At 72.2% G+C, this 54,835-nt stretch carries 60 protein-coding genes and 2 tRNA genes (1 of these 62 cut by a window edge); 26 read left to right on the forward strand and 36 right to left on the reverse strand.

The window, feature by feature from the left end; genetic code table 11:
- A protein-coding gene (locus ACIBFB_RS11560; RefSeq protein ID WP_397228930.1) for a cytochrome P450 crosses the window boundary here: on the forward strand, positions 1-99 show its end. The gene continues 1,113 nt to the left of window position 1, outside the view; only the last 99 of its 1,212 coding nucleotides appear in the window; its start codon lies off the left edge, out of view; it ends in the stop codon at positions 97-99.
- A gap of 137 nt (positions 100-236) precedes the next feature.
- Positions 237-830 carry a Dps family protein gene (locus ACIBFB_RS11565; protein WP_397228932.1) on the forward strand — a complete coding sequence of 198 codons (594 nt, stop codon included), beginning with the start codon at positions 237-239 and terminating at the stop codon, positions 828-830.
- A gap of 68 nt (positions 831-898) precedes the next feature.
- Here ACIBFB_RS11565 and ACIBFB_RS11570 read toward each other — a convergent pair whose 3' ends face one another.
- Complete coding sequence (locus ACIBFB_RS11570; protein WP_397228934.1) at positions 899-1,843, reverse strand: NADP-dependent oxidoreductase; 945 nt, start codon at positions 1,841-1,843, stop codon at positions 899-901.
- A 66-nt stretch (positions 1,844-1,909) separates the two neighbouring features.
- Between ACIBFB_RS11570 and ACIBFB_RS11575 the strand changes: the two genes are divergently transcribed.
- Together ACIBFB_RS11575 and ACIBFB_RS11580 are read left to right on the forward strand one after the other, a co-directional pair.
- Positions 1,910-2,326 (forward strand): winged helix-turn-helix transcriptional regulator, encoded by a 417-nt coding sequence (locus ACIBFB_RS11575; protein ID WP_397228936.1) that lies wholly within the window; start codon positions 1,910-1,912, stop codon positions 2,324-2,326.
- A 281-nt stretch (positions 2,327-2,607) separates the two neighbouring features.
- On the forward strand, positions 2,608-3,051 hold the full coding sequence (locus ACIBFB_RS11580; protein ID WP_397228938.1) for a heme-binding protein: 444 nt from the start codon (positions 2,608-2,610) through the stop codon (positions 3,049-3,051).
- A 130-nt stretch (positions 3,052-3,181) separates the two neighbouring features.
- On the opposite strand, the gene ACIBFB_RS11585 is transcribed toward ACIBFB_RS11580, so the two are convergent.
- From ACIBFB_RS11585 to ACIBFB_RS11600, 4 genes are all read right to left on the reverse strand, one after another.
- Positions 3,182-4,051: an ABC transporter permease gene (locus ACIBFB_RS11585; RefSeq protein WP_397228940.1), complete on the reverse strand. Its 870-nt coding sequence runs from the start codon at positions 4,049-4,051 to the stop codon at positions 3,182-3,184.
- Positions 4,044-4,814, reverse strand: coding sequence for an ABC transporter ATP-binding protein (locus ACIBFB_RS11590; protein ID WP_397228942.1), 771 nt, complete (start codon positions 4,812-4,814; stop codon positions 4,044-4,046). The genes ACIBFB_RS11585 and ACIBFB_RS11590 overlap by 8 nt, the downstream gene beginning before the upstream one ends.
- A gap of 8 nt (positions 4,815-4,822) precedes the next feature.
- Positions 4,823-5,872 (reverse strand): ABC transporter substrate-binding protein, encoded by a 1,050-nt coding sequence (locus tag ACIBFB_RS11595; RefSeq protein WP_397228944.1) that lies wholly within the window; start codon positions 5,870-5,872, stop codon positions 4,823-4,825.
- A 361-nt stretch (positions 5,873-6,233) separates the two neighbouring features.
- Positions 6,234-7,112, reverse strand: a complete 879-nt coding sequence (locus tag ACIBFB_RS11600) for a MetQ/NlpA family ABC transporter substrate-binding protein (RefSeq protein WP_397228946.1) — start codon at positions 7,110-7,112, stop codon at positions 6,234-6,236.
- Between the two features lie 300 nt (positions 7,113-7,412).
- On the opposite strand from ACIBFB_RS11600, the gene ACIBFB_RS11605 reads away from it, so the two are divergent.
- Together ACIBFB_RS11605 and ACIBFB_RS11610 are read left to right on the forward strand one after the other, a co-directional pair.
- The gene (locus tag ACIBFB_RS11605; RefSeq protein WP_397228948.1) at positions 7,413-8,363 is read left to right on the forward strand and encodes an aldo/keto reductase; all 951 of its coding nucleotides are present in this window, start codon (positions 7,413-7,415) and stop codon (positions 8,361-8,363) included.
- A 444-nt stretch (positions 8,364-8,807) separates the two neighbouring features.
- Positions 8,808-9,071: a hypothetical protein gene (locus tag ACIBFB_RS11610; protein ID WP_397228950.1), complete on the forward strand. Its 264-nt coding sequence runs from the start codon at positions 8,808-8,810 to the stop codon at positions 9,069-9,071.
- A 10-nt stretch (positions 9,072-9,081) separates the two neighbouring features.
- On the opposite strand, the gene ACIBFB_RS11615 is transcribed toward ACIBFB_RS11610, so the two are convergent.
- Positions 9,082-9,636 carry a CGNR zinc finger domain-containing protein gene (locus ACIBFB_RS11615; RefSeq protein ID WP_397228952.1) on the reverse strand — a complete coding sequence of 185 codons (555 nt, stop codon included), beginning with the start codon at positions 9,634-9,636 and terminating at the stop codon, positions 9,082-9,084.
- Between the two features lie 173 nt (positions 9,637-9,809).
- Between ACIBFB_RS11615 and ACIBFB_RS11620 the strand changes: the two genes are divergently transcribed.
- From ACIBFB_RS11620 to ACIBFB_RS11635, 4 genes are all read left to right on the forward strand, one after another.
- A complete protein-coding gene (locus ACIBFB_RS11620; RefSeq protein WP_397228954.1) occupies positions 9,810-10,262 on the forward strand; it encodes a VOC family protein in 453 nt (150 codons plus the stop codon).
- 76 nt (positions 10,263-10,338) lie between these two features.
- Positions 10,339-11,247, forward strand: coding sequence for a pyridoxamine 5'-phosphate oxidase family protein (locus ACIBFB_RS11625; RefSeq protein ID WP_397228956.1), 909 nt, complete (start codon positions 10,339-10,341; stop codon positions 11,245-11,247).
- A gap of 121 nt (positions 11,248-11,368) precedes the next feature.
- Positions 11,369-11,983 (forward strand): hypothetical protein, encoded by a 615-nt coding sequence (locus ACIBFB_RS11630; RefSeq protein ID WP_397228958.1) that lies wholly within the window; start codon positions 11,369-11,371, stop codon positions 11,981-11,983.
- Positions 11,980-13,107, forward strand: a complete 1,128-nt coding sequence (locus ACIBFB_RS11635) for a PrsW family intramembrane metalloprotease (protein WP_397228960.1) — start codon at positions 11,980-11,982, stop codon at positions 13,105-13,107. Before ACIBFB_RS11630 ends, ACIBFB_RS11635 begins: the two co-directional genes overlap by 4 nt.
- A gap of 9 nt (positions 13,108-13,116) precedes the next feature.
- Here the strand turns inward: ACIBFB_RS11635 and ACIBFB_RS11640 are convergent, their stop codons facing one another.
- The 5 genes from ACIBFB_RS11640 to ACIBFB_RS11660 all read right to left on the reverse strand — a co-directional run bounded on the left by ACIBFB_RS11640 (position 13,117) and on the right by ACIBFB_RS11660 (position 17,557).
- A complete protein-coding gene (locus ACIBFB_RS11640; protein WP_397228962.1) occupies positions 13,117-13,887 on the reverse strand; it encodes a pyrimidine reductase family protein in 771 nt (256 codons plus the stop codon).
- Positions 13,872-14,594, reverse strand: a complete 723-nt coding sequence (locus ACIBFB_RS11645; protein ID WP_397228964.1) for a hypothetical protein — start codon at positions 14,592-14,594, stop codon at positions 13,872-13,874. Before ACIBFB_RS11645 ends, ACIBFB_RS11640 begins: the two co-directional genes overlap by 16 nt.
- Before the next feature lie 10 nt (positions 14,595-14,604).
- The gene (folP, locus tag ACIBFB_RS11650; RefSeq protein WP_397228966.1) at positions 14,605-15,465 is read right to left on the reverse strand and encodes a dihydropteroate synthase; all 861 of its coding nucleotides are present in this window, start codon (positions 15,463-15,465) and stop codon (positions 14,605-14,607) included.
- Positions 15,466-15,547: 82 nt separating this feature from the next.
- Entirely contained in the window at positions 15,548-16,474 is a 927-nt protein-coding gene (locus tag ACIBFB_RS11655; RefSeq protein ID WP_397228968.1) for a carbohydrate kinase family protein, read from the reverse strand.
- 21 nt (positions 16,475-16,495) lie between these two features.
- The gene (locus tag ACIBFB_RS11660) at positions 16,496-17,557 is read right to left on the reverse strand and encodes an EamA family transporter (protein ID WP_397228970.1); all 1,062 of its coding nucleotides are present in this window, start codon (positions 17,555-17,557) and stop codon (positions 16,496-16,498) included.
- A gap of 106 nt (positions 17,558-17,663) precedes the next feature.
- On the opposite strand from ACIBFB_RS11660, the gene ACIBFB_RS11665 reads away from it, so the two are divergent.
- A complete protein-coding gene (locus tag ACIBFB_RS11665; RefSeq protein WP_397228972.1) occupies positions 17,664-18,563 on the forward strand; it encodes a LysR family transcriptional regulator in 900 nt (299 codons plus the stop codon).
- Positions 18,564-18,621: 58 nt separating this feature from the next.
- Here the strand turns inward: ACIBFB_RS11665 and bla are convergent, their stop codons facing one another.
- Complete coding sequence (gene bla / locus ACIBFB_RS11670; protein WP_397228974.1) at positions 18,622-19,542, reverse strand: class A beta-lactamase; 921 nt, start codon at positions 19,540-19,542, stop codon at positions 18,622-18,624.
- 202 nt (positions 19,543-19,744) lie between these two features.
- On the opposite strand from bla, the gene ACIBFB_RS11675 reads away from it, so the two are divergent.
- The 3 genes from ACIBFB_RS11675 to ACIBFB_RS11685 all read left to right on the forward strand — a co-directional run bounded on the left by ACIBFB_RS11675 (position 19,745) and on the right by ACIBFB_RS11685 (position 22,125).
- The gene (locus ACIBFB_RS11675) at positions 19,745-20,635 is read left to right on the forward strand and encodes a LysR family transcriptional regulator (RefSeq protein ID WP_397228976.1); all 891 of its coding nucleotides are present in this window, start codon (positions 19,745-19,747) and stop codon (positions 20,633-20,635) included.
- Positions 20,632-21,570: a serine hydrolase gene (locus ACIBFB_RS11680; protein ID WP_397228978.1), complete on the forward strand. Its 939-nt coding sequence runs from the start codon at positions 20,632-20,634 to the stop codon at positions 21,568-21,570. The genes ACIBFB_RS11675 and ACIBFB_RS11680 overlap by 4 nt, the downstream gene beginning before the upstream one ends.
- Before the next feature lie 174 nt (positions 21,571-21,744).
- Complete coding sequence (locus ACIBFB_RS11685) at positions 21,745-22,125, forward strand: hypothetical protein (RefSeq protein ID WP_397228980.1); 381 nt, start codon at positions 21,745-21,747, stop codon at positions 22,123-22,125.
- A 44-nt stretch (positions 22,126-22,169) separates the two neighbouring features.
- Here ACIBFB_RS11685 and ACIBFB_RS11690 read toward each other — a convergent pair whose 3' ends face one another.
- The gene (locus ACIBFB_RS11690) at positions 22,170-22,535 is read right to left on the reverse strand and encodes a hypothetical protein (protein WP_397228982.1); all 366 of its coding nucleotides are present in this window, start codon (positions 22,533-22,535) and stop codon (positions 22,170-22,172) included.
- Between the two features lie 786 nt (positions 22,536-23,321).
- Here ACIBFB_RS11690 and ACIBFB_RS11695 point away from each other — a divergent pair.
- The 6 genes from ACIBFB_RS11695 to ACIBFB_RS11720 all read left to right on the forward strand — a co-directional run bounded on the left by ACIBFB_RS11695 (position 23,322) and on the right by ACIBFB_RS11720 (position 28,923).
- Positions 23,322-24,998 carry an AIPR family protein gene (locus ACIBFB_RS11695; protein ID WP_397228984.1) on the forward strand — a complete coding sequence of 559 codons (1,677 nt, stop codon included), beginning with the start codon at positions 23,322-23,324 and terminating at the stop codon, positions 24,996-24,998.
- A gap of 318 nt (positions 24,999-25,316) precedes the next feature.
- Positions 25,317-26,558: a helix-turn-helix domain-containing protein gene (locus ACIBFB_RS11700; protein ID WP_397228986.1), complete on the forward strand. Its 1,242-nt coding sequence runs from the start codon at positions 25,317-25,319 to the stop codon at positions 26,556-26,558.
- 368 nt (positions 26,559-26,926) lie between these two features.
- Complete coding sequence (locus ACIBFB_RS11705) at positions 26,927-27,349, forward strand: hypothetical protein (protein WP_397228988.1); 423 nt, start codon at positions 26,927-26,929, stop codon at positions 27,347-27,349.
- Positions 27,350-27,518: 169 nt separating this feature from the next.
- Positions 27,519-27,707: a helix-turn-helix domain-containing protein gene (locus ACIBFB_RS11710; protein WP_397228990.1), complete on the forward strand. Its 189-nt coding sequence runs from the start codon at positions 27,519-27,521 to the stop codon at positions 27,705-27,707.
- Between the two features lie 36 nt (positions 27,708-27,743).
- Entirely contained in the window at positions 27,744-28,484 is a 741-nt protein-coding gene (locus ACIBFB_RS11715) for a phage integrase central domain-containing protein (RefSeq protein ID WP_397228992.1), read from the forward strand.
- A gap of 97 nt (positions 28,485-28,581) precedes the next feature.
- Positions 28,582-28,923: a tyrosine-type recombinase/integrase gene (locus ACIBFB_RS11720; protein WP_397228994.1), complete on the forward strand. Its 342-nt coding sequence runs from the start codon at positions 28,582-28,584 to the stop codon at positions 28,921-28,923.
- Positions 28,924-29,001: 78 nt separating this feature from the next.
- On the opposite strand, the gene ACIBFB_RS11725 is transcribed toward ACIBFB_RS11720, so the two are convergent.
- The 3 genes from ACIBFB_RS11725 to ACIBFB_RS11735 all read right to left on the reverse strand — a co-directional run bounded on the left by ACIBFB_RS11725 (position 29,002) and on the right by ACIBFB_RS11735 (position 30,956).
- Positions 29,002-29,075, reverse strand: a tRNA-Pro gene (locus tag ACIBFB_RS11725).
- A gap of 108 nt (positions 29,076-29,183) precedes the next feature.
- Complete coding sequence (locus tag ACIBFB_RS11730; RefSeq protein ID WP_397228996.1) at positions 29,184-29,858, reverse strand: dienelactone hydrolase family protein; 675 nt, start codon at positions 29,856-29,858, stop codon at positions 29,184-29,186.
- A gap of 126 nt (positions 29,859-29,984) precedes the next feature.
- Positions 29,985-30,956 carry a coiled-coil domain-containing protein gene (locus tag ACIBFB_RS11735; protein WP_397228998.1) on the reverse strand — a complete coding sequence of 324 codons (972 nt, stop codon included), beginning with the start codon at positions 30,954-30,956 and terminating at the stop codon, positions 29,985-29,987.
- Between the two features lie 223 nt (positions 30,957-31,179).
- Here ACIBFB_RS11735 and ACIBFB_RS11740 point away from each other — a divergent pair, with 223 nt between their 5' ends.
- Entirely contained in the window at positions 31,180-31,461 is a 282-nt protein-coding gene (locus ACIBFB_RS11740) for a hypothetical protein (protein ID WP_397229000.1), read from the forward strand.
- Here ACIBFB_RS11740 and ACIBFB_RS11745 read toward each other — a convergent pair.
- Positions 31,458-32,096 (reverse strand): TetR/AcrR family transcriptional regulator, encoded by a 639-nt coding sequence (locus tag ACIBFB_RS11745; protein ID WP_397229002.1) that lies wholly within the window; start codon positions 32,094-32,096, stop codon positions 31,458-31,460. The genes ACIBFB_RS11740 and ACIBFB_RS11745 overlap by 4 nt on opposite strands.
- A gap of 73 nt (positions 32,097-32,169) precedes the next feature.
- Here ACIBFB_RS11745 and ACIBFB_RS11750 point away from each other — a divergent pair, with 73 nt between their 5' ends.
- Complete coding sequence (locus tag ACIBFB_RS11750) at positions 32,170-33,702, forward strand: MFS transporter (RefSeq protein ID WP_397229004.1); 1,533 nt, start codon at positions 32,170-32,172, stop codon at positions 33,700-33,702.
- 42 nt (positions 33,703-33,744) lie between these two features.
- Here ACIBFB_RS11750 and ACIBFB_RS11755 read toward each other — a convergent pair whose 3' ends face one another.
- On the reverse strand, positions 33,745-34,530 hold the full coding sequence (locus ACIBFB_RS11755) for a class I SAM-dependent methyltransferase (protein ID WP_397229006.1): 786 nt from the start codon (positions 34,528-34,530) through the stop codon (positions 33,745-33,747).
- A 342-nt stretch (positions 34,531-34,872) separates the two neighbouring features.
- Between ACIBFB_RS11755 and ACIBFB_RS11760 the strand changes: the two genes are divergently transcribed.
- From ACIBFB_RS11760 to ACIBFB_RS11770, 3 genes are all read left to right on the forward strand, one after another.
- Positions 34,873-35,346, forward strand: coding sequence for a MarR family winged helix-turn-helix transcriptional regulator (locus tag ACIBFB_RS11760; protein WP_397229008.1), 474 nt, complete (start codon positions 34,873-34,875; stop codon positions 35,344-35,346).
- Positions 35,347-35,476: 130 nt separating this feature from the next.
- Positions 35,477-35,797 carry a DMT family transporter gene (locus ACIBFB_RS11765; RefSeq protein ID WP_397229010.1) on the forward strand — a complete coding sequence of 107 codons (321 nt, stop codon included), beginning with the start codon at positions 35,477-35,479 and terminating at the stop codon, positions 35,795-35,797.
- 47 nt (positions 35,798-35,844) lie between these two features.
- Positions 35,845-36,288, forward strand: coding sequence for a DMT family transporter (locus tag ACIBFB_RS11770; protein WP_397229012.1), 444 nt, complete (start codon positions 35,845-35,847; stop codon positions 36,286-36,288).
- 44 nt (positions 36,289-36,332) lie between these two features.
- On the opposite strand, the gene ACIBFB_RS11775 is transcribed toward ACIBFB_RS11770, so the two are convergent.
- Positions 36,333-36,406, reverse strand: a tRNA-Pro gene (locus ACIBFB_RS11775).
- Between the two features lie 183 nt (positions 36,407-36,589).
- Positions 36,590-37,087: a DUF523 domain-containing protein gene (locus ACIBFB_RS11780; protein WP_397229014.1), complete on the reverse strand. Its 498-nt coding sequence runs from the start codon at positions 37,085-37,087 to the stop codon at positions 36,590-36,592.
- Between the two features lie 138 nt (positions 37,088-37,225).
- Between ACIBFB_RS11780 and ACIBFB_RS11785 the strand changes: the two genes are divergently transcribed.
- A complete protein-coding gene (locus tag ACIBFB_RS11785; RefSeq protein WP_397229016.1) occupies positions 37,226-38,668 on the forward strand; it encodes an MFS transporter in 1,443 nt (480 codons plus the stop codon).
- Positions 38,669-38,733: 65 nt separating this feature from the next.
- On the opposite strand, the gene der is transcribed toward ACIBFB_RS11785, so the two are convergent.
- From der to ACIBFB_RS11865, 16 genes are all read right to left on the reverse strand, one after another.
- Complete coding sequence (gene der / locus ACIBFB_RS11790) at positions 38,734-40,173, reverse strand: ribosome biogenesis GTPase Der (protein ID WP_397229018.1); 1,440 nt, start codon at positions 40,171-40,173, stop codon at positions 38,734-38,736.
- Between the two features lie 143 nt (positions 40,174-40,316).
- Positions 40,317-41,012: a (d)CMP kinase gene (gene cmk, locus ACIBFB_RS11795; protein WP_397229020.1), complete on the reverse strand. Its 696-nt coding sequence runs from the start codon at positions 41,010-41,012 to the stop codon at positions 40,317-40,319.
- Between the two features lie 96 nt (positions 41,013-41,108).
- Positions 41,109-42,257, reverse strand: coding sequence for a prephenate dehydrogenase (locus tag ACIBFB_RS11800; protein ID WP_397229021.1), 1,149 nt, complete (start codon positions 42,255-42,257; stop codon positions 41,109-41,111).
- Between the two features lie 70 nt (positions 42,258-42,327).
- Positions 42,328-42,690 carry a chorismate mutase gene (gene aroH / locus ACIBFB_RS11805; RefSeq protein ID WP_397229022.1) on the reverse strand — a complete coding sequence of 121 codons (363 nt, stop codon included), beginning with the start codon at positions 42,688-42,690 and terminating at the stop codon, positions 42,328-42,330.
- A 103-nt stretch (positions 42,691-42,793) separates the two neighbouring features.
- Positions 42,794-44,815 carry a pseudouridine synthase gene (locus tag ACIBFB_RS11810; RefSeq protein WP_397229024.1) on the reverse strand — a complete coding sequence of 674 codons (2,022 nt, stop codon included), beginning with the start codon at positions 44,813-44,815 and terminating at the stop codon, positions 42,794-42,796.
- Positions 44,799-45,392, reverse strand: coding sequence for an SMC-Scp complex subunit ScpB (gene scpB / locus ACIBFB_RS11815; RefSeq protein WP_397229026.1), 594 nt, complete (start codon positions 45,390-45,392; stop codon positions 44,799-44,801). The genes ACIBFB_RS11810 and scpB overlap by 17 nt, the downstream gene beginning before the upstream one ends.
- Positions 45,389-46,237 (reverse strand): segregation and condensation protein A, encoded by an 849-nt coding sequence (locus ACIBFB_RS11820; RefSeq protein WP_397229028.1) that lies wholly within the window; start codon positions 46,235-46,237, stop codon positions 45,389-45,391. Before ACIBFB_RS11820 ends, scpB begins: the two co-directional genes overlap by 4 nt.
- 119 nt (positions 46,238-46,356) lie before the next feature.
- Positions 46,357-46,785 (reverse strand): hypothetical protein, encoded by a 429-nt coding sequence (locus tag ACIBFB_RS11825; RefSeq protein ID WP_397229030.1) that lies wholly within the window; start codon positions 46,783-46,785, stop codon positions 46,357-46,359.
- The gene (locus ACIBFB_RS11830) at positions 46,758-47,714 is read right to left on the reverse strand and encodes a ParA family protein (RefSeq protein ID WP_397229032.1); all 957 of its coding nucleotides are present in this window, start codon (positions 47,712-47,714) and stop codon (positions 46,758-46,760) included. The genes ACIBFB_RS11825 and ACIBFB_RS11830 overlap by 28 nt, the downstream gene beginning before the upstream one ends.
- Positions 47,715-47,912: 198 nt before the next feature.
- Entirely contained in the window at positions 47,913-49,073 is a 1,161-nt protein-coding gene (locus ACIBFB_RS11835) for a tyrosine recombinase (RefSeq protein ID WP_397229034.1), read from the reverse strand.
- A 2-nt stretch (positions 49,074-49,075) separates the two neighbouring features.
- Positions 49,076-49,735, reverse strand: coding sequence for an NUDIX domain-containing protein (locus ACIBFB_RS11840; RefSeq protein WP_397229036.1), 660 nt, complete (start codon positions 49,733-49,735; stop codon positions 49,076-49,078).
- A 39-nt stretch (positions 49,736-49,774) separates the two neighbouring features.
- Positions 49,775-51,415: a CTP synthase gene (locus ACIBFB_RS11845; protein ID WP_397229038.1), complete on the reverse strand. Its 1,641-nt coding sequence runs from the start codon at positions 51,413-51,415 to the stop codon at positions 49,775-49,777.
- Between the two features lie 259 nt (positions 51,416-51,674).
- The gene (locus tag ACIBFB_RS11850) at positions 51,675-52,415 is read right to left on the reverse strand and encodes a cation diffusion facilitator family transporter (protein WP_397229040.1); all 741 of its coding nucleotides are present in this window, start codon (positions 52,413-52,415) and stop codon (positions 51,675-51,677) included.
- Positions 52,412-52,750, reverse strand: a complete 339-nt coding sequence (locus ACIBFB_RS11855) for an ArsR/SmtB family transcription factor (protein WP_397229042.1) — start codon at positions 52,748-52,750, stop codon at positions 52,412-52,414. The genes ACIBFB_RS11850 and ACIBFB_RS11855 overlap by 4 nt, the downstream gene beginning before the upstream one ends.
- Before the next feature lie 62 nt (positions 52,751-52,812).
- Positions 52,813-53,736, reverse strand: coding sequence for a hydroxymethylglutaryl-CoA lyase (locus ACIBFB_RS11860; RefSeq protein ID WP_397229044.1), 924 nt, complete (start codon positions 53,734-53,736; stop codon positions 52,813-52,815).
- A 91-nt stretch (positions 53,737-53,827) separates the two neighbouring features.
- Complete coding sequence (locus ACIBFB_RS11865) at positions 53,828-54,823, reverse strand: GNAT family N-acetyltransferase (protein ID WP_397229046.1); 996 nt, start codon at positions 54,821-54,823, stop codon at positions 53,828-53,830.
- Between the last annotated feature and the right edge of the window lie 12 nt (positions 54,824-54,835).

A 54,835-nucleotide genomic window follows, 5' to 3' on the forward strand; every position in this document is an offset into this window, starting at 1 on the left:
GGGCTGCGGCTCGCCGTGCCGGGTGAGGAGCTGCGCTGGTGGCCGAGCGTGATCATGCACGGCCTGTTCGCGCTGCCGGTCCGGTTCGACACCCCCTGACCGGCCGCGGCGACGCGAAAGCCTTGCCTCGGGATGGTGTGTGCTTTCTCCTCCGGCGACGGTCCGTGTCCGAGACTGGCAGGCGGAGCACGTCCGTACGCGCTCCGAGCGACCCGACCCGGAGGGGGAATCCAGCCGTGACCACCCGAGAGCGCGCGAGCACGACGCCCAAACCCCGGAGCAGCCAGCCGTGGCTGCACCAGAAGGGGAACGAGATCCAGGAGTACGGCACCGTCCGCCAGCTCCCGGTGGGCATGTCCTACAACACGCGCATGTACTCGTGCCAGCGGCTCAACCAGGTCCTCGCGGACACGCAGATCCTGCACGCGCTCTACAAGAAGCACCACTGGCTGATGCGCGGTCACACCTTCTACCAGCTGCACCAGTTGATGGACAAACACGCCGGCGAGCAGACCGCGCTCGTGGACACCATGGCCGAGCGCGTCCAGACCCTCGGCGGCGTGGCCATCGGGGACCCGCGGCACGTCGCCGAGATCACCAACATCCCGCGCCCGCCCAACGGCGTGGAGGAGGTCCCGGCGATGCTGTCCCGCCTGTTGGAGGCGCACGAGACCATCCTGGAGGACTGCCACGACGCGGCCGCCCGGTGCCAGGAGAACGGGGACGACGGCACCAACGACGTGCTGGTCTCCGACGTCATCCGCACCAACGAGCTCCAGGCCTGGTTCCTCGCCGAACACCTGGTGGACACGCCGCTCGTGCACTCCTGAGCGCGGACAGGCGCCGACGCCCCGCGCGGCCCGCCGACGGCGCGCGGGGCGTCCGTGCCCGCGCGGCGTCAGACGAGGGTGAGGACCACCTTGCCCGTGGTGCGTCCGGTCTCGCCGTGCTCGTGCGCCTTGGCGACGTCCTCCAGCGGGAAGGTCTGGCTCACGACCGGACGGAGCCTCCCCGCGTCCGCCAGCGCGGCGATCTCCTCCAGCGCGGCGTGGTCGGGCTCGACGTTGACCGTGGTGCCGCGCACGCCGACGGCGGCGGCCGCCTCCGCGATCCGGTCCAGTTCGAGGGGGTTCGGCAGTCCGACGTAGACCCCGCCCGGACGCAGCGTGCGCAGCGAGCGCTCCAGGTAGTCGCCTCCGACGGCGTCGACGACCGCGTCGACGCCGCGGACGGTCTCGGCGAAGTCGACGGAGGTGTAGTCCACGAGTTCGTCGGCGCCCAGCCCGCGCAGCATGTCGTGCTTGGCCGCGCTGGCCGTGCCGATGACGTGGGCGCCCCTCGCCTTGGCGATCTGGACCGCCAGGTGGCCGACCCCGCCCGCGGCGGCGTGCACGAGGACGCGCTGTCCCTGTGCGACCCCGGCGGTGTCGACGAGGGCCTGCCACGCGGTGAGCGCGGCCAGCGGCAGGGCCGCGGCCTCGACGTGGTCGAGACTGGCGGGCTTGCGCGCGAAGTGGCGGGAGGGGGCGGTCACGTAGTCGGCGTGGGTGCCGGGCGTGTCCGGGAAGTTCGGCATCCCGTAGACCTCGTCGCCGACCGCGAACCGGTTCACGCCCGGGGAGACGGCGGTGACCACACCCGAGACGTCCCACCCGTGGGCGAACGGGGGCGTGAGCCAGTACCCGTGCTGGCGGACCTTCCAGTCGGCGGGGTTGAGGCCGGCGGCGTGCACGCGCACCTGGATCCGGGTGCCGCCGGGTTCGGGGACGGGCACGCGGGCGATCTCCAGGACCTCGGGGCCGCCGAGCTCGCGCTGCCGGACGATTCGCATCTGCTCTGTCATGGGCCCCAGACTTCCGGATAAGGTACCCGCTGTATAGAAGGCACGTGAAAGTCTGGTAGGTACCCCATGCATACCACCCTTGACCTGCGAGAACACGGCGGCGCGGATGCCTACCTCCGCGACTGCGCGTCACGCAACGTCCTCGACCTGCTGTCCAGCAAGTGGGTGTGCCTCGTCGCGGGCGCGCTCTCGGGCGGACCCATGCGGTTCGGGGAGCTGCGCCGCCGTCTGGACGGCATCACCCAGAAGATGCTCACCCGGACGCTGCGCGACCTGGAGCGCGCCGGACTCGTGGACCGGCGGGTGTTCCCCACCACCCCGCCCCAGGTGGAGTACTCCCTGACGCCGCTCGGCCGGAACCTGGGTGTGCTCATGGGCGCCATCCGCGAGTGGGCCGAGGAGCACATGGACGAGATCACCGAGGCGCGCGAACGCTACGACACCCGCGCGGCCGAGCCCGTCCGCGCGCTCGGCACGCCCTGAGCGCGGAACCGGTCCGACCGCCGGTGCTGGTGCGAAGCTCCGGACCACGGGCCCTGGAGCTTCCCACGAAGGCGACCCGCCTCCCGAGGGGCGAATCAGGCGCTTTCCCATATTCACTACCGGTTGAGCGAACATTAGCCTCGTGTGGTGGCCATCACACCCCTCGGGCGCCGGGCCGAGCACCCGGTACCCGGGGAGCGCGCGGGGATCCTCGGACCCTCCGTGGGTGGCACGACGCCGACGTCTCCCGCCGGGAGACCCGAACGAAGGGAACGCGCCTGGTGGCCATCACTTTGGAGCAGGCTCAGGGACTGATCGACGGCGCCGTGGAGTACGCGGCCGAGAACGACCTCCAGCCGCTGACCGTCGCCGTCCTCGACCCGGGCGGCGTCCTCGTCGCCCTGGCCCGGCAGGACGGCTCGGGTCTGCTCCGTCCGGACCTCGCCGTGGCCAAGGCCTGGGGCGTGCTCGGGCTCGGGATGAACAACCGGGCGATCGCCGCCCGCGCGGAGTCCTCCCCCGAGTTCTTCACCTCGGTCGCGGCCCTGGCCCAGGGGCGGCTGCTCAGCGTCCCCGGCGGCGTGTTCATCCGTGACGCCCGGGGCTCTCTGCTGGGCGCCGCCGGGGCCACCGGAGACACCTCGCTCAACGACGAGAGCGCCCTGCTGGCGGGTGCCGCGTCCATCGGTCTGCGTGCCGAGACCGGCGCCGAGGACGCCGCCTGACGGGGACCCGAGGGCCCCGGTGGCCGGGGTCTCCCGGCCGGGCACGGGACACCGACGACGGCCGCCGCCGCGCTGGACTCGCGCGGCGGCGGCCGTGTGTCGTGGAGGGGCCGGGGTACCGGCCGCCCGCTCAGGCCGCTGCCAGCCCCCAGCGGCGCCGCAGCGAGCGGTCCGCCCAGGTGAAGAACACGTCGATGAGGATGCCGACGACCAGCACGATGACGACGTAGCTCAGCAGACGCTCGGCGTCGTTGAGCTGGCGGGCCTGGCTCAGCGCCCAGCCGATGGAGTTCTGCTGGTTGATGATGACGAGCAGCTCTCCGGCCATGAGCGAGCGCCAGGCGAACGCCCACCCCTGCTTGAGTCCGCCGACGAACATCGGCAGAGCCGCGGGCACGATGAGCAGCCGGTACCGCTGGATCCCGCGCAGCCCCATGACCTGTCCGGCCCGCAGCAGCGACGGCGACACGTAGTCGATCCCCGAGACCAGTCCGCCCGCGATGGACGGCGCGGCGCCGAGGACGATCACGAACATGATCGCCGACTCGCTGATGCCGTACAGCAGCATCGCGAACGGGAACCACACGATGGACGGCATCGTCTGGAGGCCGGTGATCAGCGAGCCGATCGCCACCCGCAGCGCGCGCACCTGGGCCACCGCCAGACCGACGATGACACCGACCACCAGCGCCAGGGCGAATCCCGTCAGCGCGCGCCGCATGGTGACGCCCACGGCCTCCCAGAACTCCGCGGTGGCGACCTCCGCGAACAGGACGGGCAGCACCCGGTCCGGGCCGGGGAAGACCCACTCCGACCGCCATCCGGACCAGACGACCGCCTGCCAGGCGACGAGCACCACCGCCACGGCGGCGAGCTTCGGCCAGGCGGACGACCAGATCCGGCGCGCCACCTCGCCCGCGCCGCGCGCGTCGCGCTCCGGCTGGAGTTCGAGCGCGTCGAGGCCCTGGACCTGACGGTCCCGGGTGTCGCTGTCAGGCATGGCGCGAGACCTCCTGGCGGAGTCGGTCGGTGATGACCGCGGCCTGCCCGGCGATCAGCGCCGAGTCGATCCGGCGGGGCCGCTCGCCCTCCACCGGGAACTCGTCGATCACCCGGCCGGGGCGGCTGGAGAGCAGGACCACCCGGTCGCCCAGGCGCACCGCCTCCCGGACGTTGTGCGTGACGAACAGGACGGTGAGCCGCCGCTCCTGCCAGATCCGCTCCAGTTCGTCGTGGAGGATGTCCCGGGTCATGGCGTCCAGGGCGCCGAAGGGTTCGTCCATGAGCAGGACGTCGGCGTCCTGGGCCAGGGCGCGGGCCATGGCCACGCGCTGGCGCATACCGCCCGAGAGCTCGTGGGGGCGCTTGCGCGCGAAGCCGGTGAGCCGGACCAGCTCCAGGAGTTCGGCGACGCGTTCGCGGCGCACGGCGCGGGGCACTCCGTTGACCTTCATGGGGACCTCGATGTTGGCGCCCACGGTGAGCCACGGGAACAGCGCGGCCTCCTGGAACATCATCGCCACCTTGTGGCCCGCCGTGTCCACGCTCCCGGTGGTCGGGCGGTCCAGCCCGGCCACCAGGGAGAGCAGGGTGCTCTTCCCGCATCCCGAGGCGCCCACGATCGACAGGAACTCGTGCTGGCCGACGGAGACGGACATGCCGTCGATGGCGGTCACGGCGCCCGTGCCCGTCCCGAAGACCTTGGAGATCGTGTCGACCTCCACGGCGCTGACGCGCGTCGGGGTGTCGGTGATGGTGGTCATGGGCCTCATCAGCCTTCCAGCCCGGAGACCGGGTCGCGGCCGTCCTCGGCGAGGACGGCGTCGAGCGGGTCCAGGGCGTAGATTCCGGTCAGGTCGACGGGTTCGAGCAGGCCGGCGGCCTCGGCGCGCTCGGCTCCGGTGAACAGCGACGGGGCGACGGGGTCGACGGTGAAGGTGATCCGGTCGAACGCCGCGGAGGTGATCTCGTCCGGCAGCCGGGAGCCGGTGATCGCCTCCAGATGGTCGTTGACCGTCCGCTGGGCCTCGTCGGGGTGGGCGTTGATCCAGTCCACGGTCGCCACGTGGCCGCGCAGGAGGTCCTCGACCAGGTCGGGTTCGCGGTCGAGGAAATCGGCGCTGACCACCAGGTGCGCGGTGACGAAGGCGCCGTCGGTCTCGGTCCAGGTGTCGGCCTCGTCGACGAGCAGGTGGGCGTCGTCGCGGGTGAGCAGGCGGCTCAGGTGCGGCTCGGGCAGCCAGGCGCCGTCGATCTCGCCGAGGTCGAAGGCGTCCACGATCTCCGCGGGCGCCTGCGGGAGGATGGACAGGTCGCCGCCTCCGGCGGTGTCCACGTCCCAGCCCTGGTCGGCCGCGAACGAGCGCAGGGCCACGTCCTGGGTGTTGCCGAGCTGCGGGCTGGCGACGGTGGCGCCGCGCAGGTCCTCGACGGTCTCGATGTCCTCGCGGGTGACCAGGCCCGCACCGCCGGAGGCCGCTCCGGCGATGACGTGCAGCGCCTGTCCCTCGGACTGGGCCCAGCCGTTCACGGCGGGGTTGGGACCGACGAAGGCGGCGTCGACCTCCCCGGAGAACACGGCGTTGATCGCGTCCGGGCCCGCGTTGAAGACCCGGGTGTCGAAGGCGACGCCGTCGCCGAGGGCGTCGTCGAGGGTTCCCCGCTCCACGCCGACCAGGGCCGGGGCGTGGGTGATGTTGGGGAAGTAGCCGAGTGTCAGGGAGGGCCCGTCGTCCTCCGCGAGCGCACCGCAGCCGGTGACGGCCATGGCCAGGGCCACGCAGGCCGCGAGCGCTCCCGTCGGGCGCGAGGGCGGTCGCATGTGGGGCCCCTTTCCGGCCGTTGTCGAGGTCTGACGAAACTCTACTTAATAAGTAGGTTTTGTGGAACCAGGCCGAGAGGAGGGCCACGGCGGCGGCGACCAGCCCGAACGACCCGCGGCGGCCAGCCCGAGCGACCTCACCCTCGAAGAAAACCGCAGGTCAGGCAGGTTGGCGAGGACGACACCCCGAGAGCGGGCCACGCATCGCACGAGCCCGCCCGCACGCCGTGCGCGCCGACCACGCCACAGTGATCTGTGTCACACGCGCTGGCATTCCCGGAACACGGGACGAGGGTGGCGGAGCCGGGGAACTCCGCCACCCTCGCGGGGGGCACGGTGGGGCGCGACGCGCCCGTGGCCGTTACTCGGCGGCGGGGGCCGCGGACCCGACGACCGCGCCGTCGGCGTCGACCGGGAGGACGACACCCTGCCAGGTGCTCTCGATGTACTCCAGGACGCGCTCGTCGTGCAGGAGCTCCACCAGCTGGAGGATCCGCTCGTCCCCGGCGTTCTCCGCCAGGGTCACCAGGCCGTTGGCGTAGGTCTCGACGTAGTCCTCGCCCTCGGGCTCCCAGGCCAGGACGTTGGCGTCCTCGGTCAGCCCGGCCTCGATGGCGTAGTTGCCGTTGACGATCGCGGCGTCCACGTCGGCGATCGAGCGCGGGAGCTGGGCGGCCTCCAGCGGGGTGACGACGAGGTCCCGCGGGTTGTCGGCGATGTCGTTCTCGGTGGCGGTCTCCCCGGCCTCCGGGTCGACGGTCACGAGCCCCTCGGCCTCGAGGATGCGCAGTGCGCGGTTGAGGTTGGCCGGGTCGTTGGGGACCGCGATCTCCGCGCCCTCGGGCAGGTCGTCGACGGACTCGACGCTCTCCGAGTACAGCCCGAGCCGCTCGATGTGCACGTCGGTGACGTAGGCGAACTCGGCGTCGGGGCCGTTCTCCTGCCACTCGGCGAGGAAGGCGCGGTGCTGGAAGTAGTTGGCGTCCAGCTCACCCTCGGCCAGGGCGGCGTTGGGGGTGTTGTAGTCCGAGATCTCCTCGATCTCCAGGTCCAGACCGGCCTCCTCGGCGAGGTTCTCGTCGATGAAGGCGAGGATGTCCCCGTGCGGCACCGGGCTCACCCCGATCCGGAGCGCCCCGGCCTCCGCGGCCTCGCTGGCGGCCTGCTCGCTGGGAGCACCGCAGGCGGAGAGCGCCAGGGTGACGGCGGCGGCGCCGATGACGGTCGGGGTCATGCGCATGGTGCGCTCCTTCGTGATCGCGGGCTGGCGGACCGAGGAGGGGTCCGGGGCCGGTGGGGCTCCGGCCTCCCGTATGCCGGGACACCTTTAGGTGTGGTCATCCCATGACGAGGCTATCCCACTCTTTTGGTAGGAAATTACGTTCCGCGCGGGCCAGCAGGTGGGATGTCCCACACGGGAACGCTCCGGTGACGGGTCCGCGCCGCCTACCGCCGCCGCTCCCCCGGACATACCTGGCCGTCGGGCCCCGCGTGCCCTAGCCTGACCGCGACCACCGCCCCCCAAGCGAGAACGGTGAATATGAACGACACCAGACTCCGGCCGCTCGGCCGGTCCGACCTCCGCGTCTCCCGGCTCTGCCTGGGCGGCAACGTCTTCGGGTGGACCGCCGACGAGGCCGCCGCGTTCCGGATCCTGGACGCCTACACGGCGGTCGGGGGGAACATCGTCGACACCGCGGACTCCTACTCCGCCTGGGCCGAGGGCCACAGCGGCGGCGAGTCGGAGACCGTCATCGGCGCCTGGCTGCACGCGCGCGGGCGCCGCGACGACCTGGTCATCGCGACCAAGGTCAGCCAGCACCCCGAGTTCCGCGGCCTGTCCGGCGCCAACGTCCGCGCGGCGGCGCACGCCTCGCTCAAGCGACTGGGCACGGACACGATCGACCTGTACTACGCGCACTTCGACGACCCCGACACCCCGGTGGCCGAGAGCGCGGAGGCCTTCTCGTCCCTGGTCGACGAGGGAGCCATCCGGCACATCGGACTGTCCAACCACAGCCCCGACCGGATCCGGGAATGGCTGGACGCGTGCGCGGCCCGCGGCCTGCACGCCCCGGTGTGCGTGCAGCCGCACTACAACCTGGTGGAGCGCGGCATCGAGGCCGACCTGGTCCCCCTCGCGCGGGAACGGGGCCTGGCCCTGCTGCCGTACTTCGGCCTGGCCAAGGGCTTCCTCACCGGCAAGTACCGGCCGGACGGCCCCGACGTGGACAGCCCCCGCGCGGCCCGTGCCCGCGCCTACCTGGACGGGCCGCGCGGCGAACGCGTGCTGGCGGCCCTGGACGCGGTCGCGGCCGAGCGCGGCACGGCCCCGGCGGCCGTCGCCCTGGCGTGGCTGGCCGACCGTCCGGGCGTGACGTCGGCGATCGCGAGCGCCCGCGACCTGGCCCAGCTGGAGGACCTGCTTCCGGTCGTCGGTCTGGAGTTGACCGGGGACGAGTCGGCGCGGCTGACGGAGGCCTCGGCCTGAGCGGCCCGTGCGCAGACCCCGTGGTCGACGTCGGCTCCGCGGATCGGCGCACTGCGGTCCGAGCCGGAGGCGGGGCGGACGAGGAGGAGGGCGACTGACATCTCCGGGGCGTGCGGTTCCCGGCACGCCCCGGGAACTCAGGCCGGTTCCGGCTCGGGCTCGGGCCCCGGCGGTTCGGGGACGGGGCCGGGCGGCCTCGGCGGCTCCGGGGCGGGCGGGGGCGTGGGCACGGGTGACGGAGGGAACGGATCCGGCGGCATCGGGTCGGGATAGCGCGGGGCCGCGTCCCGGGAGCGTGTGTTCATGGTCCGGTCTCCTCCCTGGACGTCGTGCCGGGGATGTAGGTCTGGCTACCCGCCGCGCACGGCGCGGAAACACGGCCGGAGTTTGTCCCGGGGAAGACCGGGTACCCAAGGCGCGTCTCCCGAACGGGGGGAGGGAGCTATGGAGTGGCCGACACTCGGATGGCTGATCGGCGTGCTGGCGGCACTGGCCGTCCCGGTCGTGCTGATCCTTCTGGCCATCGCGCTCCTCAGCCTGGAGGAGGCACGCGCGCGGCGGAACGTGCGCTCTCCGGACTACTGGAACGAGAGGCCGGACGGACGGCGGTATCCGACCGGATGGGAGGAGCCCGGAGAACGGGACCGCTGGAGCGGTCGCGAGGACGACGAGCCCCCTCCCGACGACCGGGGCCCGCCCGGAGCGTGACCGCGGCCGGTCAGGTGTTCTCCGCTCCCCTGGCGCGGGCGTGGTGCCGCGCGGCCTTGGCCCGGTTCCCGCACCCGGCCATGGAGCACCAGCGGCGCGTCCCGTTCCTGGACGTGTCGAAGAAGTGCAGGACGCAGGCGGGGTTGGCGCATCCGCGGACGCGGTCCGCTGAGACGAGCAGGTCGAGGTAGCCGGCGGCCGCGGTCCAGGCGGGGCCCCAGGACGGATCGTCGAACTCGACGCTGACCGTCGGCACGCCGTCGCGCAGCACCCTGCGCTCGGCGCCGTGGGCGAGGACCTCGTTGAGCCGCCCCGCGGCCCCGGCGTCGGCGGGCGCGTCCACCAGGACGGCCAGGGCGTCGCGGACGAGCAGCACCCGCTCCAGCGTGGCGGGGTCGGCGTCGAACCGCGCGTCCAGGCCCGCCTCGCCGAGCCACTGGCGCAGCCCCTCCACGCCGTCGAGCAGGTCGCGGACGGTCGCGCCCTCCACCCAGCGTGTGTTGAGCAGGTCCATGGCGACCGGTTCGCCGACGAGCGGCCGCCGCCTACCGACCGTTGAGGCCATCGTCCCCCGCTCCGTGCGTCGTCGGTCCGGGTGCGCCGGACCGCCCGGATCGTACCAGGAAGCCACCTAACCAGTGAACACGATTTCAGGGGTTGCACACCCTCCGACTAACCCCTAAAGTCACTTTCGCCGGTTACACCGACCGGGCGGATCCACGAGCGGAGAGGTGTGCCATGGCACGCACCGGCATGAAGACCGGACACGTCGGTCTGAACGTCACCGACATCGCGCGTTCCCTGGACTTCTACGGACGCGTCCTCGGATTCGAGGTGCTTGGCCGTGGCGAGGAGCGGGGCCGCGAGTTCGCCTTCCTCGGTCAGGACGGGCAGCTCGTGCTGACGCTGTGGCGGCAGAGCACGGACCGGTTCCGCACGGACACCGCGGGCCTGCACCACCTGGCCTTCCAGGTGGAGACGGTCGACGAGGTCCGTGCCGTCGAGGCGCGGCTCCTGGACGCGGCCGTCGAGTTCGCCTACGACGGCGTGGTCCCGCACGGCGAGGGCGCCTCCTCCGGCGGGGTGTTCTTCCACGACCCCGACGGCATCCGCCTGGAGATCTACACCCCCACCGGCGCCGAGGACGCCGAGGCTCCCGTAGCCGCCGCCCCGACCTGCGGTTTCTTCTAGACGCTCGACAGCCCACACACGCGCGGCGCCCCGCCCTCGGGGCGCCGCGCCCTCCACGGAAGGAAGCGACGTCTCCATGTCCACCTACCACCGGGGGGAGCGGGCGGTCCAGCGCCGCAGCGGGCTGCCCGAGGCGGCCGACCACGCGGGCCGGTCGATCCGCGACTCCGTCCCCGCCGTCGCCGCGCGGTTCCTCGCCGCGCAGCGCCTTCTCGTCGTGGGCGCGGCCGACGCGCGCGGGCGCGTGTGGGCGTCGCCGCTCACCGGCGCGCCCGGGTTCCTGCGGGCCGAGGACGACCGCACCGTCGGCGTCGACGCCGTCCCCCGCGCGGGCGACCCGCTGTCCGGGGTGTTCGACGGCCGACCCGTCCAGGTCGGCGCGATCGCGCTCGACCCGGCCGCCCGGCGCCGCATGCGGGTCAACGGCACGGCGCGCCGCGTCGGTTCCACGGGGCTGCGGCTGGCCGCCGACCAGGTCTACGCCAACTGCCCCAAGTACATCCAGCGGCGGACGCTGGAGCCCGCCGTCCCGGCGGACGACGTCACCCCGCGCCACGGCGACCGGCTGAGCGCCGACCAGCAAGGGCTCCTGCGCCGGGCCGACACCTTCTTCGTGGCGACCGCCAGCGACACAGGCGCGGCCGACGCCAGCCACCGGGGCGGCAACCCCGGGTTCGTGTCGGTCCACTCGCCGCGCCTGATCAGTTGGCCGGACTACGTCGGCAACGCCATGTTCATGACCCTGGGCAACCTCTGGGTCGACGGCCGCGCCGGACTGCTCGTCCCCGACTGGGAGACCGGTGACCTGCTCCAGATCACGGGCACGGCCCGGGTCCGCTGGGCGGACGACTCGCCCGGAGCCCGGCGGTCGGTCGAGTTCTCGGTGGCGGAGGTCGTCGCCACTCCGCGCGCGGGACTCCTCTCCCCCGGGGAGCCCGAGTACTCCCGCGCCAACCCGCCGGTCGCGGTCGCCGCTCCGGGCTGACCCGTCCCCGGACAGGTGAAATCCGAGCAAACGTGCGCCAAGTCCCCCTCTCCTCCGCTCCCCGCGCACACCCGGGTGTTTCGCTGGAGTGGCACGGAGCGGCGGACGCGGAGGGGGCGCCATGGCGGACACGGACGAGCGGGATCCCGGCGCGGCGCCGCCGCTGCCCGCGCGGAGCGCCTGGATCCCGTTGGGCGCGGCCACGGCGGTGGTCGCCCTGCTGGTCACCGTCTGGCCGCTGCTGAACGCGATCCTTCCGGACACCGAGGCCGTCCGAGCCGGTCAGGCGATCCGGATCGGCGCCGAGGGCGGATACGAGGCGGCGCTCACCCTGGACCAGGGCGGATGGACGCTGCACCCCGACTCCAGCGCGGCCGACCGGACGCACCTGTTCACCCGGGGCCCGGTCGAGCTGGCCGTCCGGTCCGTCGTCCCCGCGCAGGAGACGCCGCCCAGCGCCACCGACCTCTGGCACGGGCTGGGCCGGATCGTGCGCGTCGACGACCCCGCCGCGCGCCTGGGCGGCCCCGAGCCCGTGGCCGCCGACGACGGCACTCCGGGGCTGACGGGCCCCCTGCTCGGCGGCGAGGAGGGGGTGGCCGCCGTCTACCCCTCGCCCGACGGTGCGTTCGCCGTGGAGATGGTCCTGGCCGGGGCGGACGCCACCCCGGCGGACCTGGCCGCGGTCGGAGACGCCGTGCGCTCGGTGGTGTTCACGGAGGAGGAGTCCGCATGAACCACGCGCCGCGCGAACCCCGCGACGCGACCGCCGGTCGCGGTCGGCGGAACCCGGCCGAACACGCGGCCCGCACCCACGCGTTCGCCGGCCAGCACCCGCCCGGCACCCGGCTGCCCGCCCTCGTGGGCGCCGCCGTGTTCGCGCTGGCCTGTCTGGCGGGTCTCGCTGTCCTGGTCGCCCAGCTCTCCGTGCGCGTCCTCGTCTTCCCGTGGGCCTCGGCGCTCGCCCTGGCCCTGGCGGTGGCGACGTTCGCGTTCGGGTTCTGGATCCTGCGCCAGATCCGCCCGGTGCGCCCGCCCGACCCGACCGCCAGCGTGGCCGCCGCCGTGTGGGGGCTGACCGCCGCCACGGGGGCCGGGATCGTCGCCAACGGCGGTCTCAGCGGGATCTGGAACAACGTCCTGGGACTGGAGGCGACGGGTGTCTGGGGCGCGGCGCTGACCGCGCCGGTCAACGAGGAGCTGCTCAAGCTCGCGGGGATCGTCCTGGTCGCGGTCGTCCTCCCGAACGCGCTGCGCGGCCCCGTCGACGGATTCGTGCTCGGAGCCCTCGTCGGACTCGGGTTCGAGGTCACGGAGAACGTCATCTACGGGTTCCAGGCCATCACCCAGTCCGGCGCCACCGCTCCGGCGCTGTCGGTCATGACGACGACCGTCGTGCGCGTCGGCCTCACCGGTCTGGGATCGCACTGGGCGATGTCGGCCGTGGCCGGGACCGCCGTCGGGCTGCTGGCCGCCGACGGTTGGCGGCCCGACCGGCGGCGCGCGGCGGGGGCGGCGCTGCTCGTGCTGCTCGCCGTCGCCCAGCACTGGCTGCTCGACTCACCGCTGTTCGGCCAGGGGTTGGCCGCCGTGCTGGTGAAGGTCGCGCTCATCTTCGGCAGCACCATGGCCGTGTACGTCCTGGTGCGGCACGCCCACCGCCGCCGGGTGCGGCGCGCGCTCGCCGACGAGGGTGCGGCCGTGGGCATGCGGCGCTCGGCGGCCGTCGCCCTGGCCACGCGCCAGGGTCGGCGCCGGGCCGCCCAGGCCGTCGCGCTCACCGAACGGCCCGCCGTGGTGGACCGCCAGGAACGGATGCTGGCGGTCGCCGAGGAGCGGGCGGCGCGCCCCGAGTCGTGAGCGCCCGCTCTAGGGGCGCGTCCACCGGTGCAGCAGGGTGCCGTCCTGTTCGACCACCAGCCTGGGCACCAGCCTCCGGTCCACACCGGCGCCCGCGGTCACGCGCTGCTGCACGCCCGCCGCCAGGAGCGGGACCACGGTCAGGCACAGTTCGTCGAGCGCGTCGGCCGCGGCCACGTCCCTGAGCAGGCGGGGTCCGCCCTCGCACAGGATCCGCGACAGGCCGCGGGCGTGCAGCGCGGCGACGGCGGCGGGCAGGTCCACGGTGTCCCCGCCGACCACGATCACGCGGTCGGGTCCCAGGACGCGGCGCGCCCGGTCGAGCGCCTCCGTGCCCGCGCCCGCGCAGGTGACCAGGAGGGCGTCGCCGTGGCCCGGTTCGTCGGCGGCGAGCAGCGGCGGCACCTGGGCCGCCCCGCTGACCACGGCGGTGACCGGGCAGGTCGGCCGCCCCTCGGCGGCGGCGCGCTCCCGGTAGCGGGCCGAGCGGGCGGGGATGCGCCGGTAGCCCTCGGTACGGGCCGTCCCCGCTCCGACCAGGACCACGTCGGCCAGGTCGCGCAGGAGGGTGTAGACGACGAGGTCGGCGTCGGTGTTGATGGACCCGGTCCGGCCGTCGTTGCCCGCCGCGGCGCCGTCCAGGGTCGCCACCATGTTCGCCCGCACCCACGGGCGCCCGGTCGCATCGGGGTAGGCGTAGAGCCGGTCCAGGTCGTCGGGGCCCAGGGTGTCGCCGGGCTCGGCCACGCCGGGCGCGACGTCGTTCAGGAGGAGGCGCACGACCACACCGCCACGAAGTAGGTGACGCCGAAGGGGGCGTCGGCGTACAGGAGCTCCGACCCCACGCTGGCCCCGCCGAGTGCCACGGCCGAGGCCATCACCTGGAGCGCGGCGCGCCCGGACACCCGCTGCGCCGCGGCCTGGTCCGCGTCGAGGACCGTGAGAGCGCCGGTGTCGCCGTCCGCCAGGGCCCGGCGCACGACCTCGTCGACGTCGACCGGGGCCGTGTCCAGGTGCCCGGGGGCGTACACCCCCCAGCGGGCTCCGCCGTCGCCCATGACCAGCAGGCCGACCCGGTCGGCCCGCCCGGCGACCGCACGGGCGACGCGGTCGACCTCCTCCGGCGGGGCGTCCCAGGCGACGGTGGCCGTCTCCACGGGGACGTCGGCGCCGACCGCGGCGAGCAGGCGCCGCGCGACGCCCAGGCTCAGCGGCAGGGGCGCGGGATCCTCGGCGGACTCGGCGTCCCCGTCGGCGAGCACCGGGGCGTCACCGCCGTAGACGCGCACGGGAACCCGCCCCGTCACCCGGTCGCGGGAGGTGTCGGCGCCGCCCACGACGACGACCACGTCCAGCCGGGGGGTCGCCAGCAGGGCGGCCACCCCCGACTCGCAGACCCCGCGCAGGTCGGCCGCGGGGTCCTGGGCGCCGGTGAGCTCCCGCAGCAGCAGGGGCGGGTGCGGGCACACCGCGGTCGCGACGATCACGCGTTCCTCCTCACGCCAGCCCCCGCACCGTCCGGGCCGGAGGCGTCACGCCCCGGATGGCGGAGACCATGTCGAGCACCTGCCGGGTCGGGGTCACCTCGTGGACCCGGTAGACCTGGGCTCCGTGCCAGGCGCACACGGCGGTGGCGGCGAGGGTTCCGGTCAGCCGCTCCCCCACCGGCAGGTCGAGGGTCTCGCCGACGAAGTCCTTGTTGGAGAGCGCGACCAGCACCGGCCACCCGGTGGCGGTCATCTCGTCGAGCCTGCGCGTGAGCTCCAGCGAGTGCCAGGTGTTCTTGTTGAAGTCGTGCGCCGGGTCGATGAGCACCGAGCGCGGATCCACGCCCAGCGCCACGGCGCGCTCGGCGAGCGCCACGGTCTCGTCGACCGCGGCGCGCACGACGTCGTCGTAGGAGGGACGCAGGGGGCCGGTCCGGGGGGTGAGTCCGCCGGTGTGGGTGCACACCAGGCCCACGCCGAACTCGGCGGCGACCCCGGCCAGCTCCGGGTCGTGGCCGCCCCAGGCGTCGTTGAGCAGGTCGGCCCCGGCCTCGCAGACGGCGCGGCCCACCGACGCGCGCCAGGTGTCGACGCTGATGACCAGGTCGGGGAACTCGGCGCGGACGGCCGCCACGAAGTCCACCGTGCGGCGTCTCTCCTCCTCGGCGTCGACTTCGTCGCCGGGCCCGGCCTTGACCCCGCCGATGTCGACGATGTCGGCGCCCTCGGCCACGACCGCGCGCACGCGCTCGAACGCGGGCGCGTCGTCCCAGGTGGCGCCGTTGTCGTAGAAGGAGTCCCGGGTCCGGTTCACGATCGCCATGACCAGCGTCGCGTCCGGACCGTACTCCCGGCCCCGCAGTCTCAGCACCCGCCGACCGCCTCTCCCAGGACGCGCGTCCCCCCGCGGTGTTCGAGTCTCATGTCGTTCCCTGCCCTCCCAGCGGCCCACCCTAGGGCACGGCCGGACCGGCGGCCGCCCGGGACAGGCGTTCGAGGGTGGCCGCGTCGACGAACTCGGTGTGCGTGCCGGCGCTGGTGCAGGCGAACGCTCCGGCGACCGACCCGGCCCGCACGCACTCCTCCACGGAACCCCCGCCGAGACGGGTGTGGAGGAAGGCCGCGACGAAGGAGTCGCCGGCTCCGTTGGTGTCGACGACCGGACGCTCGGGCCGCACGGCGGGGAAGTGCCGGGGCTCGGCCTCCCCGCGTGCCAGGACGCGGCAGCCGTCCGCCCCGTCCATGGCGACGACCAGGCGGGCGCGGCCGTCCCCGGCGATCCGGCGCATCACGGACGCCTCCCGGCCGTGGACGGCGGCGGCGCTGAGGAAGACCAGGTCGGAGCGCAGGGCGTAGTCGAGGTGGTGGGGCTCCTCGCCGTCCCAGTCGTGCAGGTCGGTGGACGTGCCCACGCCCAGGCGCTCCAGGTCCGCGTACATGTCGCGGTTGTGGTTCGTGATCGACATGTGCACGTGCCGGGCGCGCTCGACGAACGGAAGGTAGAAGTCGCGGGGCAGCCGCAGGTCCGGCGCGTGGCGGCTGTCGTAGAAGGAGAACCTCCGTCCCCGGGCGTCCACGAGGTTGACACCGCGCGGGGTGCCGTGCGGCGAGACGACGTGGCTGAAGTCGAGCCCGCGCTCGGTGTAGTTCTCCAGGACCATCCGCCCCTGGAGGTCGTCTCCCAGGAAGTCGATGAACTTCGTGGTCAGTCCCAGTGCGTGGCAGCCGAGCGCCACCCCGTTGCCCGTGTGCCCCACGTAGTCGTGGACCGGGGGCACGGGCAACGAGTCGGCCTCGGGCAGCGCCAGGGAGCCGACCCGGACGATCGTGTCCACCCCCGCCCCGCCGACCACCAGTACGTCGTATGCGGCTTCGGCCATGTCTTCTCCTCCGAAGGCAGGTTACGTTGGCGGTGGGGGCATCCGGACCGCGTCGGCGCCCGTCCGGGTCCCCGGGGGGTGATCGGTCGGTGGGCGGTCGGAGGACGCGGACGGGGCGGCGCGCCGGAAGCCGCCAGGCGGAGGGGCGGAGCCGGTGGCGCCGTCGGGACCGGGTCTGGGGCCGTGCTCGGGCCCGCAGGCGGAGGCGGCGGCTGGTGCGGACCTCGGCGCGCGGCCGGTGAGCGAGGTCAGGGCGACCCCGCCCACCAGGAGGACGGCGGCGATCCAGCTCAGCGGGGTGAACTCCTCCCCCAGCAGCAGCGCCGACGAGGCCATGCCGAACGCCGGAACCAGCAGCGAGAACGGCGCCACCGCCGACGCGTCGTAGCGGCCCAGCAGGAACCCCCAGGCGCCGAATCCGAACACCGTGGCGATCCAGGCCACGAAGACGATCGTGCCCGCGCCCGCCGCGTCCAGCCCCCGCAGCGCCGCCAGACCGGCCTCGGGGCCCTCGACGAGCAGGGAGAGCGCGAACAGCGGGAGCGGCGGAACCAGGCTGACCCAGACCATCCAGCTCAGGGCGTCCGGAGGAGCGGCGCGGCGGGTGACGACGTTGGCCAGGCCCCAGAACGCGGCGGCTCCCACCACCATGAGGAACGCGGTCATCGGCCCCGAGGCGCCCTGGTCGTAGGCGGCCACCCCGATCCCGCCCAACGCCACCGCCATGCCCGCGTAGCGCCACGGCCCCAACCGCTCCCGCAGGAACACCACGGCCAGGAGCGCGGTGAACACGGCCTGGACCTGGAGGACGAGCGAGGTCAGTCCGGCGGGCATGCCCAGGTGCATCCCGGTGAAGACGAGGCCGAACTTCGCCACCCCCAGGAGCAGCCCCACCAGGACGATCCACCTGAGCGCGACGCCCGGGCGGCGCACGAGGAACACCGCCGGGACCGCCGCCACGAGGAAGCGCAGGGCGGAGAACAGCAGCGGCGGGAAGTGGTCGAGGCCGACCTCGATGACGACGAAGTTGACCCCCCACACCGCCGCGACGAGCACGGCGAGGGCGATGTGAACGGGACGCATGGATCCGATGATGCCGACACCGTGGATTCAGCACCAGCGAAGATTCCTGCACGGTTGGATTCAGCGTTGCTACATTGTCCGCGTACTCCCACGCGAAGGCGGTCCCGTGCTCGACCTGTCCAGGCTCCGCGCCCTGCACGCCGTGCGCGTCCACGGCTCCGTCGGCGCCGCCGCCGAGGCGCTCGGCTACACCCCCTCGGCCATCTCCCAACAGGTGGCCAAACTCGAACGCGAGACCGGCGCCACCCTCCTGGAGCGGCGGGGGCGCGGGGTCGTGCTCACCGACGCCGCGGACCTGCTCGTGGACACGGCGGCCCGGATGCTGTCCCTGGTGGAGGAGGCCGAGGTCGCGTTGGAGGAGCGGCGCGGAAAGCCCAGCGGGAGGCTGACCGTGGCCGCGTTCGCCACCGCCGCGCGCGGGCTGCTGCCCGGTGTGCTGGCGGACCTGGCGGCGGCCCATCCCGCGCTCGATCCGCGGCTGATCGAGGAGGACCCGCACGCCACCCCGCGCATGGTCGCCCAGGGGGTCGTGGACCTGGCCGTGGTGCACGACTGGGACAACGCGCCGATGTCCGTCCCGGAGGGGGTGACCCGGCTGGGCCTCGGACAGGACGTGTGCGACGTCCTGCTGCCCCCCGCCCACCCGCTCGCGGGGCTCCCGGTCCTGAGCCGCGAGGACGTCGCCACCGCCCGCTGGATCTGCCAGCCGCCGGGGACGGTGTGCCACGGCTGGCTGATGCGCACCCTGCGCGCGGCGGGGGTGGAGCCCGACGTCGCGCACCTGGTGGGCGAGTTCCAGACCCAGGTCGCGTTGGTCGAGGCCGGGCTGGGCATCGCCCTGGTCCCGCGTCTGGGCCGGGGTCCCGTTCCCGACTCCGTGGTGGTGCGTCCGCTGGACCCCGCCCCCGTCCGCGGCGTGTCCGTGCTCTGGCGGGAGGGCACGTCACGCCGACCCGCCGTCGCCGAGGCGGTCCGACTCCTCAGGGAGCGCGCCCGGGCGCTGTGACCGCACCCGGGCGCGGGACCGCCGCGGACGCCGTCAGCGCGCGTCCGCCTGACACGCCCTACCCCATCGCCTCGACCACGATCGCGGCGGCGTCGGCGATCAGCGCGTCGTCGCGCTCGGCGCCCTCGGTGTCACGGCTGCTCATCACCGCCAGGACGATCGGGTCGCCCTCCGGCGGCCAGAGCACCGCGATGTCGTTGCGACCGCCGTATCCGGCCGTGCCGGTCTTGTCGCCCACCGTCCAGTCGTCGGGGACGCCGGCCCGGATCACGGTGTCGCCCGTGAGGTTGCGCTGGAGCATGTCGACGAGGATCGCCCGCCGGTCCTCCGGCAGGACGTCGCCGAGGGTGTACGCGCGCAGCGTGGCGGCCATGGCGCGCGGCGTGCTGGTGTCGCGGATGTCGCCCGGCGCACCCTCGCTGAGGTCGGGTTCCACGCGGTCGACGTGCGTCACGTCGTCACCGACCTCCCGGAGTTCCTCCTGCAGGCCGCTCGGTCCGCCCAGCTCGTCGAAGAGCAGGTTCGCGGCGGTGTTGTCGCTGTAGCGGACGGCGGCGTCGCAGACCTCCAGCAGCGTCAGCCCGGTCTCGAGGTTCTCCTCCGCGACCGGGGCGTGCTCCTGCAGGTCCTCCTCCGAGTAGGTGACGACCCGCTCCAGGTCCTCGTCCGAACTCCGCCGCAGCACCGCCGCGGCCGAGAACGCCTTGTGCGTGGAGGCGTAGGCGAACCGGTCGTCGGCGTTGTGGGCGAGCGTCTCCTCCGTCCCGGTGTCGACCGCGAAGACGCCGAGCCGGGCGTCGTAGCGCTCCTCCAGGGCGGCGAACCGCTCCGTGTACTCCTCCGAGGCCGACGGCGCGGACGACGGCGACGCGGCGCCGTGGGGAGCGGCCTCGCCGGTCGTCGCGCAGCCGACCAGCGGGACGAGCGCCAGCGCGGCGACAGCCGCGGTGCCGACGAAACGAGAGAGGTGATGCGACATGGCGTGTACGCCTTCCTTCCCCTGGGGTGGGGTCTGCCGATGGACCGGGCCCCGCCGCCGTCCGGCGGCGTCCGGGGCGTGCGTGCCGCGCGCACACGCACATCCCCGCGGGGGCCCGTACGCGGAAGTCTCACCCAGTCAGAACCATACTGTCCAAGACGCGAACGACGCCTTCCATGCGTTTCCGGCATACTGTGCGGCCATGGACCTCGTCGGCGCCTGCCGGGCGTTCGTCAGCGTGAGCGACCGCGGCAGCTTCACCCTCGGCGCGGCCGCGGCACGCGTCCCGCAGCCCGTCGCAAGCCGCCGGATCGCCGCCCTGGAACGGCACCTGGGCGCGCGACTTTTCGACCGGTCGACCCGCGGGGCCGCCCTGACCCAGTTCGGCCGGGACATGCTGCCGTCGGCCCGGCGCCTGGTCGAACTGGCCGAGGCGATGGAGCACGACGCGGAGCGCGCCAGGCTGGCCCCCGTGCGGCTGGCCGTCCCCGACATGTGCGCCACCCGGGACCTGGCCCGGCTGGACGCGGCGGCGCGCCGCGGCGGGCTGCACCTGGACTTCCACCCGGCGGCCCCGGAGCGGAGGGCGGAGTTGCTGCGCACGCAGCAGGTGCGCGCGGCGGTCACCGAGGTGCCCGAGGACGAGGCGCGGTGGACGGTGCCTCTCGGCCTGGCGGGCGCCGACGAGCCGCGCGCCAGGACGGTCCACCTGGAGTCGCTGCGGGTCGGCCGGACGGACCGGACGCCGCCCCGGCGGGTCTGGATCCAACCCGAGGACGACGTGCCGCACCTGCGGGACCGGATCCTGCGCGTGCGCGACACGGTCGGGCTGCGCCCGGCGCAGGTCGCGGTCGCTTCGGCCCTGACCGCGGCCGCGGCGGAGGTGTTCGGGTCGCACGACCTCCTCCTGTGCTCACGCGCCCAGGCGGCCGAGCTGGGACTGCACTGGCGACCGCTCGGAGGGCCGCGGCTCGTGCGCGGCTACGATCTGCGGGCCGTCACGGGGGACGAGGCGGAGCGGATCCGCGAGACCCTGGGCGAGGACATCGCGCGCTGTCTGGGCGCCCGGGCGACGGAGGAGTACGGCGGATGAGCGACACGACCCTGGTACGGGAGTTGCGCGGGGAGCTCGACGAGGGCGGCCTGCGCGGATCGTTCCTGGTCCGGGACCTGGCCGACGGACGGGAGATCGGGATCGAACCCGACCTGGAGTACCCCACGTCCTCCGTGGTCAAGGTGCCCCTCGCCATCGCCGTGCTGGAACTGGTGCGGCGGGGCGAGCTCGACGGCGCGGAACCGGTGGAGGTCCGTCCCGAGGACGTGGGGGTCGCGGGACCGTTCGGGCTCAGCCGGTTCCGCCACCCGGTCCGGATCGCCGTCGAGGACCTCGTCTACCTCAGCCTCTGCCTGAGCGACAACAAGGCGACCAACCTGCTGTTCGAGAGGGTGCCGCCCGCGGACGTGGCCCGCGTGCTGCGGGAGTTCGGGATCGGCGGCGTCACCGTGCGGCACGCGATCCGCGAGCTCCGGGAGACGCCCGAGGACCACCTGGACCCGGCGGACGCCCACCTCGCGCACGCGCTGGCGATCAGGGCGGGCACCGCCGGGCGCGGGCACCCGGTCCCCCAGCTCGACGTCACCCGGACCAACGCCGCGTCCGCGCGGTCGTGCGTCGACCTGCTGGCGGCGCTGTGGACGCCGTCGGGGATCCCGGTCGAGGTGGCCGCGCGCGTGAGGGAGCTGATGGGCGCCAACATGCTGCGGCACCGGTTGGCGCCCGACTTCTCCTCCGACTCCACGCGGTGGTCCTCCAAGACGGGGACCCTGCTCCACCTGCGCCATGAGATCGGCGTCGTGGAGCACGAGGACGGGCAGGCGTTCGCCGTGGCCGCCCTCACCGAGTCCGAGGTGTCGGCGGTCGTGCAGCCCGAGGCCGACGCGCTCATGGCGCGGGTGGCGTGCGCGCTGCGCGACCACCTGCGCGGCGGATGGTCGGCGTCCCGGACCAACGGCACGGTCGACCGGTAGGTCCAGAACGCGTGGCCGGCCGCGCCGACGACCGCCGGCGCCAGCACCGTCGGCACGACCGCGTGGTTGCGTGCCAGGACCGCGGGCCCGGCGTCGGTGCGCTCCGCTCCGGGCGGCGACGGGGAAGCCGTCCCGGTCCTGGGGCCGCCACGCCGTCGTCCGTATCATCGCCCCATGGCGAACCCCGAAGCCCGCTCACGTCTCATCCGTACCCTGCTGGACGCGGACCCCGCGGCGGACGCGGAAGAGCTCACCCGCGACGTCGCGCGCGCTCTCCTGTCCCAGGGTTCCCACAGCCCGGACGATCTCGGCTGCGTCGCCAACATCGAGTACGGTTCGCGCTTCACGCCGCCGGGCGCCGGCCGCCGGCCCCTGTCGGGGCTGCGGATCCGGGGCACCGACATCCCGCTGGGCGACGTCGCGTGGGAGATCGAGTCCACACCGCTGCCACGGGAGAGGTTCCCCGACCTGACGGCGGAACAGTGGGAGGCCGCCACCCGCATGATCACCATGCTGGTGCTCGCGTTGGAGCGCGAGGAGGACCGGACCGCGTGAGCGCTCCGGGCGGCCGGTGCGCGACGCGCGCGAGTCCGCCCGTGTCAGAGCCGGGGGCTCTTGCCGCCCGCCGGGTTCGCGGACGTCCGCCTGCGCGCGACGTCCGCACGGAGGACGGTGCTCCGCACGGTCGCCGCCGCGGTTCCGGTGCGGCGGCGACCCGCTCCGGCGGCGACCGCCGCCTTGATGCCCGGCGGCCGGACCCGGGCGCGCTCGACGCGTGCTCTCTCCTGCTCCTGGCGACGCAGGGTGCCCGCGATCCGCGTGACATCCCGGTCGATCTGCCGTGTCAGTTCCGTGTTGCCCCGGATCTCGTCGCGGCTCTTCCTGACCCTGACCGCGACCCCCACCAGGGCGAGATTGCCGACGAGCATGGAGACGTGCAGAAGCGATGTGCTGAGCTGGCTCATGGCAGGACCCTAGTCAGCGCACCGGGGGTCCGGCAGACGTCCGGCGCCGCGGCCAACGCCGTGCGCCAGAGCACCGCCCCCGGGAGACAGGGCAGGTCAGGGCCTTGCCGAACCGCCGGTGAAGCGCCCACGTCCCGCTAGGGCGGCGGGGAGTCGCGTACGCGTCGGGAGGACTTCCCCTGGGCGTCGCCAAGAGTTCGACGGGGGATTCCCCGGGCACACCGGACGGGCGCCGACCGCGACGGGCCCGGTTGCGCGAGAGGTCATCCGCGGGTCATCGACCCCGGTCCCGACCGCCGCGCCCCCCGGCGCGAGGCGAGCGCTCCGCCCCGGCCCGCTGTGCCGCGGGCGGTGACGGGCGCGCCGAACCCACCCCGACGTCCGCGTCGGGGCCGGTGTCGGCGTGCGCGGGGCCCGGACACGCGCAAGGGGCGCTCACCTGCGTGAACGCCCCTCATCTGTCGGGACGGCGGGATTTGAACCCACGACCCCTTGACCCCCAGTCACACCCACCGTGGCCGTCCGGGGTCATCGAAGGTCACCAGACAACACAAACCCGCAGGCCAGGACGCAAGCCCAGGCCACCAGAGGACGGGAACGGTCACCGAGGGGCGCCCGCGGGCGCCCCTCTCCCAACCCCACCTCCACCCCACCCAACGACCGTCGCCTACCCCACAGCTTCAAACCGGACACAACTTTTCGCACCTGACCACCTAACACAGGTCGGTCGCCAGGAATCACCGCGAGCCAGGCTTCCCACCATAGGCGCGTGTATATGATTGGCACATGAGCGGACTCCACTTGGCCCAAATCCAGCGATACCTCGAAGAAAGGTTCTTTCCTCACCTCGATTTCTCCGGAGCCCAACAGGAACACCACAAGCTCTCCAGGGCGGTTGCCGCACTGACTTTGTCCGAGCGAACGGGCTTGCCGGATCGCACAGCGGGACTTTCAGTAACCGACCACTCCAAGGACGGAGGGATCGATGGGATTGCCTACGCGGCAGATCGATCGACGCTAGTAATTGTTCAGAGCAAATGGACTGGAAGCGCAAATAGCGGAATCGAACTGGGCGATGTTCTAAAATTTATTGACGGAGTTAGGCTTCTAGTAAATAATGACTGGTCTGGATTCGGTGGGCCAATAGTTGACCGACGATCCGAAATCGAGGATATTCTATTTCACCCTGGAACGCGACTTGAATTGATACTCGCAACAACAGGGACACATGATTTGGAAGAGCAACAGAAGAGTGCCCTAGATAACTTTTGTGGCCAGATGAACGATGCCACCGAGATCGCCAACTGGACCTACCTCAACCAAGAACGTGTATATTCAAGCATTGCATCACTTGGCAATGCTCAAATTGACCTTGATGTGAATCTCAGGAATTGGGGAATATACCAAGAAGGTCACTACGTCGCTTACTACGGCACTGCATCAGCGCAGGAAGTTGTCAAGTGGTACCAGGATCACGGAAACCTGCTTTTCTCACGTAATATTCGCGGGGCACTTTCTGGCACTGACATCAACGAAGCGATTACCAGCACCGCCCAGGAGGATCCTTCCCGATTCTGGTTCTTTAGCAACGGAATCACAGTAATCTCCGAAACTTTTGATAAATCGCCACACGTTAACCAGAAATCCGGAAACTTCACTTTCCGGCGCTCCAGCGTGGTAAATGGTGCCCAGACCGTGAGTTCTCTCGCAAGAGCTGCCACAAACACTCCCGAACTCCTAGAATCTGCGGATGTATTTATCAGGTTCGTCACGGTGGAGGATCCAGATGGAGATTTTGCCCGCCTGGTAACGAGGAGAACAAACACACAAAATAGGGTCGGTGGGCGAGAATTTGTAGCACTTGACCCAGAACAAGAACGCTACAGGATGGAATTTGCAGTATCCGGCCTACGGTATGCCTATCGCTCCGGCGAGACTGTCACGGACCCACTTAAGGGATGCGACCTGACAGATGCAACAATTGCCCTTGCATGCGCACAGGGGATCAATGAAACAGTACTTGCCAAACGCGAAATCAGTCGACTTTGGGAGGATACCACCCGACCTCCCTACAAAGCCCTATTTAATCCGTCCGTTTCCGGTTCGCAAATCTGGATCGCAGTAGAACTGATGCGTGAGGTCGATCGAGCCCTAGAAGCAAAGCGAGAAGATACCGATGGTCGAGATCGATTGATCGTCGTACATGGGAACCGACTCTTGCTCTGGGCTATAATGCACTTCCTGGAGCTTAAGAAAGTCAAGTCGACACACGACTTCAACTTGCCATTCACAACCGAAAATATTCGCACTGTCACAGAAATAGCCACATCGCAGCTCTTGTCAATAGTGGCAGCCCACTATCCGGACTCATATCCGCAACCACTATTTAAAAACCAAACAAAATGCCGAGACATCGGAAACCGCCTGATTGAATCCCTAGAAGACACTAAGGAAACCCAATAATTCTGAAAAACCCCTGGAGTCATTTTTTTATTGATCTCTTTCCAGTCGCTACAGTGTTGAGGCAACGACACCACATGTCGGGAGGGACACTGACCAGGGTGGAACGTCCTCTGAACTGGGAAACGACGTGCGCAAACCTCGGCCAGTCATAGTGGCCCCTCGGGCGACCGACCGAGGGGCCGACTGACCGGTGAGGTCGCACCTTCACGCAGTGACAAAGAAAGAAGGACGCATCCAGCAACCTCTTGGAAGCCCTGTCCCAGCAGGAGTCTGAGCCGTAGCCTGGGAACCGCGACCTGACCAGGGAAGGACGGCGCCATGCCCCTCGACGGCACTCCGGACCCGCACGAGATCGAAGTCCCCTTCGGTACCCGGCTCAAGCTCAACCGCACCAGACGAGGCATGACCCGCGAAGTCCTCGGCGGCCTGGTCGGCCGGTCCGCGTCGTGGGTGAAGGCCCTGGAGAACGGGCGTTTGGGAACCCCCAAGCTACCCATCCTGCTCCGGCTTGCGGAAGCCCTGCGTATCCGCGACCTTTCGGAACTGACAGGTGAGCAGTCTGTCCCTGTCGAGCTGTTCACCGGCCCCGGGCACGCTCACCTTCCGGCCGTGCGAGCGGCGATCAATGCCTTCCCCACGGTCACCTCGCGTCCCGCTCCTCCGGTCGCCCACCTCAAGGCCCGTTTGTCGCGGGCATGGAGCGCACGGCACTCCGCGCCCAACCACCGTGAAGTGCTGGGCGATCTCCTTCCCGGGCTGATCGAGGACGCTCAACTCGCTGTGCTACAAGCGGATGACGGACCGACGCGATGTGCGGCTCAGGCAGTGCTGTCGGAGGTGTACGCGCTCACGCAGTTCTTCATCGCCTACCAACCCGCACAGAGCCTCCTGTGGCGTGTGTGCGAGCGAAGTGTGGTCGCTGCCCAGGAATCGGGCGACCCGCACGCGTTGGGCGTCTCCGCCTGGCTCATGGCCCAAGCTCACCGGGACGCCGGCGACTGGGATGCGGCCGACGTGGTCACCACGAACACCACACGGCTGTTGAGCAGCAGCCTCGCGGACGGCACGGATGACGTGCTCGCAATCTGGGGTGCATTGCAGTTCGAGGCCGGATACACCGCCGCACGGCGCGGTGAGACCGGAAACGCATGGCGGCATTGGGACACCGCCCAACATGTCGCTGACCGGCTCCCCGGCTCCTACTACCACCCGGTGACGTCGTTCTCCCAGGCGATCATGGGTGCCCACGCTGTCACCGTGGCGGTCGAACTGCGCAATGGCGGCGAGAGCGTACGCCAGGCCGCGCGAACGGCGTCGGACGTCATTCCCTCGCGCCCGCGACGGGCACGGCACCAGATCGAAAGGGCACGCGCCTTCCACCTGGACGCCCAACCGGGCGAAGCCCTTCGCGTCCTCGCTGAGGCACACGAGGCGGCGCCGGAAACGATCAGGTACAACGGGTACGCACGTCGCATGATTCTCGAAGAGCTGGATTCCCGGCAACGGGAGCGGCGAGAGCAAGCGAACACACTGGCTGACAAGATCGGCATTCTCGCTTAGCCACCGATCGACGGCAGGGGGCACACTTTGTGCCCCCTGAGTCATGTCCGGCGACCTAGCGTCAGGCAACGAATCGACCCCCGCGACGCGGATGAGGCGTCCGGGGGCACGGCCCTGACCAGGAGCGCTGACATGACGCACACTATCGCCCGTTTCTGGGCGATGCTGACACGACCATTGTCCGGTCCGCAGGGACGACACGACCGCCGCGGAACGCCCCCACCCCTCCCCCGCCGAACGCCCCGCTCACCCCATCAGCGTCAGAGTGTGGATGCGCTGACTTGGGTCTCGCGTACGCAGCACCAGCCCGGTGAGTTCGACGAACTCGCCGATCTCACCCGCTGCTACCTGGCGATGCGGGAGGAGCGATGAGCGACACCACCACGTTCACTGCCAAGAATCGCGCGGTGCTCGAATCATGGGCACGATCCATGAACGCCAAGGTGACCCAAGTCGCCGAGGACTGGAGGTCCATCACCTTCCAGGCGGAGGCCACGGACTCCGAGGGAACCCGGGTCCGCTGCCGGTTCCGGCAGCCCATCCCCCGCATGGTCGCGCTTCGGCGTCTGGCACGCACCTACGTCGTCGGACTCGTCCACAACGTGGATGGAGCGCAGTGCCACCACGTGCGCCGGGTCATCCCCAGCGGGGACACCGAGGTCGATGCCCGCCGTAGCGCGATCCTGATCGCTTCGGCCTTGGTCGAGATCCAGCGCCACCACACGTGCGGAGCGACCGTGAGCAATCTGGAGCCCTACGTCGTGGAACGCGCCGTGAACTGGAAGCCCTGATCCGCACGCAAAGGAGCCCCGCCGCGCGCCAGCGGCGGGGCTCACCGCTGTCCGCTCACGCCCTGCGTACGCAACGATCCCGACACGACCCCCGAGCACATGGCCCCGAAGGGCCTTCTCGACCGCAACCAGTAGATGAGAGCAGCAACCACGATGGGAGGCAGTGCCAGTGGGTGAGAAGGTCGCGTACTCGGTCGAGGAAGCAGCACAGGCCCTGAGTCTGGGGCGAACCACCGTCAAGAAGCTCATCGCCACCGGGCAACTCCCCTCGGTCCGTGTCGGGCGTCGGCGGCTCATTCCTCGTTCGGCTCTGGAGGGCTACGTCAACCAGCTCATAGAGGACCAAGCACCGGCCTAGGCTGTACGGGACCGTTCCCGGGAAAGACGAGGAGTGGTGCCCAGGACGCCATGCAAGCCCACCAGGGCATCCCTGACCGACCGGCCCGACGTCTCGGTCTACTTCGACCGGACCAAGAAGCTCTGGCGCGCGGAGATCCGCCTCCGGCAGGACCCGCACACCGGCCGCTACCAGGTCAAGAAGGTCAGCAGCAAGAACAAGAACACCCTCTACGACAAGCTGTCCACGGTCCTCGAAGAGCTGGACCAGGGGGTCGACTCCCCCGCCCGCTACACCGTCGCCGACTGCGTCGCGGAGTTCCTGCGGGACCAGATCACGGACCTGGACCCCAATACTCAGGACAACTACACACGGCTCGCCTTCACGCACATCACCCCGTACCTCGGCCGGTACCTGCTGGCAGAGCTGCGGGCGGCCGACGTCCTGGCGTGGCTGCGGGGACGGAGGGAACACCTGTCGTCGCGCACGCTGCGGCTGGTGCTCAACCTGTTGGAGCGCGCCATCCGGTACGCGCAGATACAAGAGATGGTCGCCCGCAACGTCGCCGAACTGGCCCGATTCGACCAGCGGGACAGGCTCAAGGGCGACGAGCCCGGCAGGCCATCCAAGTCGATGACGTTGGAACAGGCCGTCGCGGTCCTCCGCACGGCCAAGAGCACAAGGTGGTACGCCTACCTGGTGCTCTCGATCGTCATCGGCGCACGAACAGAGGAGATCCGCGCCCTGACGTGGGACCAGGTCGACACCGGCGGCAACGTTCCCACGATCCACGTATGACGTCGGTACGCGGTGACGGGGACAACAAGACCCGACGGTCACGGCACTCCCTGAACTGCCCAGCATCGCCGTCAAAGCCATCAACGCCCATCGGGTGATGCAGGTCCGCGAACGGCTGGCGGCCGCCGAGCTGTGGCAGGACAACGACCTGGTGTTCTGCACCAGGCACGGGACACCGCTGGACCACTACAACGTCCTACGGGACCTCCGCACCATAATGAGAAAAGCAGGACTCAACCAGAACGAATGGACAGCGCGCGAACTGCGCCACACCTTCGTGTCCCTGCTCTCCGACCACGGCGTCAGCATCGAAGAGATCCCGCTCTTGGTCGGCCACGACGGGACCGACACGACAGAGCGCGTCTACCGCCACCAACTCCGGCCGGTACGCCGGTCAGCCGCCACAGCGATGGACGCCATCCTGCACGACGTGGGCTAACGGCCCACCCGACCCCACCGAGAACGGAGAAAGAGGCCCGCCACCCAGCGAACCTCTCTCTGACCTGCTACTTCTCTGTCGGGACGGCGGGATTTGAACCCACGACCCCTTGACCCCCAGTCAAGTGCGCTGCCAAACTGCGCTACGTCCCGTACCGTCGGCCGGACACCGCTTCCGGCGCCGCCAACAGGTGAAACCCTATCGCATCCCCCAGGGCGCTCGGACCGGTCGGCGGCCCGCAGGGGCGCGTGCGGCGGGGCTCACCGCTCCACCGCGTCGTCGGCGTCCCGCGCGCCCAGAGTGCGGGCGAACCAGTCCGCGGCCGCGTCGGCCACCTGGTCGAGCGTCCCGGGCTCCTCGAACAGGTGCGTGGCGTACGGGACGACGTGCACCTCGTGCGGCCCGCCGAGCCTCCGGGCGGCGATCTCGTTGAGCGCGAGCACCTGCCGGTCGGCTCCCCCGACCACGAGCAGGACCGGTGCGCGCACCCGGGTGAGCGCCGCTCCCGCGAGGTCGGGGCGGCCCCCTCGGGACACGACCGAACCGACCAGGTCCGGGTGGTCCGCGGCGGTCCTCAGCGCGGCGGCGGCCCCCGTGCTCGCCCCGAACAGACCGACCGGCAGTTCCCGTGTCTCCTCGCGCCCGCCGAGCCAGGCCACCGCGCCCGACAGGCGCCCCGTCAGCAGGTCGATGTCGAAGCGCTGCTCCGCGGTGATCCGGTCGATCCGCTCCTCGGCCTCGGTCAGCAGGTCGAACAGCAGCGTCGCGAACCCGCTCTCCTGGAGGACGGAGGCCACCAGGCGGTTGCGGGGGCTGTGCCGCGAACTGCCGGTCCCGTGGGCGAAGACCACCACGCCCGCGGGCGCCTCGGGCACGGCCAGGTTCCCTCCGAGTGACACCCCGGCCGTCTCCACGGCCACCTCGTGCTCGGCCATGGCGGGCTCCCCCTCCCGCGGCGCGGCGCGTCCGGCCGGGCCGGACGCGACCGCGTTCGTCGAACGGCTCCTGTAGAGACCGCTACCCGGCTCCCGGCGGACCACACCCGGCCGCGCCCCGCACGGTCAGTACGACGAGATGTGCACGTGGTCGTAGTGGTTCTCGGTGACGCTGCCGCGGTCGTTCATCGCGACCCACTGGCGGTTCTGCGCGTGCCAGATCCGCTGCTCCCAGATGACGTACTTGACGCCGAGCCGGTCGACGTTGTCGATCGCGTACTGGGCGATCTGGTTGCCCACGCTCCGGTTCCCGCCCGAGGGGTGGGTGCCGATGACGGAGACCATGAAGTCGCAGGCCTGCCCCGACCCGTGGTCGTCGTTGCTGTTGCGGGCGCACCCGACCTCGTAGGGGACGCCCACGTTGAGGATCACCTCGTCGCGGATGGCCGCCATGCGCGGGGTCGCCCCGTCGAAACCCCAGCCGCGCACGCTGTCGGGAATGCTCCCGGTGGCCGGCGTCGCGGGCGCCTCGGGGACCTGCTGGGCCTCGTACTCCTCGATGAGGGCCTCGACCTCGTCGCGCTGCCCCTCCAGGTCCTCGATGAGCTCCTGGGCCTCGGCGAGCTCCTCCTCGGCCTCGCTCGCGATCTCCGTGCGCTCCTCCTGCAGGGCGACCAGGTGGGAGATCTGCCCGGCCTGGTTCCGGCCGAGCTGCTCGACCATGGCCACGTCCGTGAAGAAGTCCTCGGGCTCGCTGCTGAACACGACGTCCAGCGCGGGGTCGAACGCGGTGCCCATGTACTGCCCGGCGGCGATCCGCGCGACACCGGACCGGGACCGCTCCAGCTCCTCCTCGACCTCCGCCAGGTCCTCCTCGGCCCGCTCGGCGCGCTCCTCGATCTCCTCGAACTGGAGGAGTTCGCCGTCGTAGGTCTGCTCCAAGTCCTCGGCACGGGCGTTGAGCTCGTCGATGTCCAGGTCCTCGGGGTCCGCGTGGGCGGCCTGGGGGACGACGACCGCCGCCGCGCACAGGGCGGCCGCGACGAGGCGCGCGCCGCGCGGGGGTCGGGCGGAGGGCGATCCGGGGATGCGAGTCATGTCAGCTCCATGGGTGGTACCGCTGGCGAACCCGCGCGTGGGTGAGGAGGTCGGGGGCCGGGATCCGTCTCCCTCCGCGCACGTCGGCTCGCGGAATGGTGCCTGTGGGGCGAGGGGTACTCCGCAGACCATACGAGATTCGGGCGCCATATGCCTAATGCCGGGAATATCCGAGCAGCTCGGTGCGCACGCCACCGTGACCTGGAGGAACGCCGGAACAGCGGTGCTCACCCTACGGAACCGGGGCCCCTCCGGCGAGTCGACCGCCCGACCAGGCCACCCGGTGGCGCGTCCGCACACGGACCTCCACCTGCCCGAACACCTGGACACCGAGGTCCCGGAGTTGAGCACGGCCGTCCGGCTCACCCTGGACGCGCCGCTCCGGTTGACCGCGGCCGTGTGGGGCGTGGCCGGACTCGGCGGCGGACTCGTCAACCCGATCCTGGCCACCGTCCTCTTCGGACGGCTGCCCGAACCAGCGGCGCACGCCCCCGAGCCGCCCTAGCCGCCGTGCGAGGCCCCGGCGTGCGCCTCGGCCTCGGCCTCCAACGCCGCGAAGTCACGCGCGAGGCCCCGCAACAGGACGTCCACCGCCCGTCCCGTCTCCTGACCGTCGACGGGCGCGTGCCCGAAGAGCAACCGGTAGTGGATCAGGGAGGCCAGGGTGTCGACCGCCAGGGTCAGATCGACGTCCTCGCGCAGGTCGCCCCGGTCGCGTGCCCGCTCCAGGGTGTCGCGGACCGCGGCCCGCGGCGGGTCGAAGAGCGTCTCCATGAACCGGCGGTGCAGGTCCTCGTCGCCGGAGCAGTCGGCGAGCAGCGGGGTGAGGAACTCCGGGCCCATACAGCGAAAGGTCCGGGCGAAGAGGGAGAGCGCCTCGTCCAGGTCGCACAGCGTGCACCCGGTCCGGGGCGGCTCGACCGCACCCATGCGCCGCTCCAACTCCGCGAGGACGAGCAGTTGGCGGTTGGGCCAGCGCCGGTAGACCGCCGCCTTGCTCACCCCGGCACGGCGGGCCGCCTTCTCGATCGCCAGGCTCCGGTATCCGTCCTCCTCCAGGAGGTCGGACACCGCGTCCAGCACCGCCGCGTCGATGTGCGTGTCGCGGGGCCGTCCTCCCGCGACGGAGCGCTGACCCATTGACTCCCCGTCCCTCCCGACCTAGGATCCGATTCGATCCGTATCGTATCGAAACTGAACGCGGAGGACAACCATGCCGACCCACGTACCCGCACGAGCGACGCGGCGCCAGTGGCTCGGACTCGGACTGCTGACCCTGCCGCTGTTCGTCCTGGCCATCGACACGAGCGTCCTGTTCCTGGCGGCTCCCCACATCGAGGCCGACCTCGACCCCACGCCCGCCCAGTGGCTGTGGGCGATGGACGTCTACGGCTTCGCGATCGCCGGCCTGCTCGTCACCATGGGCTCGATCGGTGACCGCATCGGCCGCAGGCGCCTCCTGCTCATCGGGTCGGCCGCCTTCGCCGCCGCGTCGCTGTGGGCGGCGCTGGCCAGCGACCCCCTCGCGCTCATCGCGGCGCGCGCCGCCCTGGGAGCGGCGGGCGCCTCCCTCATGCCGTCCACGCTCGCCCTCATCCGCACGATGTTCCGCGACGAACGCCAGCGCACGACCGCCGTCGCGGTGTGGATGACGACGTTCTCCGTCGGCGTGGCCCTGGGCCCGCTCGTCGGCGGCGCCCTGCTGGAAGCGTTCCGGTGGGGCGCCGTGTTCCTCGTCGCCGTTCCGATCATGGCGGTCGCGGTCCTCCTCGGCCCCTTCCTGCTCCCGGAGAGCCGCTCCCCGTCCAGCGCCCGGATCGACGCGGCCGGCGTCGTCCTGTCGATCGCGGCCGTGCTCTGCCTGGTGTACGGGCTCAAGGCGCTGGTCAGCCCGGGTCCGGAGGCCGTCGACGCGGCGGTCCTCGCCGGGGGAGTCGTCCTGGGCGCCGTCTTCGTCCGCCGGCAGCGCGTCGTCGCCTCCCCGCTGGTGGACCCCGCCCTGTTCCGGTCCCGGACCTTGCGCTCCGCGCTCGCCCTGCTCGTCGTGGGCGTCTTCACCGTCACCGCGGTGAACTTCCTGGTCCCGCAGTTCCTGCAGTCCGCCGCCGGGATGTCCCCGCTGCGCGCGGGTCTGCTCACCGCTCCCATAGCCCTGGCCGCGATCATCGGATCGCTGGCCGCGCCCGCCCTGGCCTCCCGTCGGGGAGCGTCGGCCGTGGTGACCGGAGGCGCGGCGCTCTCCCTGGTCGGGTACCTCATCCTGACCGGAGCCGATCCGGCCGGTCCGCTGTGGCCGCTGGTGACGGGCGGCGCCCTCGCCGTGCTCGGACTGAGCCCGACGACGGTGCTGACGACCGACCTCGTGGTGCCGTCCGCGCCCGAGGAGCGCACCGGCGCGGCGGCGGCACTGTCGGAGACCGGCGGGGAGCTCGGGGTGGCGCTCGGCATCGCGGTCATGGGCAGCCTGGCGAACGCGGTCTACCGGCTGCGCGTGGACGACCTGCTGCCGGACGGTCTGGCCGCCGGGACGGCCGCGTCGGCGAGGGAGGGGATCGGGGCGGCCCACGAGGCCGCCGAAGGACTGCCGCCCGAGGCCGCCGAAGCGGTGGCCTCGGCCGCGCGCACGGCCTTCGCGACGGCCTTCTCGACCGTGGGGTGGGTGTGCGCCGTCCTCACCGTGGGACTGGCGGCGGTGGCCCTGGCCGGGCTGCGCCCGGAGCGGCCGGAGCACGCGGGGCGCGGCTGACCCGGCTCCGGCCGCCGCCGCGGGGCGTCCTCGCCTCCGGCGTCAGGCCCGCGCGGTGACGCGGATCTTGGACTGCCCGTGCGGCCGTTCCTCCCAGTCCTCCATGAACCGGGCGGTGAGCCCGTGCCGCTCCGCCAGGGAGAGGAGCGTGCTCGTCCGGTAGTAGAAGTCCTCCCGCAGGACGTGGTGCTCCGTCCCCTCGGTGCGGTCGAAGGTGAAGTCGAAGAAGCCTCCGGGGGCGAGGACGCGTCCCACGTGGGCCAGGCACTCGTCGATCACCTCGACGGGCGAGTGCGAGAAGACGCTGTGCGCGTGGACCACGTCGAAGTGGTGGTCGGGCAGGAAGTCGAAGGTGAGGTCCCGGGTGACGGTCAGGTGGGGCAGCTTGGCCTGGAGCCCGCGTTCGACCAGTGCCTTCTTCGCCTCGATCATGATGTCGGGGGAGATGTCGATCCCGTAGTAGCCGCCCTCGTCCAGGTACGCGATGAAGTGCCATCCCGCCCTCAGGTTCCCGCACCCGATGTCCAGGAGCCGGTGTTCCGGCCGCAGCCCGTGCTCGACCAGGTAGTCGAACTGCATCCTGCCGAGCGCGAGCCACCGCTCCTCGCTGCGGCTGCCCACGGCGGCCTTCGGGTCGCGCGCGGTGTCGGAGGCCATCACCGCGCGGTAGTAGGCGACGTGGTCCCTGTGGATCATTCTCAGGCGCAGGTCCCGTGCGCCGCGCCGCGCGTACGGCAGGATGCGGCCCGGATGGCGCACGGCGTAGCGGATCCTGTGCAGCCAGGACGCGCGGTTCGTGTGGAGGGAGGCGGCTGTCCTCGTCGACATGGGCGCCCTTTCCGTTCGTATCCGAAGAGTCACTTCGCGTGCGGCACTTCGGTTATAACGGGTGAGGGGTTCGCCGCCGGGGACGCGCGGCCGCCCTCGGGTGTCGCGGGGCCGGCACCGGGTTCGACTCCCCCGCATCCCGCGGGAACGCGACGAACGGGCCCGCGGCCGGCGACCCCGTCGCCGCACTCCCGGCCCGAACGCGCGGGAAGTACGCGTACATCGATCGCGGACGCCCACGGCAGCCGTCATGCGCCCCTCGCGACGTCACGCGCCCATGGGGCCCGATCCGCCCAAGCCCTTGCGGGGCCGTCCGTCGCCTGCTACTTTAATTGCATGCACATGCACACTTCTTCCCTGGAAGGCGCCGCGGGCCACGGCGTGAGCTCGGACTGGTCGCGCGTCGCCGCCTTCGTCGCGGCGGTGGACGCGGGTCTGGGCACGTGGCTCACGGAACACCACGGGGTCGGACTCACCGAGTTCCGGGCGATCGCGCACCTGAGCCAGTCACCGGACAAGGAGCTGCGGGTGAACGACCTCGCCCACAGGGTCAACCTGACCCAGAGCTCCACCACGCGGCTGGTGTCGCGCCTGGAGGCGAGAGGCCTGGCGCGCAGGGACGTGTGCTCCGACGACGGTCGTGGGGTGTACGCGGTGATCACCGAGGAAGGGGAGGCCCTGCTCCGGGCGGCCCGCGCCCCCTTCGAGGAACGCCTGGCCCGGCTGCTGGGGAACGCTGCGGCGCACGACCCGCACGGGGACGCGCACGGGCTGGAGCGGGCACTCACCGCCATCGGGCGGGCAGTCTCGCCCTGACGACGGCGAGGGACGGGGTGGACCCACGCCCGCGACCAAATACATGTATGTGCATGCAGCTATAATGACCATGACTCGCGGCACCAGGCGTCACGCGGCCCTGCCGCCCCCGCATCGAAAGGAACTCACCATGAGCTGGCTCTACCTGGGAATCGCCGTGATCTTCGAAGTCGCGGTCGCACTCGCCGCGACCAACGCGAAGGGCTTCACCCGAGGATGGTGGACCGCCGCCACGCTGGTCAGCGGCGCGATCGCGACCTTCTTCCTCAGCCTGGCACTGATCACGTTCGACGTCGGCGTCGGCTACGCGATCTGGACCTCGGTCGCGGGCGTCGGGATCGTCGTCGTGGGCGCCCTGTTCCTCGGACAGCGCCTGAGCTGGAAGAAGCTGATCGGCGTCCTCATTGTCATCGTCGGCGTCGCTGGGCTCCAGCTCAGCGGGGCCGCCTGACAGCCGCCGCACCCCCACTCGCCCACCACCGGAGAAGAGACGAACGAATGACCACCACACACCCCACCACCGACAGCAACGCGGGAGCATGGTCGGTACTGCTCCTCGCCGGAGTCTTCGAGGTAGGCTACGCCCTCAGCGTCGGCGGCAGCGCCGGATTCACCGTCATCGGATGGTCGATCTCCGCCGTGGTCTTCTTCCTGCTGACGCTGTTCTCCCTCAGCGTCGCCCTGAAACGGATCGATGTCGGGATCGGTTACGCGGTCTGGGCTGGGATCGGAGCCGTCGGCGCCGCGGCCCTCGGGCCCGTGTTCTTCGACGAGACGCTCACGCTGGTCCGCGCGCTCTGGCTGGCCGTGATCATCGGCGGCGTCGTCTGGCTCAAGCTCGCCGACAGCCCCAGCATCGCGGCAAAGCGGGATGACTCCACCGCCCCGGCGCCCGGAGATCCTGAGCGGACGTCCGCGTGGAAGGGGCGAGCACGCCGGTGACCCATGAGGAAAGGGCGCTCACACGGGTGAGCGCCCTTCGTCTGTCGGGACGGCGGGATTTGAACCCACGACCCCTTGACCCCCAGTCAAGTGCGCTGCCAAACTGCGCTACGTCCCGTACCGTCGGCCGGACACCGTCTCCGGCACCGCCAACGGGTGAAACCCTACCGTACTTCCCGGGCGGCTCGCACCACGGTACGGGTGCCGCGCCCGCCACCCGCGCCACGTCGCACCCGACCCGGGGACACCCCACGCGGCGCGGGCCGATCCCGCGGTCGTGGACACCCCTCGCGGAGAGGCGTCAGCCCTCGTCCAGTCCGTCCAGGTACGCGCGCGCCCGGGCGAGGTCGTCCTCGCCGAACACCGCGACGCCGTGGTCGCGCAGCAGCCGCGCGGTGACGCCCTCGCCCGGAACCCGCCGCCCGCTGAAGGTCCCGTCGTAGACCACGCGACCGCCGCAGGACGGGCTGCCCTCCTTGAGCACCGCCACGGCCACGTCGCGCGCGCGGGCGGTGGCCAGGGCCGAACGCGCACCGGCGACGAACGCCTCGGTCACGTCCTCGCCCCCGGGGGTGAGGATGCGCGCCGCGCCCGCGAGCACGTCGGCGGCGGTCGCCCCGGGCTCGATCTCGGCGGGCGGCCTCGGGACCGGCAGCCCACCCGCGACCTCCGGGCAGTGCGGGACCAGCCGCCCCTCCTCACGCCACCGCACGAGCACCTCGTCCGCGACGGTCTTGGCGCGCCCGTCGTAGCGGACCTTCCGGCCCACCAGACACGAACTGATCAGCACCCTGCGCATGCCACCCCTCCGCTCCTCCCGTCACGGTACCGCCCGAGCCCCCGACCCACGCCACGCGAGGCACACCAGTAGACCACGGAGAGCACCCGAGGCGGCACCCTCAGCGATACTCGGAGAGGGGGAGCACGGGGAGGGATCGTGACCGACGAGCAGGACGGCCGCCGACCGACGCTGTCCACCGACCACCGGACGACCCGCAGGGCCGTCGCCGCGTCCGCGATCGGCAACGCGACCGAGTGGTACGACTTCGGCGTCTACAGCTACCTCGCCGTCACGATCGGCGCGGTCTTCTACCCGTCGCAGACCCCGGGCGTCCAACTCGTCGCCACCTTCACCACGTTCGCCGCCGCCTTCCTCGTCCGCCCGGTCGGCGGGATGTTCTTCGGGCCCCTCGGCGACCGGATCGGCCGCAAACACGTTCTCACCGTCACCATGCTGCTCATGTCGGTGAGCACTCTCTCGATCGGGCTCATCCCCTCCGCCGCCGCCATCGGCGTCGCCGCACCGCTCCTCCTGCTGACCGCCCGCATGCTCCAGGGCTTCTCCACCGGCGGCGAGTACGGCGGAGCGACGACCTTCATCGCCGAGTACGCGCCCGACCGCCGCCGAGGATTCCTGGCCTCCTGGCTGGAGTTCGGCACGGTCAGCGGCTACGTGGGCGGCGCCGCCGCCGTCACCGCGCTCACCCTCGCCCTCGGCTCCGACGCCATGCTGGCCTGGGGCTGGCGAATCCCGTTCCTCCTCGCCCTTCCCCTGGGTGCCACCGGCCTCTACCTGCGCCTGCGCCTCGACGACACTCCCGTCTTCACCCACAACGCCGGCGGGTTCGCCCGCGACGCGCACGGCGCGCGACGCGCGGGCCAGTTCCGCGCGACCGTCGTCGACCAGTGGCGCGCCATGGTGCTGTGCGCGGGCCTGGTGATGGTGTTCAACGTCAACAACTACACGGTCACCGCCTACCTGCCGACCTACCTCGACACCGAGCTCGGCATCGGTACCGCCCTCGGTCTCGTCCTGACCCTGGCGGCGATGGTCCTCATGCTGTGCTCGGTCACCGTGGTCGGCCGTCTCAGCGACCGCGTCGGACGCCGCCCCGTCCTGCTGTCCGGGTGCGTGTGCTCGCTCGCCCTGCCCCTGCCGGCGTTCTGGCTGATGCAGCGGGACGGGCTGGTACCGATCGCCGCGGGCGTGGTGCTGCTGGCCCTCACCCTGGTCCACTTCTCCGGCACCGCACCTGCCACCCTCCCGTCGTTCTTCCCCACCAGCGTCCGCTACGGCGCGCTGGCGATCAGCTTCAACGTGTCGGTGGCACTGTTCGGCGGCACGACACCGCTGGTGTCGGAGGCACTGGTCGACGTCACCGGCGACCTCTACGCACCCGCGTGGCCGGTGATGTGCGCCGGTGCGGCGGGGCTCGTGGTGGTGTGGCGGATGCGGGAGAGCACGAACCGGCCCCTGCCCGGGGCCCCGGCCATCCCCGAGCCGCCGCGCCGCCCGGCCCGCGGCCCGAACCCGCCCCGCCCGCGGCCGACGGGTGACACCGCGCTGGCCGCCCCGGGCGGCGTGCACCGCCTGGCCTGACCGGACGGGAGCGGACACGGCGCGGGGGCCGCCCGGATCGGACGGCCCCCGCACACGGACGCGGTCTAGCGTCGACCGCGCGGCTTGCGGTCCGGACGCACGCTGCCCTTCGAGGCGCGCCCCACCGCTCCGTTCTTCTTCTCGCGGATGCGCATGCTGATGTGCACCGGCGACCCCTCGAACCCGAAGTCCTCCCGCAGGCGCCGCTCGATGAAGCGCCGGTAGTTGTCCTCCAGGAACCCGGTCGTGAACAGGATGAAGTGCGGCGGACGCGCGCCCGCCTGGGTCCCGAACAGGATCTTGGGCTGCTTGCCGCCGCGCACCGGCGGCGGGGTGGCCGCCACCAACTCCTTGAGCCAGTTGTTCAGCTGGCCCGTCGGGATCCGCTGTTCCCACCCGCTCAGGCTCGTCTCGATCGCCGGGACCAGCTTCTCCATGTGGCGACCGGTCTTGGCGGAGATGTTCACCCGCGGCGCCCAGGAAACCCGCGCCAGCTGGCGGTCGATCTCCTTCTCCAGGTAGACGCGGCGCTCGTCGTCGAGGACGTCCCACTTGTTGAACGCCAGCACCAGACCGCGACCGGCCTCGACGACCTGCTCCACCACCCGGATGTCCTGCTCGGCCAGGGGCTCGCTGACGTCCATCAGCACGACGGCGACCTCGGCGCGCTCCAGCGCGGTCCCGGTGCGCATCGTCGCGTAGTAGTCGGCGCCCTGGAGGGCGCGGTACCGGCGGCGGATACCGGCGGTGTCGATGAACTTCCAGGTCTGGCCGCCGAGCTCGATCAGCTCGTCGACCGCGTCGCGCGTGGTACCGGCCACCGAGTCCACGACCACCCGGTCCTCGTCGGCCAGCCGGTTGAGCAGGCTGGACTTGCCGACGTTGGGGCGCCCCAGCAGCGCGATCCGGCGCGGGCCCCCCTCGTCGTCGGTCTCGGCCCCTCCCTCGGGCTGTTCGGGGAAGGCGGCCACGACGGCGTCCAGCAGGTCACCGGTGCCCCGGCCGTGCAAGGCGCTGATCGGGTAGGGCTCCCCGACGCCCAGGTTCCACAACGCCAGCGCGTCCGCCTCCTGCATCCCGCCGTCCACCTTGTTGGCGGCGAGCACGACGGGGCGCTTGGTGCTCCGCAGGACCCGTGTGACGGCGGCGTCGGCGTCGGTGATGCCCACGGTCGCGTCGACGACGAACAGGATCACGTCGGCGGTCTGCGCGGCGTACTCGGCCTGCCGGGCGACCATGGCGGCCAGGCCGCTCACGCTGGTCTCCCAGCCGCCGGTGTCGACCAGGGTGAACCTGGTGTTCTGCCACTCGGCGTCGTAGGCGACCCGGTCGCGGGTCACGCCCGGAACGTCCTCCACGACGGCCTCACGGCGGCCGAGGATCCGGTTGACGAGGCTGGACTTGCCCACGTTGGGGCGGCCGACCACGGCGACCACGGGCGCGGGGGCGGCCTCCGCGCCCCCCTCGCCCTCGTAGCCGACATCGGAGACGTCGAAGTCTGTCATCTGCTGCTCCCGGTACTGGGTCCCCGCGCGCCCAGGACGCGTGCCGCGAGGACTCGACATGGTCGCCCGACCCGGCCCGAGGGCGCGGAGTCGGACGTGATGGCACGGGCGCCCGCGGCGCCCGTGTGATGGCGTCGGCGGACCTACCGGTCCCGTGCCTCGTCCACGAGCTTGACGACCAGCGCGACGACCTCGTCCAGGGTCAGCCCGGTGGTGTCGAGCTCGGTCGCCGAGTCGGTCCGCGTCAGCGGCGAGTGCGCCCGGCTGGAGTCCAACCGGTCCCGCCGGGCCAGGTCGGCCTGGGTCCCGGCGACGTCGCTGGTCCGGACCTCCCTGCTGCGGCGATGGGCGCGGGCCTCGGCGCTGGCGGTCAGGAAGAGCTTGACAGGGGCTTCCGGCGCGACGACCGTCGTGATGTCACGGCCCTCCACGACGATGCCCGCGCTCTCGGCCCTGGCGGCCGCGATGATCTCCCTCTGGGTACGCACCAGCAGGTCACGTGCCTCGGGAACGGCGGACACGGCCGAGACGTTCCCGGTCACGTCCTTGCCCCGGATCTCGGCGGCCACGTCACGGCCGTCCACGGTCACGGTCGGCGCCGACGGGTCGGTGCCCATCGTGATCACCGGACGCCCCACGGACGACGCCACCGCGGCGGCGTCGTGCACGTCCACACCGTTGTCCAGCATCCACCAGGTCAGTGCCCGGTACATGGCGCCCGTGTCGAGGTACCGCAGGTCGCGCGCCTTGGCCACGCCTTTCGACGTGCTCGACTTGCCCGACCCGGAGGGACCGTCGATCGCGATGACGATGCCCTCGGTACTGCCCTGCGCGCTCACTGGACCTGACTCCCGCGTACGTTCACTTCTGCCGACGCCCCAGCGTACCCGTGCGCGCACGCGGTCCGGTACGCCCACCGGCGCCCGGGACCCGGATCACAGGCCCGGATGGACCGACCAGCCGCCGTCCGCCAGCGCCCGCGAGAGCGTGCCCTCCCCCTCGGGCAGCACGTACAGCTGGCACACACCCAGCGGCAGCCCCGGCGTGTGCTCGATCCGCACGTCCTCGATGTTGACCCCCGCCTCCGCCGCCGCCGCGAACAGGCGGCCCAGCGCCCCCGGCTCGTCCGGGATGACCACGGGCACCACCGTGTAGGAGGGCCGCCGCGCCTCGCCGTGCTTGCCCGGGATGCGCCCCTGTCCGCCGCGCCCCCGGGCCAGGACGTCGCGGACCGGCGCGAGCGGCGCCTCGGACGAGGTGTCCGGCACCGCGCCGAGCGTGCGGAGGGCGTCCGCCGTCGCGGCCAGGTCGGCCGCCATGTCCGCCAGGACCTCGGCGACCGGGACGGCGTTGTGGGTGAGGATCTCGGTCCACATGGCCGGGTCGCCCCCGGCCACCCGGGTGACGTCGCGGACACCCTGACCCGCCAGCGTGAGGGCGGTGTCGTCCGCGTCCAGGAGACGGGCCGCCACCGCGGACGAGGCCACGTGCGGGGCGTGCGACACCAGCGCCACGGCGCGGTCGTGCGCGGCGGCGTCCAGCACCAGGGGGTCGGCCCCGCACAGCCGCGCCACCTCGGCGACGGCGGCGACGGCCGCGGTGTCCGCCTTCCCGGTGGGACACAGCGCCCAGGAACGGCCCAGGAAGAGGTCGGCGCGGGCGGCGCCCGGGCCGTGCTTCTCACGTCCGCCCATGGGGTGGCCCGGCACGAAGGTGGCCATGTCGCAGCCGAGCCGGTCCGCTCCGGCCACCACGCTGGCCTTGACGCTCGCGGCGTCGGTGTACACGTGCGCCAGCCCGCGGTCCTGGGCGTCGCGCAGGACCGCCGGGATGACGGCGGGGGGAGCCGCGATCACCGCGACGTCGGCGGGCCCCGCCTCCGACTCGCCCAGCGGTCGGCCCGCGCCCAGGTCGCACGCCAGGCGCAGGGAGGCGGCGTCCGGGTCGGACAGGGCGACGTCCACGTCGCGCGCGCGCAGTGCCAGCGCTATCGACGTCCCGATGAGGCCGGAGCCGATCACCGTCACGCGGCGCACCTCCGGCCGGTGCCGGGCGGTTCCGCCCGCACCCCTGCTGTCGTCCACGTCCGCCCGCTCCTCCACGAATGCCCGCCTTCATCCAGACTACGGCCCCGGCGCCGGGGCGTCCCGACGTCTACTGCGCGATGTCCAGGCGCAGCGCCTGGGCCCCGCGCAGGTAGACGTGCTGGATCTCCGAGCGCGGGCGTTCGGTCGCCACGTGCGCCATCAGCCGCACCACGCGCGGGAGGGCGTGCGGCACGTCGATCTCGGCGGCGCACATCAGCGGGACGTCCGAAAAACCGATCCGGCGCGCGGCCAGCGCCGGGAACTCACTGGTCAGGTCAGGCGTGGCGGTGAACAGCACGCTGATGACGTCGTCGGTCTCCAGCCCGTTGCGCCTCATCACCTCGGAGACCAGTTCAGCGGTGGCCTCCACCACCTGATCGCGTTCGTCCGCGTCGACCTGCACCGCACCGCGGATGGCCCGTACCGCCACGTTCGTTCCCGCCTCGTCGTCGTACCCGGGGCCGCCCCCGGACACGGAGACGGCGGCCGCCGCCCGGAACCGGAGCCGGGGCGACGACCGCCGTCAACTGTATCTACAGGCCCGCGGCCTCGTAGAGTTCGCTCACCTCTCGCGAGGTCAGCGCCCGCATCGTGCCCAGCTTCAGGGCGTTGAGGTCGATCGGGCCGACCTGGGTGCGCGCCAGGTCCGCGACCGGGTGGCCGACGGCCTCCATCAGCCGGCGGACGATGTGCTTGCGCCCCTCGTGCAGGCGGATCTCCACCATGGCCTTGGGAGCGTCGTTGTCGACGACCCGGAAGGAGTCGACCTCGACCGGGCCGTCCTCCAGCTCCACACCGCCGCGGATCTCCCTGACCACGCTGTGCGGGACCGGACCCGGCACCTTGGCGATGTAGGTCTTGACGACCTTGTAGCGCGGGTGCGTGAGCCGGTTGGCGAGCTCGCCGTCGTTGGTGAGCAGGATCAGACCCTCGGTCTCGGTGTCCAGCCGGCCCACGTGGAAGATGCGCTCGTCGGTCTGGCCGGTGTAGTCGGCCAGAGTCGGACGGCCCTCGGGGTCCCACATGGTGCTGACCACGCCGCGCGGCTTGTTGAGCGCGAAGTACAGCTTGTCGGGGGCCGTGACGACACGCATGCCGTCGACGCGGATCTCCGAGGACTCGGGGTCGACCCGGGCGCCGAACCGGCGGACGACCTGCCCGTCGACGCTGACCCGACCGGCCGCGATCATCTCCTCGCTGGCGCGGCGACTGGCGACGCCGGCCGCGGCGAGCGCCTTCTGGAGGCGGATGCCGTCGGGAACGTCGGTGTAGGTGTCGCGGTCCTCGGCGGGACGGTCCTCGTCCTTGGGGTCGAAGTCGGCGCGCAGGGCCGCCAGGCGCTCGCGCGCGGCCTTGGACAGCTGCGACTCGCTCTTGACGCCACCGGACGATGCCGGGCCCCGGCTCTCGGAGCCTCCCCGCGGACGGCGGTCGCCCTTGTCCGGGGCAGCGCTACGGGCCTTGTGGCGGTCACGGTCACCGAAGCCGCCACGGCCCCGGTCGTCACGCGGTCCACGGTCGTCCCGGGAACCCCGGAAACCGCCCGAACGCCGGTCGTCGCGACCGCCGAAGCCGCCCCGGTCGCCGCGCGGGCCCCGGTCGTCACGCGACCCGCGGAACCCACCACGGTCGCGGTCATCACGGCCACCGCGGAAACCACCGCGCTCACGGTCGCCGCGCGGGCCCCGGAAGTCACGGTCGTCACGGCCGAACGAACGCCGGTCACCGCGGTCGTCACGCCCGTCCCGGCCGCCGAAACCGCCCCGGTCACCGCGTGAATCCCGGAAACCACCGTGTTCACGGTCGCCGCGCGGGCCCCGGTCGTCGCGGCCGAACGAACGCCGGTCGCCGCGGTCATCGCGCCGGTCCCGGTCACCGAAACCACGGCCGTCACGCGGACCCCGGTCGTCACGCGACCCGCGGAACCCACCACGGTCACGGTCATCACGGCCACCGCGGAAACCACCGCGCTCACGGTCGTCGCGGGAACCCCGGAAGCCGCCCGAACGCCGGTCATCGCGACCGCCGAAGCCGCCCCGGTCGCCGCGCGGGCCCCGGGAATCACGGTCGTCACGGCCGAACGAACGCCGGTCGCCCCGGTCGTCACGCCGGTCCCGGTCACCGAAACCACGGCCGTCACGCGGGCCCCGGTTGTCACGCGACCCGCGGAACCCACCACGGTCGCGGTCATCACGGCCACCGCGGAAACCACCGTGTTCACGGTCGCCGCGCGGGCCCCGGGAATCACGGTCGTCACGGCCGAACGAACGCCGGTCGCCCCGGTCGTCACGCCCGTCCCGGCCGCCGAAACCGCCCCGGTCGCCGCGCGGGCCCCGGGAGTCACGTTCGTCGCGGCCGTACGGGCGTCGGTCATCCCGACCGCGGTATCCGCCGCGGTCCCTGTCGTCGCGGCGGAAGGAGCGGTCGCCTCCGCCGCGGTGGCCCCGGTCGTGGGGGCCTCGTCCGCCTCGCCGGCGGTTGTCGTCGTGGTCGCCGCGCTCACCGCGCGGGGCGTCGTCCCGCGCACCGCGGGAACTGTCATTGGGTGTGCTCACCGGTGTCGTCTAGACCTTCGATGTCGTCGGGGAGGAACGGCGCCAGATCAGGCAGTTCGTCGAGGCCGCGCAGGCCCAACCGTTCCAGGAAATAGGAGGTGGTCCGATACAGCAGTGCGCCGGATTCAGGATCGTGTCCGGCCTCTTCGATCAGCCCCCTCAATACGAGGGTACGCATAACTCCGTCGCAGTTGACACCGCGGACTGCGGAGACCCTGCCACGGGAGACCGGCTGCCGGTAGGCAACGACCGCCATCGTCTCCAGGGCGGCCTGGGTGAGCCGCACCTCCTGCCCCTCCCGGAGGAAGTGCTCGACGACGTCGGCGCACTCGGGCCGCGTGTACACACGCCAGCCCTCGGCCACCGCACGCAGGTCGAAACCCCTCCCCTGCTCGGTGTATTCCCCGGACAACTCCTCCAGGGTCCGGGCGACCACCTCCACGGGCAGGTCCAGGGCGCGCGCCAGGTCGTACTCGGACACCGGCTGGTCCACCACCATGAGCACCGCCTCGAGGTCCCGACGCAGCGTGGGCGGCGCCGAGACATCCCCCACACCGGCCGTGTGCTCCGCGCTCATTCCCTCTCCTCCTCGTCCACCGCGTCGTCGTAGTCGGTCTCCACCCGGACCTCGCCCTGGCCGCCGGTCCACGTCACCGACAACGCGCCCAGCGGTTCGGGCTGGTCGAAGCCGACGTTCGAGGCCCGGTACAGCTCCAGCAGGGCGAGGAACCGCGCGACGACCTCGAAGGTACCGGTACACCCCTCGGTGAGCTCGGCGAACGTGAGCGTCCCGTGCTCGCGCAGGGCCGCCACGACGAGCTCGCCCTGCTCCTTGACCGACGTCTTGGTCTGGTGGATGTGCGTGACCGGCACGCTCGGCGGCTCCTTGGGGGTGAACACCCGCCCGGCCAGCGCCGCGAACTCCTGCGGTCCCAGCCGGAAGAACACCTCCGGCCGCAACGACGCGAACCTCTCCTCCAACGGGACCGCCCGCGCGTACCGCCGGCCCTGCGACACCATGCGCTCGCTCATCACCGCCGCGACCTCCTTGTAGGCGCGGTACTGCAGCAACCTTGCGAACAGCAGGTCCCGGGCCTCCAGCAGGGCCAGGTCGGCCTCGTCCTCGACGTCGCCCCGGGGCAGCAGCCGGGCCGCCTTCAGGTCCAGCAGGGTCGCGGCGACCAGCAGGAAGTTGCTGGCCTGGTCCAGGTCCCACTCCTCGCCGTGCTCCCGGATGTGGGCGATGAACTCGTCGGTGACCCGCGACAGCGCCACCTCGGTGATGTCCAGTTTGTGCTTGGAGATCAGCGCCAGCAGCAGGTCGAAGGGGCCCTCGAAGTTGTCCAGGTGCACCTGGAAGGCGCGCGGATCCCCCTCCCCGGTCTCCTCCGGGGGTGGGTGCGCCTCCTGGTCAGCCGCCATGGCCGCGGCTCCACGTCGTCTCACTCATGCGTACAAGGGTGTCACCGGCCAGGCCCCGCCGGTGACACCGCGACCGGCCCGGCGCTCCCCCACGCCGGGTCCGGGCGCTCAGTCCTCGCTCAGTCCTCGCTCAGCCTGCGCACGAGCATGCTCGACGAACCGTGCTCCTCGAAGTCGGCGAGCAGCACCGCGACGGCCTCGCGGACCAGACGGCCGCGGTCGGCCGACAGTCCGTGCTCGGCGCGCAGCGACAGTCGCGTCTGCTCCAGCGCCAGGAGCTCGGCGCCGGAGACGTACACGGTGATCTTCTCGTCGTGGCGCTGGCGGCCGCTCGGCTTGGGCGCGCGGCGCGCCTTCGCGGTTCCCCGCGAGGCGCCGCCCGTGCTCCTGGCTCCGTGTTCGGCCGCGTCGTCCCGGTCCTCGTACCCGGGTGCCGTGCGCTGGCGTCCGGTCGGCGGCGGATCCGACTCCGGTTCGGTGCCGGAGGGGCGGAAGAACAGCTCGTCCGCCCCGGGCAGGGTCACACGCCGTGACCGCTGAGAGGCCACCTCGCCAGCACCTCCTTGGCCAGATCCCGGTAGGCGTTGGCGCCCGCCGAGGAGGAGTCGAACCTGGTGATGGGCTCCCCCGCGACGGTGGCGTCCGGGAAGCGCACGGTCCGGTTGATGACCGTGCCGTAGACCTTGTCGCCGAACCCGTCGACGATCGTGGAGAGCACCTCGCGCGCGTGCAGCGTGCGCGGGTCGTACATGGTGCCGAGGAAACCGTCGATGACCAGGCTCTCGTTCAGGCGTTCCTGGACCTTCTGGATGGTGTCCATGAGCAGCGCCACTCCGCGCAGCGCGAAGAACTCGCACTCCAGCGGCACGATGACACCGTCGGCGGCGGTGAGCGCGTTGACGGTGAGCAGGCCGAGCGACGGCTGGCAGTCGATGAGCACGACGTCGTAGTCGTCGATCACCGGTCGCAGCGCGCGGCCGAGCATCTGCTCGCGGGCGACCTCGCCGACCAGCTGGACCTCGGCGGCGGACAGGTCGATGTTGCTCGGGATGAGGTCCAGGCCGTCGATGTCGGTCTTGAGCAGGACGTCCTCGACCGCCACGTCGCGCTGCATGAGCAGGTTGTAGACGGTCAGGTCCAGCTCGCGCGGGTCGAGTCGGCCCAGGCCGACCGAGAGCGCGCCCTGCGGGTCGAAGTCGACCAGCAGCACCCGTCTGCCGTACTCGGCGATGGCCGCACCGAGGTTGATGGTGGTGGTGGTCTTGCCGACCCCACCCTTCTGATTACACAGTGCTACGATTCGTGCCGGGCCGTGTTCGTCCAGCGGCTCCGGCACCGGATACTGGTACTCCGGTCTCTTGGTGTGCAGTTCCGCCCCCGTGTTGCGTGTCGTCCCCCAGGGGTTGCTCACCGGGTCGGTGGGGTCCTGCCCACCGACGGGTGCGGTGTTCGCAGCCGCGTCGTTCTCCCAGTTCACAACCCTTGACCTCCCCCACGGACCGGCCACGGCCGCGAGGAGGGTGACTCACCCGCGCCCGGCCGCCGTCGGAAACTCAATATGTCGACAGCAACGTACCTCTGTGCGGCGACTCTAGAACGACGACACGACGCACTTCAACATGATCGCGGCGAATCAGGGGCGTTCGCGCCCCTGCCCGCTCCCCTCCGGCGCGGTTCACCGGCGCGCCCTCGGGTGGCTGGCGGCGTACACCTCGCGCAGGCGGTCCACCGTCACCAGCGTGTACACCTGCGTGGTGGTGACCGAACTGTGTCCCAGCAGCTCCTGCACGACCCGGATGTCGGCGCCGCCGTCCAACAGGTGCGTCGCGAAGGAGTGGCGCAACGTGTGCGGGGACACACCCTCGACCCCCGCCCGGTCGGCGACGGCCCTGAGCACCGCCCAGCCTCCCTGCCGGGTCAGGCGGCCTCCGCGCGCGTTCAGGAACACGCCCGCCCGTCGCCCACCACCACCCTCAACGGACGGCCTTCGGCCGCGGTACTCCCCACTTCGTCGCCCACCACCACCCTCAACGGACGGCCTTCGGCCGCGGTACTCCCCACTTCGTCGCCCACCACCCTCACCGGACGCCTTCGGCCCGGCACCCGCCCCGCCCCGCCCCGACGCCGCCAGCACGGGCCTGGCCCGCACCAGGTAGGCGCCCAGCGCCCCGCGGGCGTACGAGCCGAGCGGAACCACCCGCTCCCGGCCGCCCTTGCCCCGGAATCGCACCAGCCCGACGGCCTCGTCCCCGTCGACGGCGTCTCCGACGTCGTCCACGTCCAGCCCCACCGCCTCGGAGATCCGCGCTCCGGTGCCGTACAGCACCTCCAGAAGCGCGCGGTCGCGCAGGGCGAGCAGCGTCGCACGGTCACCCGTCCCCGGGGCCTCCCCGGAACCGGCGGCGGCCAGCAGGCGCTCCACGCACTCCAGCGAGACCGCCTTGGGCAGCCGCATCGGAGGCACGGGCGGGGCCACCTCCGCCGCCGGGTCGGTCCGCGTCCATCCCTCGCGCACGGCGAACCGGTGCAGCCCGCGCACGGCGGCCAGCGCGCGTCCGGCCGAGGCCGCGCTGAGCGGCGGGTGGCCGTCGCCGCCCTCGCGCAGGGCCCTCAGGAAGTCCGCGACGTGCCCGCTCCCGATCCCGGCCGGGTCGGTCACGCCCCGACCGGCCAGATGCGCGGCGTAGCGGGCCAGGTCACGCCGGTAGGCCACCAGGGTGTTGTCCGCCAGCGCGCGCTCGGCGGACAGGTGGTCCAGGAAGGCGGTCCGCACCCGCGCCAACGGGTCGACCGCCCCGGGGGCGGGGGACACCGCGCCGTCCAGATCGTCGGCCACGGTCAGCGGACGCGGCGCAGGGACGCGAAGCCGTCGCCCGCGGCCGCGCTCGCGGCCAGGATGCCGATGACGGTCGCGCCGTTGCGCAGAGCGCCGTCCATCACCAGCCGCACCGCCTCCTCCAACGGCACCCACTCGGCCACCAGTTCGGCCTCCTCGTGCTCGCGGACGAAGTCGATCTCCTCCGTCGGCACCTCCGACAGTCCACGCGCCAGGAACAGGTGGATCCGCTCGGCGGAGAAACCGGGCGTGGGGAAGAACCCGGGCAGCTCGTACCACTCGCCCGCCCGCAGTCCGGCCTCCTCGACCAGCTCGCGCCGGGCCGTGGCCAGCGGCCCCTCGCCCGCCACGTCGATCATCCCGGCGGGCAGCTCCCACATCGTGTGGCGCGTGGCGTGGCGGTACTGGCGCTGGAGCAGCACCCGCCCGTCCCCGTCCAGTGCCAGGACGGCGGCGGCGCCCGGGTGCTCCATGTAGTCGCGGGCCACGACCGCGGTGCCCTCGCCGTGCGCGCCGGGCATCCGCACCCAGTCCGTGCGCATCCCGCACTTGGGGCCCCGGAAGCGCTCCTCCGACCGTTCCACCGGCCACGACGCGGGGGCGTCCGCGATCTTCGCGTCCGCCCCCGTGACAGCGCGCGCCGGGTGGGTGTCACTGGCCATGTGCTCGCCTCTCAGGCTCGTGCCCCTCCCGACTCCGCGTCAGGACTCCCGGTACTCCAGGGCGGCCGAGATCAGGCCGCGGAAGAGCGGGTGGGCCTTGGTCGGGCGGGAGCGCAGCTCCGGGTGCGCCTGCGTCGCGACGAAGAACGGGTGCGTCTCCCGGGGCAGTTCGACGTACTCCACCAGCTTGCCATCAGGGGACAGACCGGAGAACACCAGGCCCGCCTCCTCCAGCTTGGGCCGGTAGGCGTTGTTGACCTCGAAGCGGTGGCGGTGCCGCTCGGAGACCTGCTGCTCGCCGTCGTACAGCTCCCGCGCCAGGGTGCCCTCGCCCAGGTCCGCGGGGTACAGGCCCAGGCGCATGGTGCCGCCCATGTCGCGCTCGCCGGACACGACGTCGGTCTGGTCCGCCATGGTCGCGATGACCGGGTCGACGGCCTTGTCGTCGAACTCCGTGCTGTTGGCGCCCTCCAGACCGAGCACGTTGCGCGCGTACTCGATGACCAAGCCCTGGAGCCCCAGGCAGATGCCCAGCAGCGGCACGCGGTTCTCGCGGGCGTAGCGGATGGCGCCGAGCTTGCCCTCGATCCCGCGCACGCCGAAGCCGCCCGGGATGAGGACGCCGTCGGCGCCGTCGAGCTCGGCAGCGGCGCCGGAGGGGCTGGCGCAGTTGTCGCTGGCCACCCAGCGGATGTTCACCCGGGTGTTGGCGGCGAACCCGCCCGCGCGCAGCGCCTCGCTGACGGACAGGTAGGCGTCGGGCAGGTCGATGTACTTGCCCACCATGGCGATGGTGACCTCGTGGTCGGGCTGGTGCACGCGGTGCAGCAGCTCGTCCCACTCGGTCCAGTCCACGTCGCGGAAGGGCATGCCGAGGCGCCGGACGACGTAGGCGTCCAGACCCTCGCGGTGCAGCACCTTGGGGATGTCGTAGATCGACGGGGCGTCGGGGGTGGAGACGACACCGGCCTCGTCCACGTCGCACATGAGGCTGATCTTGGACTTCAGGCTCTGCGTGATCGGGCGGTCCGAGCGGCACACGATCGCGTCCGGCTGGATGCCGATGCTGCGCAGGGCGGCCACGGAGTGCTGGGTGGGCTTGGTCTTCATCTCGCCGGACGGGCCGAGGAACGGGATGAGGGACACGTGGAGGAAGAAGCAGTTGTCCCGGCCGATCTCGTGGCGGATCTGGCGGACCGCCTCCAGGAAGGGCTGCGACTCGATGTCGCCGACCGTGCCGCCGATCTCGGTGATGACGATGTCGACGTCGGGCGCGTCCATCGCGTAGATGCGCGACTTGATCTCGTTGGTGATGTGCGGGATGACCTGGACGGTGTCACCGAGGTAGGCGCCCTGGCGCTCCTTGGCGATGACACTGGAGTAGATCTGGCCGGTGGTGACGTTGGCCGAGGCGGACAGCTCGGTGTCGAGGAACCGCTCGTAGTGGCCGACGTCGAGGTCGGTCTCGGCTCCGTCGTCCGTGACGAAGACCTCACCGTGCTGGAAGGGGTTCATGGTCCCCGGGTCGACGTTGAGGTAGGGGTCCAGCTTCTGCATGGTGACCCGAAGGCCCCGCGACTTCAGGAGTCGGCCCAGGCTGGAGGCGGTGAGCCCCTTGCCAAGACTGGAGGCGACGCCGCCAGTAACGAAAATGTGCTTGGTACTCGCGGCGGCTGCCAAAGTGATGCTCCCGTGGGTTGAGTGGCTACGGCGGGCTCGGGCGAACTGAGCGGCCGTGCGGTGGTCCGGTGCCGGGCGGTAGCGATCCTCTGCCCGGTCCGTCGGACTCCACGGGGCACCAGGATAACAGGCCCCCCGTGCTCCTACACCTGCGAACGCCGGTTATCGCGCGCGTGTTCCGCCCGCGACCTGCTCCGATCCCCCGGACCCCCGCCGTGGCGGCCCGTCAGGGCACGCCGCCGGTCGGCGCCCGACCCGCTCAGGAACAGCAGGAGCACCCGGGCGCGCAACCGCACGCGTCCTCGTCCGCACCGCCGTCGGCGGGCCCGGCCACCGCGGCCAGTCCGCTGGGAGCGCAGCAGGCGTCCCCCCGCCAGGCCGCACGGCCCTCCCTGACGGCCACGGCGGCGATGAGCAGCGCCACGACCGGGTCCACCCACGCCCACCCGAGAGCGGCGTTGAGCACGAGCCCGACGAGCAGGGCGGCCGACAGGTAGGCGCACAGCAGCGTCTGCTTGGAGTCCGCGACGGCCGTGGCCGAACCCAGAGCGCGCCCGGCCCGGCGCTGGGCCAGTGACAGGACCGGCATGACGACCACGGACAGCGCCGCCAGCACGATCCCCACCGTGGACGGCTCGGCCTCGTTCGCGCCGAGCAGGGCTCGCACCGCCTCGACGGCGACGTAGGCCGCCAGCGCGAAGAAGGCGACCGCGATGACGCGCATGGCCCGGGTCTCACGGGCACGGCGCACCGCCTCCTCGCGGGCCGAGAACTGCCAGGCGACCGCGGCGGCGGAGGAGACCTCCACGAGGGAGTCCAGACCGAACCCCATGAGCGCGGCCGAGGAGGCGACGTGCCCGGCCGAGATCGCCACGGCGGCCTCGACGAGGTTGTAGCCGATGGTCGCCGCGACCAGGAGACGGATCCGGCGGGTCAGGACGGCACGGCGGCGGGGGTCGGCGGCGGCGCCGTCGACCCGGGCGGAGGCGTCGGCGCTCACGCGTCACACCCCGTCTCGTCCTCGCCGTCGCAGCGCCGGTCGGACTCCACGGCGATGACGGCGGCGCGCAGGTCGTCGAGGGCGTGGGAGAGCCGGGGGTCGGCCAGTTCGTACCGGATCCGGCGGCCGACGGGGACGGTGACGACCAGTCCGCAGTCACGCAGGCAGGCCAGGTGGTTGGACAGCCGGGTGCGGCCGATGTCCAGTTCCTCGGCCAGTTCGGCGGGGTGGGCGGGGCCGTCCCGCAGGGCGAGCAGGACCCGGCAGCGGATGGGGTCAGCCAGGGCGCGGCCGAACCGGGCCAGGGCGTCGATCTCGGAGGCGATGCGCAGCATGCCTCCAGAGTACAAGAATCTATGAATTCAGGAAACCCTGAACCCAATCACGGGTCGCCCCCTCAACCCGGAAAACCTCCAGCACGCCCCAGGTAGGCGGGCGGCCGCTTGTCCAGGCGCTCACCCAACCACGCGCCCAGCGCCGCCGCCTCCCCGAGGTCCACGCCCGTGCGCAGCCCGCTGCGGTGCAGCATGTACAGCAGGTCCTCGGTGGCGATGTTGCCGGTCGCCGCGGGAGCGAACGGGCAACCGCCGAAGCCGCCCAGACTGGAGTCGAGCACCCGCACGCCCGCGTCGACCGCCGCGAGGGCGTTCGCATAACCGGTGTTACGGGTGTTGTGGAAGTGGCAGCGCAGCCTCCGCCCGTCCGCGACCCGGCCCACCGCCTCCACCAGCTCGGTCACCTGGCGCGGCACACCCACCCCGATCGTGTCGGCCAGGGCGATCTCCACCGCACCCGTCCCGGCGATCCGCCGGACCACCTCGACCACCCGCTCCGGGGCGACCTCGCCGTCGAAGGGGCAGCCGAACGCCGTCGAGACGGTCACGCTCAGCGGGATCCCCGTCCCGGCCAGATCGGCGTCGATGGCCGCCAGCGCGTCCAGCATCTCGTCGACCGTGCACCCCTGGTTGCGGACGCAGAACCCGTCCGTGGCGGGCACCGCGACGTTCACCTCCGACACCTTCGCGGCCACCGCGCGCTCCAGACCGCGCCGGTTGAGCACCAGACCGATGTGCGAGACCCCCGGCGCCCGGCGCACGCCCGCCATGACCTCCTCGGCCCCCGCCATCTGCGGCACCCGCCTGGGGTTGACGAAACTGACCGCCTCGATCCGCCGCACACCGGTGTCCACCGCCCGGTCGATCAGCTCGATCCGGTCCTCCACCGACAGCACCGTGTCCTCGTTCTGGAGGCCGTCACGCGGGCCCACCTCGACGATCTCCACGTGTTCGGCGCCCCCGGGCGCACGCTCCTCCACGGCCATCGGCCCACCTCTCCACGCACCGTCGCGTCCCACGCCCACAGGCTAGTGGAGCCCCCTCCGCCGGGGTGACCCAGGCCACCCCCGGCGGAGGTCAGCGCAGGGCCAGCGCGGGGCGGACCTCCCAGGTCGTCCACACCGGGCGGTACCCCATCCGGTGCCAGAACGGGCCGGACAGCGGGTTCATCGCCGCGTAGTTGAGCACGGACACGCCCACACCGTGGCTGTCCAACGCCTGGTGGGCCTGGCCGACCAGGGCCGTCCCGATCCCGTTGCCGCGCTCGGCGGCGGTCACCACCCCGTAGCCGATGTGCGCGATCGGGCGCGCGTTCACCAGCGACTTGGCCCACCGGGACCGCTCGGGCGGCGACACCCACAGAAGGCCGACCGCCCGGCCGCGCCGTTCGGCCAGCCAGATCCACGAACGGGACCGGTTCAGCGCCCGCGCCGCGACCTCGCGGGTCTGCTCGGCGGTGTCCGGCTGGAGGAACACCCCGCCGAAGTGCTGCTCGTAGCGGTGCTCCTCCATCAGGAGCGCCACGACCTGGGTGAGGTCGCTGCGGTCGGCCAGACGGATGGTCACGTCGCGCGGCGGCAGGGACGGGGGCACCCCGCGGCGGCGCTGACGGGCGGCCAGGACCGTGTAGGGCTGCAGGCCGTGCCGCTGGAGCGGGATGATGCCGCACACGTCGCGGGCGGGCCAGCTCACGAGCGCGGCCGACTCCGAACCGGTGCCGGTCGGCAGCTCCTCCAGCTGGTCGCGCCAACTGGTCAGGAGGGAGTCCAGGGCGCGGCCGGGGTCGGGGCCGCCGACGATGGGGGTCAGCCAGTGCTGGTCGGGCACGCCCCAGATCCGGCCGACCTCACCGGGCTGGTACCAGGTGTAGTGCATGCTTCCGGCGGCGACGGTGTTGCCCTCCTCGTCGCTGACCGTCACGAGCGGCGAGGAGCCGGGGGCGAAGCCGACGGGCTCGGGCAGCAGGGGGTCGGTGGCGGCCCAGCGCTGGGCGGCGGACCGTACCAGCGGGTCCAGACCGAGGTCGCCTCCGGGCGACTCGTCGTGCCGCACCCGCGCCACATAACCGCTCATCCACCCCTCCCC

The organism is Nocardiopsis sp. NPDC050513 (assembly GCF_044457925.1).
In the GTDB taxonomy this organism is placed as follows: Bacteria; Actinomycetota; Actinomycetes; order Streptosporangiales; family Streptosporangiaceae; genus Nocardiopsis.

Coding starts and splice junctions, on each gene's coding strand:
- ACIBFB_RS11840 (WP_397229036.1), bottom strand. CDS start 49,735: ATGGCCAGTGACACCCACCCGGCGCGCGCTGTCACGGGGGCGGACGCG.
- ACIBFB_RS11745 (WP_397229002.1), bottom strand. CDS start 32,096: ATGGGTCAGCGCTCCGTCGCGGGAGGACGGCCCCGCGACACGCACATC.
- ACIBFB_RS11780 (WP_397229014.1), bottom strand. CDS start 37,087: ATGCGCAGGGTGCTGATCAGTTCGTGTCTGGTGGGCCGGAAGGTCCGC.
- ACIBFB_RS11590 (WP_397228942.1), bottom strand. CDS start 4,814: ATGACCACCATCACCGACACCCCGACGCGCGTCAGCGCCGTGGAGGTC.
- ACIBFB_RS11685 (WP_397228980.1), top strand. CDS start 21,745: ATGGCGAACCCCGAAGCCCGCTCACGTCTCATCCGTACCCTGCTGGAC.
- ACIBFB_RS11855 (WP_397229042.1), bottom strand. CDS start 52,750: ATGCTGCGCATCGCCTCCGAGATCGACGCCCTGGCCCGGTTCGGCCGC.
- ACIBFB_RS11700 (WP_397228986.1), top strand. CDS start 25,317: ATGCCCCTCGACGGCACTCCGGACCCGCACGAGATCGAAGTCCCCTTC.
- ACIBFB_RS11680 (WP_397228978.1), top strand. CDS start 20,632: ATGAGCGACACGACCCTGGTACGGGAGTTGCGCGGGGAGCTCGACGAG.
- ACIBFB_RS11770 (WP_397229012.1), top strand. CDS start 35,845: ATGACCACCACACACCCCACCACCGACAGCAACGCGGGAGCATGGTCG.
- ACIBFB_RS11655 (WP_397228968.1), bottom strand. CDS start 16,474: ATGGCCGAAGCCGCATACGACGTACTGGTGGTCGGCGGGGCGGGGGTG.
- ACIBFB_RS11630 (WP_397228958.1), top strand. CDS start 11,369: ATGGCGGACACGGACGAGCGGGATCCCGGCGCGGCGCCGCCGCTGCCC.
- ACIBFB_RS11575 (WP_397228936.1), top strand. CDS start 1,910: ATGCATACCACCCTTGACCTGCGAGAACACGGCGGCGCGGATGCCTAC.
- ACIBFB_RS11860 (WP_397229044.1), bottom strand. CDS start 53,736: ATGGCCGTGGAGGAGCGTGCGCCCGGGGGCGCCGAACACGTGGAGATC.
- ACIBFB_RS11720 (WP_397228994.1), top strand. CDS start 28,582: ATGCAGGTCCGCGAACGGCTGGCGGCCGCCGAGCTGTGGCAGGACAAC.
- ACIBFB_RS11610 (WP_397228950.1), top strand. CDS start 8,808: ATGGAGTGGCCGACACTCGGATGGCTGATCGGCGTGCTGGCGGCACTG.
- ACIBFB_RS11820 (WP_397229028.1), bottom strand. CDS start 46,237: ATGGCGGCTGACCAGGAGGCGCACCCACCCCCGGAGGAGACCGGGGAG.
- ACIBFB_RS11600 (WP_397228946.1), bottom strand. CDS start 7,112: ATGCGCATGACCCCGACCGTCATCGGCGCCGCCGCCGTCACCCTGGCG.
- ACIBFB_RS11705 (WP_397228988.1), top strand. CDS start 26,927: ATGAGCGACACCACCACGTTCACTGCCAAGAATCGCGCGGTGCTCGAA.
- ACIBFB_RS11675 (WP_397228976.1), top strand. CDS start 19,745: ATGGACCTCGTCGGCGCCTGCCGGGCGTTCGTCAGCGTGAGCGACCGC.
- ACIBFB_RS11760 (WP_397229008.1), top strand. CDS start 34,873: ATGCACACTTCTTCCCTGGAAGGCGCCGCGGGCCACGGCGTGAGCTCG.
- ACIBFB_RS11695 (WP_397228984.1), top strand. CDS start 23,322: ATGAGCGGACTCCACTTGGCCCAAATCCAGCGATACCTCGAAGAAAGG.
- ACIBFB_RS11570 (WP_397228934.1), bottom strand. CDS start 1,843: ATGACAGAGCAGATGCGAATCGTCCGGCAGCGCGAGCTCGGCGGCCCC.
- ACIBFB_RS11620 (WP_397228954.1), top strand. CDS start 9,810: ATGGCACGCACCGGCATGAAGACCGGACACGTCGGTCTGAACGTCACC.
- ACIBFB_RS11625 (WP_397228956.1), top strand. CDS start 10,339: ATGTCCACCTACCACCGGGGGGAGCGGGCGGTCCAGCGCCGCAGCGGG.
- ACIBFB_RS11605 (WP_397228948.1), top strand. CDS start 7,413: ATGAACGACACCAGACTCCGGCCGCTCGGCCGGTCCGACCTCCGCGTC.
- ACIBFB_RS11755 (WP_397229006.1), bottom strand. CDS start 34,530: ATGTCGACGAGGACAGCCGCCTCCCTCCACACGAACCGCGCGTCCTGG.
- ACIBFB_RS11865 (WP_397229046.1), bottom strand. CDS start 54,823: ATGAGCGGTTATGTGGCGCGGGTGCGGCACGACGAGTCGCCCGGAGGC.
- bla (WP_397228974.1), bottom strand. CDS start 19,542: ATGTCGCATCACCTCTCTCGTTTCGTCGGCACCGCGGCTGTCGCCGCG.
- ACIBFB_RS11765 (WP_397229010.1), top strand. CDS start 35,477: ATGAGCTGGCTCTACCTGGGAATCGCCGTGATCTTCGAAGTCGCGGTC.
- ACIBFB_RS11635 (WP_397228960.1), top strand. CDS start 11,980: ATGAACCACGCGCCGCGCGAACCCCGCGACGCGACCGCCGGTCGCGGT.
- ACIBFB_RS11595 (WP_397228944.1), bottom strand. CDS start 5,872: ATGCGACCGCCCTCGCGCCCGACGGGAGCGCTCGCGGCCTGCGTGGCC.
- ACIBFB_RS11730 (WP_397228996.1), bottom strand. CDS start 29,858: ATGGCCGAGCACGAGGTGGCCGTGGAGACGGCCGGGGTGTCACTCGGA.
- ACIBFB_RS11585 (WP_397228940.1), bottom strand. CDS start 4,051: ATGCCTGACAGCGACACCCGGGACCGTCAGGTCCAGGGCCTCGACGCG.
- ACIBFB_RS11690 (WP_397228982.1), bottom strand. CDS start 22,535: ATGAGCCAGCTCAGCACATCGCTTCTGCACGTCTCCATGCTCGTCGGC.
- scpB (WP_397229026.1), bottom strand. CDS start 45,392: ATGAGCGCGGAGCACACGGCCGGTGTGGGGGATGTCTCGGCGCCGCCC.
- der (WP_397229018.1), bottom strand. CDS start 40,173: ATGACAGACTTCGACGTCTCCGATGTCGGCTACGAGGGCGAGGGGGGC.
- ACIBFB_RS11615 (WP_397228952.1), bottom strand. CDS start 9,636: ATGGCCTCAACGGTCGGTAGGCGGCGGCCGCTCGTCGGCGAACCGGTC.
- ACIBFB_RS11735 (WP_397228998.1), bottom strand. CDS start 30,956: ATGACTCGCATCCCCGGATCGCCCTCCGCCCGACCCCCGCGCGGCGCG.
- ACIBFB_RS11660 (WP_397228970.1), bottom strand. CDS start 17,557: ATGCGTCCCGTTCACATCGCCCTCGCCGTGCTCGTCGCGGCGGTGTGG.
- ACIBFB_RS11750 (WP_397229004.1), top strand. CDS start 32,170: ATGCCGACCCACGTACCCGCACGAGCGACGCGGCGCCAGTGGCTCGGA.